Source organism: Halomarina rubra, assembly GCF_023699475.1.
Lineage (GTDB): Archaea > Halobacteriota > Halobacteria > Halobacteriales > Haloarculaceae > Halomarina > Halomarina rubra.
The window spans coordinates 57,672-103,075 of the sequence record NZ_JALXFV010000006.1 but is presented as its reverse complement, the minus strand read 5'-3'; the positions used below and the strand labels follow the sequence as shown (position 1 = coordinate 103,075).

The 45,404-nt window shown below is 57.9% G+C and carries 43 protein-coding genes and 1 pseudogene; 23 read left to right on the top strand and 21 right to left on the bottom strand.

Annotation, left to right across the window (positions count from 1 at the left end; genetic code table 11):
• Positions 1-223: 223 nt before the first annotated feature.
• Positions 224-1,087, top strand: a complete 864-nt coding sequence (locus M1L36_RS12815) for a DUF7979 domain-containing protein (protein WP_250874146.1) — start codon at positions 224-226, stop codon at positions 1,085-1,087.
• A 185-nt stretch (positions 1,088-1,272) separates the two neighbouring features.
• Here M1L36_RS12815 and M1L36_RS12810 read toward each other — a convergent pair.
• Positions 1,273-1,395: pseudogene (locus M1L36_RS12810) on the bottom strand (aldo/keto reductase); the annotation flags it as partial.
• 74 nt (positions 1,396-1,469) lie between these two features.
• Between M1L36_RS12810 and M1L36_RS12805 the strand changes: the two are divergent.
• Positions 1,470-1,997, top strand: a complete 528-nt coding sequence (locus tag M1L36_RS12805; protein WP_250874144.1) for a winged helix-turn-helix domain-containing protein — start codon at positions 1,470-1,472, stop codon at positions 1,995-1,997.
• Complete coding sequence (locus tag M1L36_RS21620) at positions 1,998-2,444, top strand: toxin-antitoxin system TumE family protein (RefSeq protein ID WP_369694237.1); 447 nt, start codon at positions 1,998-2,000, stop codon at positions 2,442-2,444.
• Positions 2,445-2,513: 69 nt separating this feature from the next.
• On the opposite strand, the gene M1L36_RS12800 is transcribed toward M1L36_RS21620, so the two are convergent.
• Entirely contained in the window at positions 2,514-2,975 is a 462-nt protein-coding gene (locus tag M1L36_RS12800; RefSeq protein WP_250874143.1) for a zinc ribbon domain-containing protein, read from the bottom strand.
• Between the two features lie 447 nt (positions 2,976-3,422).
• Between M1L36_RS12800 and M1L36_RS12795 the strand changes: the two genes are divergently transcribed.
• The 4 genes from M1L36_RS12795 (at position 3,423) to M1L36_RS12780 (ending at position 7,570) form a co-directional block, all read left to right on the top strand.
• On the top strand, positions 3,423-4,649 hold the full coding sequence (locus M1L36_RS12795; protein WP_250874142.1) for a sodium:calcium antiporter: 1,227 nt from the start codon (positions 3,423-3,425) through the stop codon (positions 4,647-4,649).
• A gap of 127 nt (positions 4,650-4,776) precedes the next feature.
• Positions 4,777-6,063 carry an ABC transporter substrate-binding protein gene (locus tag M1L36_RS12790; protein ID WP_250874141.1) on the top strand — a complete coding sequence of 429 codons (1,287 nt, stop codon included), beginning with the start codon at positions 4,777-4,779 and terminating at the stop codon, positions 6,061-6,063.
• A 35-nt stretch (positions 6,064-6,098) separates the two neighbouring features.
• Positions 6,099-6,800 (top strand): ABC transporter ATP-binding protein, encoded by a 702-nt coding sequence (locus tag M1L36_RS12785; protein WP_250874140.1) that lies wholly within the window; start codon positions 6,099-6,101, stop codon positions 6,798-6,800.
• The gene (locus tag M1L36_RS12780; RefSeq protein ID WP_250874139.1) at positions 6,797-7,570 is read left to right on the top strand and encodes an ABC transporter permease; all 774 of its coding nucleotides are present in this window, start codon (positions 6,797-6,799) and stop codon (positions 7,568-7,570) included. The genes M1L36_RS12785 and M1L36_RS12780 overlap by 4 nt, the downstream gene beginning before the upstream one ends.
• 47 nt (positions 7,571-7,617) lie before the next feature.
• On the opposite strand, the gene M1L36_RS12775 is transcribed toward M1L36_RS12780, so the two are convergent.
• The 3 genes from M1L36_RS12775 to M1L36_RS12765 all read right to left on the bottom strand — a co-directional run bounded on the left by M1L36_RS12775 (position 7,618) and on the right by M1L36_RS12765 (position 10,465).
• Positions 7,618-8,397: an ABC transporter permease gene (locus M1L36_RS12775; protein ID WP_250874138.1), complete on the bottom strand. Its 780-nt coding sequence runs from the start codon at positions 8,395-8,397 to the stop codon at positions 7,618-7,620.
• Between the two features lie 3 nt (positions 8,398-8,400).
• Positions 8,401-9,525 (bottom strand): ABC transporter substrate-binding protein, encoded by a 1,125-nt coding sequence (locus tag M1L36_RS12770; protein WP_250874137.1) that lies wholly within the window; start codon positions 9,523-9,525, stop codon positions 8,401-8,403.
• Between the two features lie 385 nt (positions 9,526-9,910).
• Entirely contained in the window at positions 9,911-10,465 is a 555-nt protein-coding gene (locus tag M1L36_RS12765) for a dihydrofolate reductase family protein (protein ID WP_250874136.1), read from the bottom strand.
• A gap of 257 nt (positions 10,466-10,722) precedes the next feature.
• Here M1L36_RS12765 and M1L36_RS12760 point away from each other — a divergent pair, with 257 nt between their 5' ends.
• Positions 10,723-11,256 (top strand): GNAT family N-acetyltransferase, encoded by a 534-nt coding sequence (locus tag M1L36_RS12760; protein WP_250874135.1) that lies wholly within the window; start codon positions 10,723-10,725, stop codon positions 11,254-11,256.
• Between the two features lie 433 nt (positions 11,257-11,689).
• Here M1L36_RS12760 and M1L36_RS12755 read toward each other — a convergent pair whose 3' ends face one another.
• The 5 genes from M1L36_RS12755 to M1L36_RS12735 form a co-directional block, all read right to left on the bottom strand.
• Positions 11,690-12,298, bottom strand: a complete 609-nt coding sequence (locus tag M1L36_RS12755; RefSeq protein ID WP_250874134.1) for a hypothetical protein — start codon at positions 12,296-12,298, stop codon at positions 11,690-11,692.
• Positions 12,299-12,455: 157 nt separating this feature from the next.
• Positions 12,456-12,965 carry a hypothetical protein gene (locus M1L36_RS12750; protein ID WP_250874133.1) on the bottom strand — a complete coding sequence of 170 codons (510 nt, stop codon included), beginning with the start codon at positions 12,963-12,965 and terminating at the stop codon, positions 12,456-12,458.
• 198 nt (positions 12,966-13,163) lie between these two features.
• Entirely contained in the window at positions 13,164-13,628 is a 465-nt protein-coding gene (locus M1L36_RS12745) for a toxin-antitoxin system TumE family protein (RefSeq protein WP_250874132.1), read from the bottom strand.
• Positions 13,629-13,632: 4 nt separating this feature from the next.
• Positions 13,633-14,190 (bottom strand): winged helix-turn-helix domain-containing protein, encoded by a 558-nt coding sequence (locus M1L36_RS12740; protein ID WP_250874131.1) that lies wholly within the window; start codon positions 14,188-14,190, stop codon positions 13,633-13,635.
• 510 nt (positions 14,191-14,700) lie between these two features.
• Positions 14,701-14,991 carry an amphi-Trp domain-containing protein gene (locus M1L36_RS12735; RefSeq protein ID WP_250874130.1) on the bottom strand — a complete coding sequence of 97 codons (291 nt, stop codon included), beginning with the start codon at positions 14,989-14,991 and terminating at the stop codon, positions 14,701-14,703.
• Between the two features lie 201 nt (positions 14,992-15,192).
• Between M1L36_RS12735 and M1L36_RS12730 the strand changes: the two genes are divergently transcribed.
• Complete coding sequence (locus M1L36_RS12730) at positions 15,193-15,393, top strand: hypothetical protein (RefSeq protein ID WP_250874129.1); 201 nt, start codon at positions 15,193-15,195, stop codon at positions 15,391-15,393.
• A gap of 69 nt (positions 15,394-15,462) precedes the next feature.
• On the opposite strand, the gene M1L36_RS12725 is transcribed toward M1L36_RS12730, so the two are convergent.
• A complete protein-coding gene (locus M1L36_RS12725) occupies positions 15,463-15,774 on the bottom strand; it encodes an ArsR/SmtB family transcription factor (RefSeq protein ID WP_250874128.1) in 312 nt (103 codons plus the stop codon).
• 144 nt (positions 15,775-15,918) lie between these two features.
• On the opposite strand from M1L36_RS12725, the gene M1L36_RS12720 reads away from it, so the two are divergent.
• Positions 15,919-16,749 carry a DUF8054 domain-containing protein gene (locus M1L36_RS12720; RefSeq protein WP_250874127.1) on the top strand — a complete coding sequence of 277 codons (831 nt, stop codon included), beginning with the start codon at positions 15,919-15,921 and terminating at the stop codon, positions 16,747-16,749.
• Positions 16,750-16,939: 190 nt separating this feature from the next.
• Positions 16,940-17,422 carry a ferredoxin Fer gene (gene fer / locus M1L36_RS12715; RefSeq protein WP_250874126.1) on the top strand — a complete coding sequence of 161 codons (483 nt, stop codon included), beginning with the start codon at positions 16,940-16,942 and terminating at the stop codon, positions 17,420-17,422.
• A 13-nt stretch (positions 17,423-17,435) separates the two neighbouring features.
• Here fer and M1L36_RS12710 read toward each other — a convergent pair whose 3' ends face one another.
• Positions 17,436-17,933 (bottom strand): hypothetical protein, encoded by a 498-nt coding sequence (locus M1L36_RS12710; protein WP_250874125.1) that lies wholly within the window; start codon positions 17,931-17,933, stop codon positions 17,436-17,438.
• Between the two features lie 253 nt (positions 17,934-18,186).
• Between M1L36_RS12710 and M1L36_RS12705 the strand changes: the two genes are divergently transcribed.
• Positions 18,187-18,369, top strand: coding sequence for a hypothetical protein (locus M1L36_RS12705; protein WP_250874124.1), 183 nt, complete (start codon positions 18,187-18,189; stop codon positions 18,367-18,369).
• 480 nt (positions 18,370-18,849) lie between these two features.
• Positions 18,850-20,205, top strand: coding sequence for an RNA-guided endonuclease InsQ/TnpB family protein (locus tag M1L36_RS12700; RefSeq protein WP_250874123.1), 1,356 nt, complete (start codon positions 18,850-18,852; stop codon positions 20,203-20,205).
• An 85-nt stretch (positions 20,206-20,290) separates the two neighbouring features.
• Here M1L36_RS12700 and M1L36_RS12695 read toward each other — a convergent pair whose 3' ends face one another.
• Both M1L36_RS12695 and M1L36_RS12690 read right to left on the bottom strand, forming a co-directional pair.
• Positions 20,291-22,003, bottom strand: a complete 1,713-nt coding sequence (locus M1L36_RS12695; protein WP_250874122.1) for a pyrroloquinoline quinone-dependent dehydrogenase — start codon at positions 22,001-22,003, stop codon at positions 20,291-20,293.
• Between the two features lie 6 nt (positions 22,004-22,009).
• Positions 22,010-22,927: a hypothetical protein gene (locus M1L36_RS12690; RefSeq protein ID WP_250874121.1), complete on the bottom strand. Its 918-nt coding sequence runs from the start codon at positions 22,925-22,927 to the stop codon at positions 22,010-22,012.
• Positions 22,928-23,152: 225 nt separating this feature from the next.
• Here M1L36_RS12690 and M1L36_RS12685 point away from each other — a divergent pair, with 225 nt between their 5' ends.
• Both M1L36_RS12685 and M1L36_RS12680 read left to right on the top strand, forming a co-directional pair.
• Positions 23,153-25,312: an AAA family ATPase gene (locus tag M1L36_RS12685; protein WP_250874120.1), complete on the top strand. Its 2,160-nt coding sequence runs from the start codon at positions 23,153-23,155 to the stop codon at positions 25,310-25,312.
• Between the two features lie 81 nt (positions 25,313-25,393).
• On the top strand, positions 25,394-26,419 hold the full coding sequence (locus M1L36_RS12680; RefSeq protein ID WP_250874119.1) for a sodium:calcium antiporter: 1,026 nt from the start codon (positions 25,394-25,396) through the stop codon (positions 26,417-26,419).
• 56 nt (positions 26,420-26,475) lie between these two features.
• On the opposite strand, the gene M1L36_RS12675 is transcribed toward M1L36_RS12680, so the two are convergent.
• From M1L36_RS12675 to aglF, 4 genes are all read right to left on the bottom strand, one after another.
• Positions 26,476-27,225 (bottom strand): class I SAM-dependent methyltransferase, encoded by a 750-nt coding sequence (locus M1L36_RS12675; protein WP_250874118.1) that lies wholly within the window; start codon positions 27,223-27,225, stop codon positions 26,476-26,478.
• A 223-nt stretch (positions 27,226-27,448) separates the two neighbouring features.
• A complete protein-coding gene (locus M1L36_RS12670) occupies positions 27,449-28,252 on the bottom strand; it encodes a hypothetical protein (protein ID WP_250874117.1) in 804 nt (267 codons plus the stop codon).
• A 1,130-nt stretch (positions 28,253-29,382) separates the two neighbouring features.
• On the bottom strand, positions 29,383-30,630 hold the full coding sequence (locus tag M1L36_RS12665) for a Cdc6/Cdc18 family protein (RefSeq protein WP_250874116.1): 1,248 nt from the start codon (positions 30,628-30,630) through the stop codon (positions 29,383-29,385).
• A 439-nt stretch (positions 30,631-31,069) separates the two neighbouring features.
• On the bottom strand, positions 31,070-31,798 hold the full coding sequence (gene aglF, locus M1L36_RS12660; protein WP_250874115.1) for a UTP--glucose-1-phosphate uridylyltransferase AglF: 729 nt from the start codon (positions 31,796-31,798) through the stop codon (positions 31,070-31,072).
• A gap of 278 nt (positions 31,799-32,076) precedes the next feature.
• On the opposite strand from aglF, the gene M1L36_RS12655 reads away from it, so the two are divergent.
• Positions 32,077-33,015, top strand: coding sequence for an NAD-dependent epimerase/dehydratase family protein (locus tag M1L36_RS12655; protein ID WP_250874114.1), 939 nt, complete (start codon positions 32,077-32,079; stop codon positions 33,013-33,015).
• 115 nt (positions 33,016-33,130) lie between these two features.
• On the opposite strand, the gene M1L36_RS12650 is transcribed toward M1L36_RS12655, so the two are convergent.
• Complete coding sequence (locus tag M1L36_RS12650) at positions 33,131-34,159, bottom strand: nucleotidyltransferase family protein (protein WP_250874113.1); 1,029 nt, start codon at positions 34,157-34,159, stop codon at positions 33,131-33,133.
• Between the two features lie 161 nt (positions 34,160-34,320).
• Positions 34,321-36,138 (bottom strand): glutamine--fructose-6-phosphate transaminase (isomerizing), encoded by a 1,818-nt coding sequence (gene glmS / locus M1L36_RS12645; protein ID WP_250874112.1) that lies wholly within the window; start codon positions 36,136-36,138, stop codon positions 34,321-34,323.
• Between the two features lie 300 nt (positions 36,139-36,438).
• Between glmS and M1L36_RS21615 the strand changes: the two genes are divergently transcribed.
• The 3 genes from M1L36_RS21615 to M1L36_RS12630 are packed head-to-tail and all read left to right on the top strand — an operon-like array spanning position 36,439 to position 41,587.
• A complete protein-coding gene (locus M1L36_RS21615; protein ID WP_250874111.1) occupies positions 36,439-39,303 on the top strand; it encodes an FtsX-like permease family protein in 2,865 nt (954 codons plus the stop codon).
• Complete coding sequence (locus tag M1L36_RS12635) at positions 39,300-40,928, top strand: hypothetical protein (protein ID WP_250874110.1); 1,629 nt, start codon at positions 39,300-39,302, stop codon at positions 40,926-40,928. Before M1L36_RS21615 ends, M1L36_RS12635 begins: the two co-directional genes overlap by 4 nt.
• Positions 40,925-41,587, top strand: a complete 663-nt coding sequence (locus M1L36_RS12630; RefSeq protein WP_250874109.1) for an ABC transporter ATP-binding protein — start codon at positions 40,925-40,927, stop codon at positions 41,585-41,587. The genes M1L36_RS12635 and M1L36_RS12630 overlap by 4 nt, the downstream gene beginning before the upstream one ends.
• Positions 41,588-41,594: 7 nt before the next feature.
• Here M1L36_RS12630 and M1L36_RS12625 read toward each other — a convergent pair whose 3' ends face one another.
• The gene (locus M1L36_RS12625; protein ID WP_250874108.1) at positions 41,595-42,149 is read right to left on the bottom strand and encodes a metal-dependent hydrolase; all 555 of its coding nucleotides are present in this window, start codon (positions 42,147-42,149) and stop codon (positions 41,595-41,597) included.
• A 142-nt stretch (positions 42,150-42,291) separates the two neighbouring features.
• Here M1L36_RS12625 and M1L36_RS12620 point away from each other — a divergent pair, with 142 nt between their 5' ends.
• The 4 genes from M1L36_RS12620 to M1L36_RS12605 are packed head-to-tail and all read left to right on the top strand — an operon-like array spanning position 42,292 to position 45,346.
• The gene (locus M1L36_RS12620; RefSeq protein WP_250874107.1) at positions 42,292-42,567 is read left to right on the top strand and encodes a DUF8044 family membrane protein; all 276 of its coding nucleotides are present in this window, start codon (positions 42,292-42,294) and stop codon (positions 42,565-42,567) included.
• Between the two features lie 15 nt (positions 42,568-42,582).
• On the top strand, positions 42,583-43,743 hold the full coding sequence (locus M1L36_RS12615) for a DUF4350 domain-containing protein (protein ID WP_250874106.1): 1,161 nt from the start codon (positions 42,583-42,585) through the stop codon (positions 43,741-43,743).
• 53 nt (positions 43,744-43,796) lie between these two features.
• On the top strand, positions 43,797-44,801 hold the full coding sequence (locus tag M1L36_RS12610) for an AAA family ATPase (protein WP_250874105.1): 1,005 nt from the start codon (positions 43,797-43,799) through the stop codon (positions 44,799-44,801).
• A 50-nt stretch (positions 44,802-44,851) separates the two neighbouring features.
• Complete coding sequence (locus M1L36_RS12605; RefSeq protein ID WP_250874104.1) at positions 44,852-45,346, top strand: DUF4407 domain-containing protein; 495 nt, start codon at positions 44,852-44,854, stop codon at positions 45,344-45,346.
• The last annotated feature ends 58 nt before the right edge of the window (positions 45,347-45,404 follow it).

The window sequence follows — 45,404 nt, the reverse complement described above, 5'->3', positions numbered from 1 at the left end:
CCCGAGCACTAGCACACAATTCGACGAATCGAACGGTCTCACCACAAAGAGTATGCCAGTTACTGTTTGACCTGTCGGTATGCGAACTCGACGGTCCCTGCTTACGGTCGCGGTCCCTCTCCTCGTCGGTGGCTGTATCACCGATACGCCAGCACGCGACCAGCCAGCAACGTCCTCCGCACCAGAGCCGACAGAGTCTCCCCCCACCACGAGTGGTCGAACTGTGAGTGTCCAGCCCTCTGATTCTCCGCCGACGCCCGAGTGCGTTCGTGGGTCCACGGTCTCACTGTCTCCGTTTTCACCTTCCAAACAGTTCCCGACGACACTTCAACCGAGCCAACAGCGGCTCTTCGACCGAATCATCGCCGAAGACGGAGTTGAATTGGAGACGTTCGGAAGGCCGCCAATACAGGACGGACAGTTCGTCAGCCACGAAGCGACAATCTACCGCATTGAGGTCGACCAGTTGGGAACTGAAATGGTGTCCGGCCGTACTGCGGCCCTCTCGTGGGAGAAAGGCCAGTCGGCACCATCTGATGAGACTGTCACCGAGTATAGCACCCTTCCTGATGCCGACCAGAACGCACTCGACCTGCTGGTACACGGCCCGGAGTATTCGCGCGACGGGCTCCCCACAACGGGCATGTCGGTTTCGAACGCCCCAGCACCCTATCCAGATGGGACGGCCGACTCGGCCCTCGTTGGCGTAGGGACGACGTGGGTTGAGTGGGACAACCGGGTGTATGAAGTCACCATTACCGACGAAGAGGAGTTACTTGCTCACAGGACGTACGACTACAGCGCAACGCAGGTGGCGGCATCCGAAGCGGAGTTTCGAGCGTTTGTTGCCGACCGATTCCTCGTATCACTTGATGACCTTTCGAACGAAGAGCAATCTGTCCTCGAGACAGCGATAGAGGCCGGCGAGGACGGACACTATCAGGATTGCAACGAGCCTTCCCCCGGATACAAGCAGTTGCGAAAACGGATGGAGGGCTACCCTGGCATCCCGAGTCCGCGGAGTGGCTGGTACGTCGCCTACGAGGGTGAACGGTATCTGCTCAACATCAGTGGGTGGGTCTACTGAGTCACTTGCTGAATACTGCGGTCAGCCCCTCGAATTGGGACTCGTGGTGAGCTAACGCAAGTCCCATCCCGGAGATCTCGCCGGTTCCACGCTCATTTGAAGGTTGAAGAGTACGTTTCATCAGCTCTCGATGGCATTCGCCCACAATTGGTCCCCAACGATTGGAGGAGCCAGTCGACCGACGTCTACAGTCCGCCGTACGGGCCGGCCTTCGATTCCGTCAAGCGCTCAACCTGCTCATCCGAGAGGTCGATACGCGCAGCACCGAGGTTCTCCTCCAGTTGCTCGATAGTCCGCGCGCCGACGATAGCCCGACCAAACACGTTTTCGAAGATATTTGAGCAGTCAAAAGATATATTGCGAGAGATGCCTATAGAGAGGTATGACCAAGTTCGACCCGGCCCCTCCATCCGACGATACTGAGCGCCGGTGGCAGGTGGGAACGGACACGTTCGGTCGCGTCTACGATGTCGTCCTCGGAGTTACCTCGCCGACTACGTACAGCGAAATCGCTGAGCTTGCGAGTTGTTCTCCAAACGCCGCGAAAAAGCATCTCGACCGGTTGGCAGAGATGGGTATCGTCCGAGCCAATAGAGACAATCGCCCGGCGACATACGAACGAAACGAAGGGTATCTTGAATGGCAAGACGCCAGTCGAATCGCAGCCGATCTCTCTGTCGAAGAGATCATTGACCGCGTAGAGGCACTCGAAACGCAGCGGACAGAATACGAAGCGCGGTTCGGGACAACAGATCCAACGGCGGTTAGCGTGTTCGGCCACGGTGATCACGAATCCATCCACGAGCGGATGACTGCAGTCAGCGAGTGGCAGGGAGTGATTCGAGATATTCGACTGTACGAACTTGCTCGGCAGCTCTCTCAGAACGATGGCCACCTGATTCCGGCATAAATGGACCAGCCACCAGAGGATTCAGCGCCGCCCTCAACAGGCCCACCGGACCGACAGACCCTGCGCCTACTGGAGCGACACCTTTCGTCGGATTCTCTCGTAGCGGAGACTGCGTTTGACCCAGATTCCTACGAGCCCCGACTGCTCCATGGACAATTCGACGCTGAGCAATACCCAGACTCAGTGGCAGCGGCCCGACTCGACGTCCGATGGTTCACGACTGGTGATTTCTCGGTCCACTATGTCGAAGAACACGAGAACGAGGAACTCTGGGAGTGTCGCTGGGACCGGCACCCGAACACCCATAACACCCGGTTGCACTTCCATGAACCACCGTTTGCCACCGAGATTACTGACCTCGAACTTCCTTCGCTGCATCCACTCGAAGTGTACTCTACCATCATGACGGCGATATCCCAACGCATCGAGACACAGTGGTCGCTATAAACGGAAGAGGGAACAATGCTATCCAATTCGTATACCGCAGACACCATTCCCTTGTGACTTCTCCCACGACTAAAGTCGTGGGCTTCCCTCACTGAGGGATAATCCCACGTCGCTTGGGGAGTTCGCAGGTTCTATCTCACCGTTAGGTCCTTTGAGTCTGACCTGCGTTTCGGGCTGAGCCACAACAGCCCCCACCGTCGATAGCGGGCTCTGAATGTCCTTACCAACGGCTCGTTTCGCAATGTTCGACGCACCATTCTTGTCACCGTTATCGTCCAGCCCACAGTCGTGACACTCCACACGACCCTGCACCTCCCGAGAGGTGTTCTGCGACCCACACCGCCAACACGTCACAGAAGTATCGTACTCGTTCACCGGGAGGCACACTCGACCGTCTAGATGGGCTTTGTACGTGAGGATGTTCGCCAGCTTCGCGTACGGCATCTTGTGAACCTTGTCGTTCACGTATCGTCCCTCAAAGAGAGTCCGCAACCGATCGAGTTCATCGGTGCGATTGACGAAGTGGTCCATACCCCCAGTCGTAGGGGGAGATATATATGAGTCCCAGAGTTAGGAATCAGACTATAATAGTTTGAGCTATAATAAGGAGGTCGATATCCCGTATTAGCTGTATTTTAGTTTCTGAGCCGTTTTCCGCAACGGTTACTCCGGAACCGGTGGGGTGAGAGCGAGGTCTAGATGTCGCTCATCGTCTCTTCGTGATACCCCGCATCGAGTGCCATCGAGACCGATTCCTCACAGAACGTCTTGAAGTCGACATGGCAGTGTTGGCGCCGACAAGGGCGTGTTGAGCGAACTGGGAGAGAATAGTCGTCTGGTGGGTGGGCACAACCAAGCTCGGGAAAACTGCTGTGTGCTCACTAATCTTGGAGGGCGAGCGGCTACATGTATCGTTGTTCAACGAACTCGAGTACATGAACACCAAGCTACATGATGGCATTTGATAACTAGTGGTGCATGTCGAACGTCCCGGGGGACGGTGGGTCCATCCTCGCGATCACTGTTCTGCTCGCGATTGTAGCACTTCTCGTCCTTGCTGGTGGCGTTGGGTCAACCGAACCTGGGGGAATCGCCAGTGCACAACAACCACAGGAAGAAGCAGGGGGAGACGAGGGTGGACTGGAGGCCCAGATTGAGGGATTCATCGAGTCAGGAGGGCTTCTGCGTGGGATTGCTGTACTCCTCGGTGGCGTTTTTCTGTTGACAGCGTGCGCGGAAAAACTCATCAGCTACCTCACAAGGGCCTCACTGGGACTTCGAATCTCGCTGTTCGCACTCGCCATCGTCTTCACCGGCTTTGAGGTCGATGACATGATGGTCGCGGTCGTATTCTCCGCAGGGAATCTGGAAGGGGCTGCACTCGGGACCGCACTTGGAACCGCGCTTGCCATCACTGGCATCACGCTTGCACTCGCGGCGATTGTTCAGCCGTTTTCGGTCGCTATCCCACGAGATTACGTCGCGCTGTTTGCGCTCTCGCCACTCCTTGTGGTTCCATTTGCAGCCGTTGGAACGTTGAGTCCCGTCCACGGCATCGTCCTCATCGGTCTGTTCATCGCGGTATTCAGCTATCTTGTCGTTCGTGAGTACCAACGGGATATCCCGGTTTTCAGAACCACGGAACTTGGAGCCGAGATCCGGCCTGATGGGGGTACACCCTTGCCGGCATCAGTCTCTGAAATCCCCGAAGACCGCCTTCTCGGCCGGTTCGCGACGTCTGGGTGGGTCTGGGTCGGTCTCTCGTTTCTCGCACTGGCTGGCATCGTCTTTGCGTCAATGCTGCTTGAAGCCGGCTCTGAAGTGGTTATCGACGACGTTGGCCTCAACGAGACGGTATACGGCGCAACGATTCTCACGCTCATCCTCACGTTCGAGGATATCATGCTCACCATCGAACCGATTCGGCGTGGTGTCCCGGAGATTGGTATTGGAAACGTCATCGGGAGTGTGCTGTTCTCGGTGACCGCCAACATCGGCGTCATCCTGATGTTCAGTGACCTCACCATCTCATCGTCCGTCCTAACGCTCCACCTCCCCGCTATCATCATCGTGACTGCTCTCGCGGCCTACTTCCTCTCGACAGGCAAGCTGAAACGCTGGCACGGCTATCTGCTCGGTGGACTGTACGTTACCTACTGGGCTATCGCAGTCTTCGTCTACGGTGGCGTCCCAGTTTCGGGGTGACCTGATGGGTCGTGACAAGAGAGCGCCCAATCGGGCCGTTGTCCCAGTGGTGGTCCACCACCCCCAGAGAGTCACGAGTGGTATATCACGGCACGGTATTTATTGTCACGCGACTGTTCGTTCGGCTATGCACTGGCGCGAGTTTCCCGTGCTTCCCGCAGATGAAACGCTGTTCGAGGGGTTTCGCGCCGGATTAGACACGAGGGCTGCCCGTATCCTCGCGTATCTCGTCCGACGCCGAACGGACCCGGAGATAGAAACAGCCGAAGCGACGCGTCTTTCGATCCGTATCGGTACCGAGTTGGGGCGGGAGCCGACGATTGCAGCGCTCTCAACGCTGTGTGCGAATGGATTGGTGGAGGAGACGACCGTCGACCGAGAACGCCCCGGTCGGCCCCCGAAGGGATGGGTCGCTGTACACGATAGTGAGACCACTATGCGGCTCGTTCAGAGCCACCATAGCTACGGGTTGCTCGAACAGGCTGACGAGGTTGCGAAGCATTTCGAGGTCGCCCTCCCCGACGCCTGGTTTGAGACCGTCGACCCAGAGGATGTGACCCCGGTCGACAGGACCAGTCTGACAGTGGCTCTCAACTGGATGCCCAACGGCCTGCACGCACCCATCATCGCCGCGGTCGAGTCCGGTCACTACGAGCGTGCAGGTCTCGACATCACGCTCGAGCCAGCACGTGGGTCGGGAGCCGCTACGGAACACCTCCGGACCGGTCAGGCCGATGTCGCACTCATCGGTGCCGCGAGTGTCTGTAGTGCCGCCCCCGAATCGTTCGTCCCACTCGCACAGCTCCGCCAGCGGTCGCTGGCCGTTCTCTATACGACGACTGAGCGACTGGGGGCACCGTTCACGAGCGTCGAGCAGGTCCGAGGTCATCGACTGGCGGTGACTCCAGACTCCGAGGTTGGCCGACTCGCACGGCTGTTTCTGGCCCATACTGGCATCCTCGATAGTGTAGACATCGTCGCGGTCTCCGGTGAGGAGCGGACGGCCCTCGCACGCGGTGATGCAGACGTTGCGACCGGAATGCCGTTCGACGCATACGAATTCTCCGAGGCGGGTTATGAGGTGTCCTCGCTCGCTGTCGCCGACCACTTTCCCGTCCCCGGGCCGGCACTTGTCACGACAGCCGACACGCTTCAAGCTGGCCCCAAAACGATGCATCGCTTCCTGATGGCGACCATCGCGGGCGTGGTGACGGTCCACCAACAGCCAGAGGAAACCGCAGTACAGGTCGCAACACAGAGTGGGGATGCAGTCGAGAACGAACGCTGGCGAATCGACCACGCGCAGTCACGTGCTGCTGAGCGAGGAGTAGGGCGTGACCACGGCTGGGGAAGACAGACTGTCGAGGGGTGGGAGCGCCTTCAGGTGGCGCTTCGACAGGAGGAGAGTGGATGATTGACGCCGAGTCGCTATCAGTCGAGTTTGAAGACGTGACCGCCCTACGTGAGTTCGACGTCTCCGTTGAGGAAGGCGAGTTCGTCACCGTCATCGGTCCCTCTGGCTGTGGGAAGACGACCATCCTCCGAGCGCTGGGTGGGCTACAGGAGCCAACGACGGGCACCGTCAGTATCGGTGGGGCGTCCCCAGCGACCGCTCGATCGAACGCCAACATCGGGTTCGTCTTTCAGGACCATGCGTTACTCCCGTGGAAGACCGCCCTCGATAATGTGACGTTCCTGCGTGAAATGGCAGGAAAACCGGCCGCGACCGAACAGGCCAGAGAGGTGCTGTCGACGGTCGGTCTCGAGGGCTTTGCAGACGCACATCCCGCGGCACTGTCTGGAGGCATGAAACAGCGAGTCGCCATCGCCCGGGCGTTGCATCTGGGTGCAGACGTGTTGCTCATGGACGAACCGTTCGGCGAACTCGATGAGTTGACCCGCGAAGAGATGAGCGTCGAGATACGCCGCATCTGGCGTGATTATCGGAAGACAGTCGTGTTCGTCACCCACTCCATCCCCGAGGCGGTGTTGCTCGGCGACCGGTGTCTCGGTATCGAAGGCCCACCCGCCACGCTCGCATGGGAGCGTGAAATCGAGTTGCCCCGACCTCGCGACCAGCAGGTGTTCGAGTCGACGGCTTTCCAAGAGGAAGTTGCCGCGGTTCGACGACTCTTTCATGGCGACCGATGAGCGTGATTGAGCGCGTTCCCGGCGCGAACGTGACCCTTCCGGTCGCTGCCCTCATCGTTGGGGTGGCGCTGTGGTGGGCTATAATCACAGTGCTGTCGATTCCACCGTTCATCCTGCCCTCGCCGAGTGCCGTGGTCGAGCGACTGGTGACCCGACCGGGATTGTACGCCTCCAATGCGATGGCCACGCTCGCGAAGACGCTCGTGGGCGGGACGCTCGGCATCGTGGGAGGGATGGCGCTCGCGCTACTCGTTTCATGGCACCGGCTGCTCAGACGGGCGTTCGTCCCCTATCTCGTGGCCGCTCGGGTACTCCCAAAGGTCGCCATCGCTCCGTTGTTGTTGCTATACGTCGGGTTGGGCTTCGACACAGCGGTGTTGTTTGTCGCGCTCGTTTCGTTCTTCCCCATGACCGTAAGCACGCTTGCTGGCGTCCAGCGGACTCCCGAGACGCAACTCGACCTCATGCGGTCGGTCGATGCCGGCCGACTGCGGACGTTCATCGCCGTCGAACTCCCGTTTGCTCTCCCGGATGTGTTCGCAGGGGTGAAGCAATCGGTGACGCTAGCGGTGGTCGGGGCGACCATCGCGGAGTGGGTCGTTTCGACCGAGGGTCTCGGCTACCTCATCCTCATTGCCTCAGAAAGCGTGCAGCCAGACGTGATGCTGGCCTCGCTCGTCGTCCTGGTTGCGATGGGCCTGACGCTCTATGGAGTGGTCGTGGCACTCCAACATGTGGTGACCGAGCGCGTTCCGCTGGAGACAGCGTGACATCCTCCTACACCTGAGGACTGAGGACACAGCCACTCTCTGCGATGTCACCTGAAGGCTCGTTGCTGGACGAGCAGCCGTTCGAGGCCGGCAGCAGCGAGGTAGAATCCCAGGCCGAGAAAGACGAGCGTGATCAGTGCGGCGAACATGAGCGCCGTCTCGAGTGAGTCTGCGGTCATGAAGACGAGATAGCCCAGCCCGGCTTGGAGCGTGAGGAACTCCGCGACGATGGTGCCGATAACGCTCAGTGCTGCAGCGAGTTTGACACCGGCGAGGATGCTCGGCACCGCAGCCGGGACGCGGACGTGGAGGAAGGTATCGAAGCGACTCGCATCGACCGACCGCTGCAAGTCGAGATAGGTGGTAGGGGTCGACCGAAGACCATCCAGACCTCCGAGCGCGACCGGAAACACCGTTAGCGTCGCGACAAGCAATGACCGCGAAAGCAGTCCTGACCCTGCCCAGAGAAATACCAGCGGGGCGATGGCCACGAGCGGCGCGATTCGGAGTCCGACGAGGTACGGTTGGATGATTGCCCGAGCACCCGAAGAGACGACCATCGCGAATGCCAATATCAAGCCGACCGCGATTCCCGCGGACAGTCCGATGCCAGCGGTGACAGCCGAGATAGCAGCGTTGGTGAGTAGTTGTGACCACGACGTGAGACCGACATCGAGGACCGTCATCGGCGCAGGGAGAATCACCGTAGGCAGGTCGGTGAGGAAAACGACGAGTTGCCACCCGCCGACCAAGATGACGAAGACGACGCTCGCGGGCGCGACACGGCGAGCGATATCCTCGACAGACCCTCTCGGGAGTGTGCTCATCGGTCAGTTTGAGACGTGGGCCGCATACTCTCCGATAGCTGGCGCTTCTGTGTCGAGGTACTCGTTCGTCCAGACAGATTGTGGGTCGACATCACCACCGAGTTGGTCGTTATTGCGAAGCGCGTCTGCAGTCACTTGCCACGGATCCGACTCACTCCAGCCCCACCCCTGCTCTTGGACGGTCTCGGACATAACGTGGGCATCGGCCAGTTGAAGCCACTTCTGTCGCTGCTGGTCGCGCGACTCTGCAAGTGACTCGTTTGCCGAGATGAGCGCGTCGATCGCCGCCTCGACGTTGCTCCGAGCCCAGACAGTGCCGCGAGCAGTTGCCCGCAAGAACGCAGACACAGTCTCGGGGTGGTCCGTAGCGAAGCCCTGCTCAGTAGCGACGACGTGTCCGTACGCCGGCACCTCAGAGCCTACTTGAAGTGAATCAGTGGTGTAACCCTGTGCGCTTGCGGCGATTGCGTCACCGAAGACCCCGCCTGCAGCATCGATCTTTCCCGCGAGCAACTGCTGGACTGTGTCGTATCCCGTATCGACGAGTTCGACCTCCGAACGAACTCCTGTCTTCTCGAGGTACAGCTCGGTCAGCATCCGGACCATCCCTGGGCCGGTTCCGATAGTGGTCCCAGCGAGTTGAGAGGCTTGTGACAGTTCGCCGCCAAGGGTCTCACGTGTGCTAAACACGACAACCGGACTCTGTTGCATGATGACCCCGACGGAGAGCGCAGAGAGGTCACGGCTGTTGACGTTGAGGACTTGATCGCTACTCGTGATGGCGAACGACGTGTTGCCGAGTCCGACTTGCTTCGCCGAGAAATCCGAGCCTTGCCCCGCCTCGATGCGTTCGAGGTTCAGCCCTTCGTCCTCGTAGAACCCCTGTTCGGCCGCAGCGTAGTAGGGCACGTGCAACCCGTTCGGTTTCCAGTTGAGCAAAAGCGATACGTCGGTGACCGATGGCGACTGGGTCACCGCAGGTGTCGACTGCGTACCCCCTGTCGTTCCCGTCGATTCATTGCGCTCGGTCTGGTTGACCGTTGGCTGTCCGCCACCGGCGAACGACTCTGTACACCCCGCCGTGAGTGACGCACCGGCCACCGCGATGAATTGTCGACGTTTCATCATTACAATCTACCTCGTTAACAAAACCCACGGTGAAATACCTTCCGACGCTTCCTTTATTAGTTAAGGAAAATCACCGATATCCCCGATATTTGATTTGATAATTTCATTGATATCGATGATACCAGACGCGAATATCCCGATTTGGTGATGAACTGACGATGGGGACATTCCTCGCTATCGGAGTCGGATGTGTATCGAGGTGTCGAGAGGGGAGGCCGAGCCGTCAGACGAGCGGTAGGGTGGGGTAGTTCACAAAACTCGATGAAGATTGTGCTACTGCAGGGTTTGTCAGAAGCACCTGCATCATCTCCGCCTATTCCCCGTTGGACCATTCGGTTGATCTGACTGGTGGTCTATCCTACTGCCTGTTTCGGGGTCGGTTTGGTCATCGGAGGCTGTAGTCGACGAGGACGGAACCATCGTCAAAGTGACGTGTTGTATTGAGAGTGAGGTCGACCCGCGTTGCGTCGGGGAGCGCTCGGGTCCCCCCACCAACGATCGTCGGGACCAAGCGCAGTACATACCGGTCGACCAGCCCTGCGCGGATAGCCTCGGCAGCGAGGCCCGCGCCACCAATGGACAGGTCGCGGTCGGCTTGGTCTTTCATGGCCCGTACCACTTCGGGGTCGAACGTTTGCTCCAGGCGGGTCCGCGGTTCCGGCACGGTGTCCAGAGTAGTCGAGTAGACGACCTTGTCGGTATCCCCCCACGCCCCGGCAAACTCGCGTTGTACCTCGGGCAGGTCGTCGAGGAGAAAGGTGTCCCACACCCGCATCGTCTCGTACATGCGACGGCCGAGAAGGGAGGTGCCGACCGATTGTTGGTGGTCGTTGAAGAATGTATGCGCGTCCTCAGATGGCTCTGACCAGTCGAAGTTGCCGTTCTCGTCAGCGATGTAGCCGTCGAGTGATGAATTGATGAAGTAGATGAGGTTGGCCATGGAATCCTCTTGATCGTCGCGCCTATTCAGTATGGATGACAGAAAGGCCGGGGAACGATTAGATGGTACGTATCTACCAGTTGCGTCACCACGATTGACGCGAAACAAACCTCTGCGTTCCTTGCTGGTATTGGTAGACGCAGAGCGTGAGTCTATCAGCCAGAGGAACAACCGTTCGCAACTCTGCCAGATGTTTCCCGTTCAGGATCGTGCAAACTCGATATACGCTTCTCGTACGAATCCGTACCGAACACGAGATGACCAACGTGGAGATACGACCCATCACTGCGAGCGATTCCGATGCTATATACGAGATACATCGACGCGCATTCGACGGACGGACCGACGAGTCACGCATCGTCCAGCGATTACACGGCGCTGACAAGGCGGTGGTCTCGCTCGTGGCGGTCGAAAACGGTCAAATCGTGGGGCACGTCTTGTTTTCTCCGACGTCCGTGGACGACTGGGAGGAGACGCTCGCAGTAGTCGGGCTCGCACCGGTCAGCGTCCTCCCGGAAAAGCAAAACGAGGGCGTTGGTTCGTTGTTGATTCAGCACGGTCTAGCGAAGTGTCGAGACACTGGTGTCGACGCTGTGGTCGTGTTAGGTGACCCAGAGTACTATTCACGCTTTGGGTTCGAACGCGCGAGCGAATACGGACTCGGTAACGAGTACGGTGCCGACGAGGAGTTCATGGTCAGACCGTTGACCGACAGAGCGCTAGACGACGTAGAGGGAGTCGTCAGCTATCAACCGGAGTTCCAGGAAACCGAGGAGCAGGCGGGTCGGTGAAAGAAGCTGCTCGCATCGATTGCCGGTTTTGTTAGATGCAGAGCGTGGGTCTATCGGACGGCCCGCTGTTGTGTTCCAGTTCGTCGGAACGTTCACTACAGCTAACACACAAACTATTGCATGGCTACCCGCCAGTCCTCCGCTCTCCGGCCCCGCGGCTTCGTCGTTGCTGGAATCATCTTCTTACTCAGTACCATTCTCACGTACAGTGCGGCGTGCGGGCCTGTCGGGGGGTATGACGGCCCAACTGGGATTCGCTATGTTATCGTGAACCCTCTCGCCCTCGGCGTCGCATACGGGAATGGATGCGTCGCTCAGGTCGCAACACTGCCGATAGTGGTGGGATTAGTTTGTCTCGGAATTGGGGTCTCTCGGTGGCGACGAAGTCAGTAGACTCGTGGTAAGCGTCGAGCGATAGACTCAGAGCGTGGGTCTAACGTTTGGAGATTGAAGGCTTGCTCGTGGTTATCGTTGACTCGTCAGTTCGAGCGTCCCGTGTTGGCGGAATGACCGTACCGTTCTGTGCGGGTCGAACACCGGTCTCGAACTGCGTCTCTCCGTTCCCTGCATCCCTGTGAGTGACGATGACGTGCTCTGGGGAGCTTCCAGAAACAGTGATTTCGGCTCGGTATTCATACGGAGCAGCTGTTCCGTTGCAACCGCTCTTGTCTGATGGGACAACGGCGTCGTTCTCAACGACGACGTGGAGCGTGGTCTCGTTCACCGCTCGCGCCTCTGTGAGTTGGACGTCGATACAGTTCTGGTCACCGATGCCGACAGTGAGCCCAGAAACCGTAATCTGGTCGTCTGACCAGACAACACGCGTGGCCTCGCGGGTGTCTGCGTTTCCTTCGAAGTAGTCAGTCTCCCCATCCTCGTCAGTTGCATACGCTGGGTCAAACCCGAACGTCGTGTCTCCGACGTTGATTGGGGATGCTGCGGTCGTTGTCGATGACGGAGTACCTCCAAACCCGACACAGCCAGCTGTGAAGACAACACAGACAACTAAGAGGACGAGCCGCTGGGCGTTGGTGGGGACCATGAGCCGAACATTCCCCTCAGTACACAATCAGCTTTCGGGTCCGATTATCATGCAGTGATACACTCGCGGCACGTGTCTAACAGTTGAATCACCCCGAGTCGGCCTGAAATCAACGACGCTCAGTGTTTGCCGGTGTTGTTAGACACAGAGCGTGAGTCTAACGCAGCTGGCCATTTGATAACGGAGAAGATGCGATCGAGTGTGGAGTCGTGCTGCTTTGGGGTCTGACTGGCAAATCGGCCCTCGCGGTTACTCCACGCTCGGTGTATTCCCCAGTGGGTTCCGCCTTGTAGTAACTAACATCGACATTCGAGGACTCCCAAAAGTCGGGAGTGTCAATAATTATGTAGTGAGGACGCTCGTCGGTGGTGATTGAGACGTTCGCGCTGTACTCCAACGTGCCAACGTCAGTCGTTCCGAGTAATCGACCTGATTCGCTATACAAGTATACAGAAACGTTGTGATATGTTGGAGGGTCGGACTGAATCTTGTTGTTCGAAATCGTCCCGTTCAGACTGAAGTCGCCGTTTTCGGTCGAAAAGTTGCCGTTGTACGCGATGGTATCGGGAGTATTCCACCCTTCGTACCACCAGGGAACGCCACTGACCACGACGAAAAGTAGAACCAGAAGCATCGTCAGAGCCACGACGATGGTACGGAACCTCATCTATTTGAGAGTGTTCGTCTCTCTGTTAATAGAGTATCGGAGGGATCATCTGCTGATACACTCGCGGCACGGGTCTACCAGCTGCGTCACCGCGAATCGAGTCAAAAAACCCCCGCTCTAGCGGTCGGCCATCAGTAGCACGTCAAGCCCATACGCGCCGCTCGCTACGGCCGCTCGGCTCTCAGGACCTGTCGGGTCTCATGGAGGGTTGTTGGCGTCGTTTACCGGGTCAAACGACTCGGCATCGTACGCTGCTCGCCACAGCTGATGGATCGCCCGCGTCACGAGGATGATTTCGGTGACGCGGATGCATGACTCCTCAACGTCGTCGTCATCGTTCGACGCGTCCGGCGGCGGGTGAAAGTGGGCATCGCCTGACGGCGCTGTGTAGTCATTCGGATGGATGTCCCAGCGGAAGTTGCGATCCGCTGAGTCCGTATAATGGATGTTGTACTCGTTGGATACCGACCAGTGCACGCTTATGGTCGCGCACTCGGCGTCACCGATACCATCGCTGAGCCGGAGAAGCAGCTTGTCTGGGTTGATGAAGTCGTCGTACTCCCCCGAGGCGAGTGGTTCGAGCCGCTCGAACTCGATCTGGATATCATAGAGTACGTCGGGGTCGATACTGCCACGTAGCGAGTGGGGCTCCTGAGCGCTCATCGTGTCAGCTGACGACTCCTCTCGACTCGCCTCGGTCGCCAGCCGCATCATCATTTCCGACGACGTCTTCAGCGTCGGCGAGCGCGAGCGCCGCCCGCGCGAGCTTCAGGTTCCGACGCGTTGTCTGCCACTTTGTTATCTCGGCCGAGTCCAGCGTCGCGCCGTTGATGACCGCCGCTTCCGGTGACTCCGCGTTCGTCCGGTCTTCGAACTCCCGGACCGTCTCACGCATTTCGGTTACCCGCGCTGTGAGCGTCTCCTCGTCGACCTCGTCGAGCAGGCGGTGGGCACGTTCGAGGACGACAGAGCGGTTCGCACGCTTATACCAGGAGCCACGGTCGTCGTCGAACGTGATCTCGTCGACGAACCCATCCTCAACGAGTGTGCGGAGGTGCTTGCGCGCGGTCGTCGAAGTCGTCTGTGCACGCTCGGCGATGGTTGCGACCGTCTGAGGCTCGTACGTCCGCTTCATGACCGTGTGGACGCGCTCACCGGGCGTTGTCTCCTTCACCCACTCTTCAGTGACGCGCTTGTTCACGTCGACCGCTGGGTCTTCGGTCATATCCTCATTTGCACAGACCAACATATTACTCTTAGCATTACTCCACTAGTCTGAGCGTCGCTATCTCTCGGTCTGCTACCGCAAGTCGGTCCGCAGGAGAGGGTCACAGGGTGGTTCTCAACTTGGGTTGCATCGTTTGCCGGTGTTGGTAGACAGAGAGCGTGGGTCTATCACCGCGGTGGACCTGACCACTGACCTATAATTAAGTCCAATGCCACTGTATATCTCGGTCTATGACAGATTCGATACGAGCTAGATTGGTCGGATTCGACAACGAGGCATGGAACAATCCTTGGCACCTATATATCGGCATACCAGTTCTCGCAGTGCTGGGAGTTCTAATCGGTTCCTTGTATGGTGTCCATCTCGTGAGTTCTGGACTGAGTGAAAATCTAATCGTAGTTCTGTGCCTAGCGATTACGATGGTTATTGGATTGGTTGGGTTAGCCTGCTTTGATATGCGAAAATAGTAAATTCAGATCACCCTATCGATACCCTCGCGGCACACGTCTACTGGATGCTGAGGTGGTCGTCCTCGTCCCACTCGAACTCCAACTCGATTTCGAGTTCTCGCTTTCGTTCGCCGATGAACTCCACTTCGACCTCAATGGGTTCGCCGAAGGTGAATGGAATCTCCCAGTCGTCGCTGGACACTGTGAGTTCGTTGCCGTCCTCGACCTGGTCGGCGAGTTCCCGCAGGAAGGTCGCGGTCGCCTTCCGTGAGAGGCGCACCTCCCGTTCGAAATAGCCGTCGGTCACGATTCGCTGATCGTTCGACTCGTTGTTCGGGAGTTCCGGCATACTCGGTGTATGGACTCCTGACCTATAATCCTCGACACGGCGATGAGAGTGCGTCTCTCGTCCGTTAGAGACAGTCTCGATTCCGTGCTGACGAAACCATTATCTGAAGCCTCTGTGACAGCACCCCATGTTCTGTGCGACCATGCACCATGGATTTGGTGCGCCCGAACAGACCTCGGTACACGCGAGGCACAGGTCACAATGACGCTCTCAGGAGTGTTGATCGTCGGGTGCATCGGTGCTGTCGTTGCACTCTGGGTTGTCGTAGCCTTCGGTCCAACGAGCCACGAGTTCGTCGTCTGTCCGGTCTGTGATGAGCGGAATCCCGGAACCCAGCCGTTCTGTGCGGAGTGCCAGACCGACCTCGGCGTCGTCCTCTCTCAGGATGGCGAACGCTGGTGAGGCGTCGAGGGACAGAAATGCTGGCCGGCCAATTTGCGTCGTTCGATCGGGAGTCGACTATTGAGTGACTCAGTTTGCCGAAAGTGTCTCGGTCTCGGTCTCGGTCGGTTCGATGGTGTCGCCAGTGTAGAGACAGAACGACCGGCTTGGGGGTGGTGAGGCGCTAAACTCGACGGTGCGACGCAGACGGTAGTACTTTCGACGACTCGTCCGGTAGCTGTCGACGATGCCAGCTTCTTCCAGCACGTTGAGGTGATGGACAGCGCTCTTCCCGTCCATACCCACGCGTTCGGCGAGCTCTGAGACGTATCGTGGCTCGGTGGTCAACTCTTGGATGATTCGGAGTCGTGGCTTGCTCCCAAGCACGTCGAATAGAGACATGCCAACAACCCACAGTCGTCAGCTAATCAGTATTTTTCTAGAACTACGAACAGTAGTGAACAACAGTAACAATCGTCGACCGGAGTGTACGGTATTGTCTGATGTTTGCCACCACTTATCGTGCGCGCGATAAATGGACACTCGATGGACACCTCCGCCGTGATAGCCAGGGTTCGCCAGCCGGAGTATATTGGCGAGAACCGCTGTGGGCCCTGCACGGTGATCAACGGCGTCATCGTGGGGGTCTGTGCGCTTGTTCTCGCCGCTCTCACGACACCCGCCATTGGATTGGTTGCGTTCTCGCTCGGGGGTGTGGTCATCTACCTCCGTGGGTATCTGATTCCGGGAACGCCTGCACTCACGAAACGATACTTCCCGCCGTGGTTGCTCGGCGTGTTCGGGAAAGCGCCCAGTGTAGAGAGTGACGTCTCCACGCGAGGATCTACACAGACTGGGAAGCCACTCGTCGATGCTGGAATTCTCTTAGATACACCAGACGGGCCAATGCTCGCAGCGGACGTCCAAGAGGAATGGAACGAGCGGACCAGTGCCCTGTTGGAGGGAGGTATCGATAGCGACGCAGTCGCCGAGGCCTTCGATGCAGCGACGGTTTCCCAACTCGGTGAGACCTCGTTCGTTCTCGATGGGACCTCCTCGATGCAGTGGGGGTCAACGGAGACCCTCGCTGCAGACGTCGCTGGAGCCACACTCCTCAACGAACGCGTCAAAGCGTGGAGTGAGTTCGACCGTGACCGCCGCCGAAATACACTCCGCGCACTGCGACTCTGTCTGGAGCGCTGTCCGGCGTGTGAGGCGACACTTGCGCTCGAGACAGAACGGGTCGACCCGTGTTGTCAAAAGCCTCATCGCCTCGCTGCCGCCGTCTGCGAGGACTGTGGTGCTATGGTCGCCGATGTGGCAGTCGTCGACACCGGTGAGGAGCAGTCGGTCTCAGCAACACTCCTCGATTGGTAAGCGGCCGACAACCGTCGACTGACTTCCTGTATGTTCGTCGTTGCTCGGTGACTCGGACGAAATATCCGGTGTATCAACCCGTGGTCGGATACACACGGCCTCATCTCGGTCGATATTGTTTTCTCTCACCGGGGTCGTGGCCTGCTCAGCCAGCCGGCAAATTAAGTACTTCTCTGCCATTTGATACCATATGTCTGAAGACAAGCGCCTCCCGAACATCAAAGCGGGAAAGGGGGGTGATCGACGATTGGAGGGTGCAGAGAAGTCCAAGTCAACGACGTTGAAGTATCTCTCCTACGGCGTCTTGGAGCGACGTGGGTGGAGTTGCGACGACGAGGATCTGTTCGAGAAGGCGGCCGCGGCCGACCTTGACGAGGCTTACTATGGGGTCATCGAAATCGACCAGACCGAGTACGTCCTCGATGGGGCCGAAGATTCGGGGCTTGCATGGCCATTCGAGTGTCGCGCGGCGTCCTGTGCGAACTGCTGTGCGTATCTCATCGAGGGAAACGTCGAAATGGATATGAACCTCTTTCTGACCGACGAAGAGGTCGAGGAGATGGATATTAGACTCACGTGCGTTGGCAAGCCGACGAGCGACGAGGTCAAACTCGTCTACGACGCCCGCCGCTCGGAGTACCTGCAGACGGTCGTTGGCGAACGAGAAGTGTGAGCGACGACACTCGTCAGTCGTCGTCGGCCACCTGCGCGCTCGCCTGGGCTTCGACGGCAGCCTTGAGCCGCTCGTCCGGTGTGGCGTCCATCACCAGTCGCTCGGATTGATGCTTGTGGACCGATGAGACGTCGGCGTCCTCTTGAGCCTCGACAAGCGCCGCGAGGAGGAGAGCATGAGTATCGATGCGCCGTTCGAGTGTGTTGAGCTTGTTGAACGCCTTCTCCGCGAATCCGGTGAGTGAATCCGAGAACTCCGAGAGTTTCACGTCGTTCTGTTTCACCTTCCGCTCGTTCAGGCTGATACGAGCGAAGTTGTCGACTGCTTCGATCTCCTCTCTGAGGTCGTCGATTTCTGATTCCAACTCTGCAACTCGCCCCTCGACACGCTCGTCGACGAGTCCCTCGAATGTTGGCCCCTCCCCTTCCTCTTCGATGGGCGTTTGATCGAGGTCGTCCGCCTCACTGCTCGCCGACCGTGGCCGCTGCCGGTCATACTTGCTTGGCGACATGTGTTGTCCGATGGCACGACTCATATTATACCTTTGTTCACCCGACAGAAACCCACGTCTGAACAAGACGGTCTGGCGTAGCTAGATGCCCTCTTTCTGGACACGACGCTCGTTTGGAATTTGGGTTTTGCGTGGACATTCAGAATCAATTGCCACTATACATTTGCCATTTGCACTTCTAATCGAGATATAAGTGCACGCCTTAACGATTGTTCTCGGAATGTATTTCTGCGGCAGACCACGTACTTTCAGTATGCCCGAACAGCACGACGACCTGAAGCTTCCCCGTGCAGACCTCCGCCCGAACACGACTGGTGTGCCGATGTCCTGTCTCAACTGTGGAATGGCGTTTCCTCGACGCGACGTCTCCTCGCCCATCAAGGGTGAACTCGCCTGCCCATCCTGTGGTGGCACGCGCATTATCTACCAACTTTGAGTACACAACCGAAGCGGGTCGCGAAACGCCGCAGACATTCTCCCACGGCTAAAGCCGTGGGCGTTCTCCTCGAATCTCTGTAAGACCCGACGCCCACCGTTCAGAGCCGCCCGCGAAAAGCAGATTCTGCCTGCAGGTTCTTTGCCCACTCAGTGCGTAGTAATGTCGCTATGACTGGACGGTCGGACGACAAGGCGCTCCCACGTGAGAACCTCCGCCCAGCGACTGATGGTGTTCGGATGTCGTGTCTGAGCTGTGGTGTGACGTTCCGCCGCAGTGAGGCGGCAACGCCGAAGAAGGGCCAACTAGCCTGTCCGGTGTGTGGCGCCGTCGACATCACACAAATTCGAGGCGGAAGCCCACGACTTGAGTCGTGGGAGGAAGCCGACGATGCTGGCCACGGGCCACACTCACAGCCCTATCGTCGTCCACTTTCACTCTGTGACTGAGGCATATTCTCTCTCCACCCCTCGCGTGCGTATGGACGACGACCGGGTGAACCGGACGGTCGTGCTTCCCCTCGTCGTCCCTCCCGAGCGCGTCGCAGATCTGCACGCGACCAGACGCCGCGTCGCCTACTGTCAGCGACGAACCAGCGACGTCTGTTGGGACGACCCGAACCGACCAGCAGACGTCATCAGTACGTATCGAACCGCCGAGACGGCCCTCTACCACCAGTTGCGCGAGGAGACCGAGGGGCTGCATTCGAATCTCGTCCAGAAAGCGATGAAGGACGTGACCAGCAATATGGGCACCGCGAAGAGCAACTGGCGCGCAGGCGACCAGGTGGGCCAGCCGACGTATCCTGACAGCCAAGATGATGGCTCGTACGCTATCACCTACGACAAACGTGCCGCGACCTTCCACAAATACGAGGTCTCGCTCGCCACCGTCACCGGGCGTGTCGAGTGTCGCTACGTCCTCCCGCGTGACATTCAGGGCACGCCGTATGAGCGGTACGTGCTGGATAGTCGCTGGTCGTTCGGCACCTCGAAATTAGTGTTCGACGGCGAGCGCTTCTGGCTCCATGCGGTGTGTACGCGACCACGACCGACCCAGCCAGTCTGGGCGACGGATGCAGTCGACGAGAGCAGTTCAGACACGCAGACGAGAATCAGACTTCTCGGCGTGGACTGTAACGTCGACGGCCATAGCGTCGTGACCAGTGTCGCGGGCTTCCACGGCAACGCCGACGCATTGAACGATCGGCGCGAGCAGTTCGAACGCGTCCGTGGCGGCCTCCAGCAAACAGGAACGCGCTCTGCCCATCGAACCTTCTACGGGATGAGTGGCCGTGAGTGGCGGTTCTTTGACGCCTACGCCCACGACTGTGCGAACGGCATCGTCGACGACGCATTGGGAGCACGGTGTACTCATGTGGTTTTCGAGGACCTGACGCGCATCCGGAAGCGCATCTCGAACGCGCCGAAGTTCCAGCAGTGGCTGTTCAAACGGATTCGGACGTACACCGCGGACAAGCTGGAACTGCTGGGTATCAAGACGGCGACGGTGAACCCACGGAACACTTCCAAGCGCTGTTCGCACACCGACTGTGAGTCATGTACGGACGCGAATCGGTCGGGCAGCCGCTTCGAGTGCGTCGACTGTGGGTTGGCGCTGCACGCCGACTACAACGCCGCCCGGAACATTGCACTCCAGTGGTTCGCAGAGAACGCACATGAGATGAAGCATGGCCAGTCGAGCCAAACGTGTTCGGCTGGTCGGGCCACGAGTCAGCTGGCCCTCAAGTCAGGGACACTCTCTCCAGACGGCGTGTTTTCGCCGGTTGACGGGCTGTCCACTGACAAGCCCACGAGTTCACTCGTGGGTCGCTGACCCCTGATTTACCGAGAGGACAGACCGATTGCTCGGGGTGCAGAAAGGACAAGGGGAAAAATACGAGTGGTCGATGACGAGTCGCTCAGGCCTCCATGGAGAACACGACGACGCGGTCATCGCGCACCCCACGGCGAAGCCAGCCACTCCCACCGACCTGGATGGCGATGTACTGCTTGTTCGTGTCCGGGTCGAACCAGCTGATGGGGCTCGAGGAGATGGCGGCGTCGCCAGTGTCGAACTCCCAGAGGTGCTCGCCCGTCTCCCCGTCGTACGCGATGAAGTCACCGTTCTGCGTACCGGCGAACATCAATCCCGTCGCCGTCGACATCGTGCCACCCCAGATGTAGGTGTCACTGTCGACCCAATCGCGCCAGACGCGCTTGCCGGTGACTGGGTCGAACGCCGAGATGGAGCTGATGTGACCGTTGTAATCATCGGGCATCTGCTCAGCTTCGTCTTCGAGGATGCCGCCCCAGTACTTGCGGCCTTCCTCGAACTCCTCGAAGCGCCACCAGGCTTCCTGGGCGTTGTTGTGCATCTTATAGTACACCAGCCCAGTCTCTGGGTTGTACGTCGCCGGGTGCCAGTCACACCCGCCCATCCCGCCCGGCATGAACGTTCCACGCCGGCCGTCGTCGATGTGCGGAATCATGCTGAACATGTTCAACTGCTGGACGCCCGGGTCCGACCGGGTGATGAGCTGTCCGGTCTCAGCGTCCATGGAGTAGACCCATCCGGTCTTCCCAGCGTTGACAACGGTGTCTCTCACCTCATCGCGATGCTCGAACTCGAGGTCGTTGATGAGCATCCGCGGCGAGGCGGAGTCATAATCCCACACGTCGTGGGGTGATTCCTGGTGGAACCAGAGTCGCTCGCCGGTCTCGGCGTCGATACACATCGTCCCACAGGTGTTGCGGTTCGGCCCGGGACGGACCGAGCCGTCGAAGTCAGGACCGGGGTTGCCAACAGGCATGTACAGCCGGTCGCGCTTCTCGTCGTAGGTGGCTGTCATCCAGTTCGTCCCTGCGGCCTGGTTGATGGAGTCGCCGACCCACTCCTCCTCAGGACAGGTTCGGGTGAACCACTTCTCCTCGCCGGTCTCAGCATCGATCGCGGTGTGGAATCCACGGACGCCGTACTCACCACCAGCACTGCCCGTGAAGAGGGTACCATCGTAGACGATGGGTGCCCACGTCGCCGAGTAGCCACGTTCGTGGTCGGCGGTCGATGTGTACCACACTTCCTCGCCGGTATAGCGATCGAGTGCAACGACACCCGAGTCGAGCGTCGTCATGAACACCTTATCCTGCCAGACCGCTGGCCCTCGGTTGTTGTCGTCACAGCACAACACGACGTCCGAGGGGACGGCATAGGTGTAACTCCACAGAATCTCGCCGTTGGTCGCGTCGATGGCCTTGATGTGGTTCGGACCGTTCGACTGGTACATCACGGTCGGCTCACCGGGGACGACTATCGGCGACCCCTCCATACTCGAGCCCGCACCGGCGTGGATGTCGAACTCGACTTCGAGGTCGCCGACGTTCTCTTTCGTGATGACGTCTGCTGTGGTGTATCGGTGCTGTTCGTAGTTCCCGCCGTAGGTCAACCAGGCTTCCTCGTTCTCCCCGGACCCACTCAGCATCTCCTGGGTGATGTCGAACTCAGGAATCCGGTCGATATCGTGTTGATGGGTTACCGATTCGTCGGGTGACCCGAGCACTCGATACCCGTTGTCTGTCTCACGAACGACCGTGTCCTGTGCTGCCTGCACCGCCCTGTCTTCTTGTAGTGACATGGATTGTTACCTCGCTTTTGGAGCCGCTCGCATCTCTTCGGTGATGTAATAGACGTCCCGACAGATCGCCTGCTGGTTGAGGATCATAATCGCCGCGCTGGCCGTCAACGCCGCCATCAGTTGGCCATCGGTGAGCGATTGGTCGTCCTCAGCCGCGATTTCTCTGGCCGCGCGAGCCAGGAGATACAGGCCACCGAGCATCGCCTTGATGTCCCAGTAGCTGTCTTCGAGAATCTCATCGGTGATGAGGATCTTTTTTTGCCAGAGGTGGATGTCGAGCGTCTGTATCCACAGGAGCGTGCCGCCGGCTGCACGTTGGTGCAACGGCGGGACGAAGTCGACGTTGAACTCTACGTCGTGGGGAATCTCCTTTGTCGGGACCCACCGTTCGAGTTCTTTGTCGCTGTTGATGACGCTCGTCATCAACCGAAGCTGTTCTGCCTCGTCGAACCCGACCCGTTCGAGGTCATCGGTCAGCGGGTCAGCCTCGATGACACCGTGGGCCGTGTTTCGAATGTGTTCTGATGAGAATCGAGGCGCGTTCTCGTCGACGCTCTCGAAGAAGCCAACCTCACAGAGGTGGTCGTACAGTCGCCACCCTGGTTCGACTAACTCCCGATACAGTTTGTCGGGCTCTGTTTCACCGCCCGGGATTCCGACCTCGTGGACGGCCGGGAGGCGTTCGATTTGTGTCTCGATATCGTCGAGAGCCGACTCCAGCAAGTCGACGTCGAGCGAACCGACGAGGTCGGCACGAATCGCTTCGCCCATCGAGACGAACTCCTCATCGACGTCGCCTTCGAGAGCGTCTTTCAACACCGCCAGCGTCAGGGTTTCACCAAGTGCCGCTTCCTCGACACCGAGGTTGCGCGCAATCTCGTTTTGTTCCTGATTCGTTATCTGTAGTCCGTTATCATCTGTCATGGAAACGCAATACAACTCATTGACGAGTTTATAAAACTATTTTCCAACGTTGTACTGACAGTGGCTAATACATTAGTTTGTTATCTCAACAGAGACAGCATAGAGACGGTCGCTCAAAAATGTCAGAATTTGTAATACAGTCCCGTGAGCAATTCGTTCGGTATTTGAGTAACTTGCCCCCCGTGTCTTTATCATCTCGGCAGTCAACACGCCGACAGGAGTTGTATGCGATTCACTGTCACTCCGCTGAAGGAGAGCGACGCTGGGAGTGGCCTCTCCGTCCTTGGCCGAGACGCGATGGACGACCTCGGCATCACTAGCGGCGACTACGTCGTCGTCCGTGGTGCGGATGGTGGAGTGGCAGTGACCCAAGTCATCGCCAATGACAGCGTTGAGGAGGGAACCATCCGAACGGACGACCTCCTCCGTCTGACCGCCGACGTGGACACTGGTGAGGAGGTGAGCGTCGAAGCAGTCGATCTCACGTCTGCAGACAGTGTAACCGTCTCGCTGCCTGAGGGCATCGCTACTGCCGACCATCTCGACCTCTCCCTGCGAGAAAAACTCATCAGCCGGGCTGTCCTTGCCGACCAAATCGTGCCAGTTACGCTGGAGACTCGTCCCGGGGCAGAGGACCCTGAGCAGACCGTTCCAGTTCGAATCGACGCAACCGAGCCGACAGCTGCCGTGGTGATACGCGACTGGACGCGGGTCTCGGTGGCGCCCACACCAGCAGCGGGGCTTCCGGCCACACTCGACGCAGGCCGAACGTCGACAGTCATCACGTTCGCAGACCTCGGCGGATTGGACAGTGAACTCCGTCGACTTCGTGAGACCGTCGAACTCCCCCTTCTCGCCCCAGACCTCTTCTCCCGGCTTGGCGCTAAGCCACCCAATGGTGTCCTGTTGTACGGTCCCCCTGGGACCGGAAAGACGCTGATTGGGCGTGCACTCGCAAACGAAACGACAGCGCACGTCGAACTCATCGCGGCGTCGTCACTCCACTCAGGAACACAGACCGCACGCGAGCAGGTGCGCGAGCACCTCGATACTGCAGTGGAGAACAGCCCGGCCATCGTCTTCATCGACGAGGTGGACAGAATCGCCGGTGACCGACAGGCATCTGGTCGTGACTCGGCCAGTGGTGGCGCCACACTCCACTCGCTGTTGGACGATATCGAGTCAAACACCGACGTCATCGTCGTCGGGGCGACGAATCGTCCGGATGCAATCGATCCAGCCTTACGCCGCTCGGGCCGGTTCGACCGGGAGATCGAAATCGGCGTTCCCGACCGCGATGAGCGAGCGGCTATCCTCCGCGTCCACACTCGTGAGATGCCACTGGCTGGCGACGTCGACATCGCTGGACTTGCAGAACGAACCCACGGGTTCGTTGGGGCCGACATCCAGCATCTCACCCGCGAGGCTATCTTTCACACCCTTCGTCGCAACGGTATCGACCCACAGCGAGCGACGACAGACGATCTCGATGCCCTCACGCTGACGGTGACGGCTGCAGATTTCGACGCGGCCCTCCGAAACACCGAACCATCGGCGCTTCGGGAGGTGTTCGTCGAGGTGCCCGACGTCACCTGGGACGATGTAGGTGGACTGGCGGCAACGACTGACCGGCTTCGCGAGACGATTCAATGGCCCTTGGAGTACCCAGAGGCGTTCAAGCGTGTCTCACTGCAACCGGCGAAGGGCGTCTTGTTGTATGGCCCACCAGGGACTGGCAAGACGCTTCTGGCGAAGGTGGTCGCCAACGAGGCGAACTCGAATTTCATCTCCATCAAGGGCCCAGAGTTGCTCAACAAGTACGTTGGTGAGTCTGAGAAAGGCGTCCGTGAGGTGTTCGAGAAGGCGCGGGCGAACGCACCCACAGTAGTATTCTTTGATGAGATTGACGCAATCGCGGCCGAACGCGGTGGGAGCAGCGACAATGGCGTCTCCGAGCGCGTCGTCTCCCAACTACTCACCGAACTCGACGGGCTCGAAGAGTTGGAGGATGTGGTGGTCGTCGCAACGACGAACCGGCGTGATCTGCTTGATGAGGCGCTGTTGCGACCCGGGCGATTCGATCAGCACATCCACGTGACGGCGCCCGACGAACCAGCCCGCGTGAAGATATTCGAGGTCCACACACGAGACCGACCACTCGCTGCTGACGTCGACCTGGATACATTGGCCGAGACGACCGAGGGGTTCGTTGGCGCAGACATCGAAGCAGTGTGTCGTGAGGCCGCTGCAACAGCCGTCCGTGAGTATGTCGATGGCGACGTAAACGAGCCAGCCGACCTCGTGCTAACGGCGACTCACTTCGAGACGGCAATCGAAACGGTCGAGAACGGAACCGATGGCCGCCCAGGCGAGGCAACCAGATGACAGAGCGTCCTGAACTGCGATGAGAAGTGACCGGTCGGTCGCACCCGTCTCTGGGTGGACCTGCGGACTCGTTGTGATTAGATGGTGCTAGGACTTCCACCGACGCTGGTTGCTGCCCTGTTGTTTCTCGGTGGCGTCTTCCTCGTCGTCGAAAGCGTCGAGACGTTCGTCGAGAGCGTCGCCGAAGCTGCACTCGGCCTGGGTGTCTCTGCGTTCTTTCTCACGATCGTCCTCGCTGGGACGGACCTGGAAAATGCCATTCTCGGGGTAGCCGCGGTCACCGGTGACTTGCCATCGGTCGCGCTCGGGACGGTGTTCGGCGAAGCACTGTTCATCCTCGGTGCGGCCGTGGGTCTCGCGGGTGTGCTCGTCCCGTTCGACGTCTCCGTTCCTCGAATCTACCTGCTGGTGACGATTGCCTCTCCATCGCTCATGCTTGCATTCGCTGCCGACGGCACGCTCTCTCGACTTGATGGTGCACTACTCGTGTTCGCGTTCGTGCCGTTCATCCTGATCGTCTATCTGCTCGAACGGCGTACTCAAACTCGGTTTCTCGATGCGGAAGCACTCGAAGCAGACGACGATGACGATGAGCAAGCTGTAGACACAGAGCAGGAGCTGGAGGGGGAGAATGATGAAGACGAGCAGGGGGATGCTGAGGCGACAGGCGTTATCGCGATTGCCGTGCCGTTCCTTGCAGTCCTTGGGATGACAATCGGGTCGGAACTCGCCGTCGTCGGTGCTCGTGACCTGCTTTCGGTCTCGGGCATCTCCGGGCTTGCCTTCGGCGCGACAGTGATGAGCTTCATCGCCTCGATAGAGGAGTTATTCCTGACAGTCGAACCCGTTCGCAACGACCGACCACATCTCGGGGTGGGCAACGTCGTTGGGAGTACCGTCTTCTTCGTCACAGCAAATGCCGGCGTCATCGCCCTTATTCGACCCATCGACATGACCGGGAGCGTCCTCACCGTCCACTGGCCGTTTTTCTTGGGAACTCTGGCCATCGTCGTCGCGCTGTTCGCGTACGGCCGCGTCAGTCGGCCAGCAGGAGGACTCTTGCTCGCTGCGTACGCTGCCTACTGGGGCGCGAACTACGTCTTGTGAGTACGCCGACGGCTGGTGTCTGTGCGTTCAACAGCCGTTGGCTACACGGTGTGCGTTCAGCGTGGGTTTCTACTCGGCGGGTTGGGTGTTGCCGCGTAGAGGAAATACGACTCGTCGAGTGACCGTTGGTCCGTGACGGTGAAGCCGGCATCGACGAGCAGGTCGTACCAGTATCGCGCTGGTGAGACGCCCTCATCGTGTGGGAATGGGAGTTCGAGAACACCGACCGTCCCGTCCCGGTCACAGACTCGTCTGGCATCAGTGAGTGCAGCCTGCGCCTCAGCCTTCGAAAGGTCATGGAGCACTCGCGAGAACGTCAGGACGTCCACCGAGTCCGTCGCAAACGGGAGGTGTGGCGCATCACCTCGAACCGGGTCAACATCGAGACCAGCCTGAGCGGCGTTTCGGCGAACGAGCCCCGGCCCGTTTCCGAGGATGATGCGGTCATCGAAGACGTCGAATGCGATGACACGCGTCCCAGGGTCGATAGTTGGTGCGAGCCCGACCACCGACCGCCCGGTTCCAGAGCCCACATCGAGGACTGTCTCGGCCGATTCGAGAGGGAGCATCGCCGCGAGTGCATCGTATTTCTCACGGTCGAGGTGCCACGGTGGTGATGAGAGCACCTTCCGGAGCGTCTGGGCAGTGGTGCGGGTGCCCCAGCCAACGAGTAGGAGGGAGATGAGATCGCAGAGCCGTCGTCGCCTGGCCAGTCGTCGAAGAGCAAATCCAGCCCCGATAGCGAGAAGACCGGTGAGCAGCCGTCGAAGCCGGCGCCGCCAGTGATACAATCCGAAGTTGAACATGAGCAACGTATCGCTGCAGGTCGCAATAGTCCCAGGTGCTCACCAAACCGGCTGGGTGAGTCGACTCTGGAGGTAACCTCACGTGCGCCCCAGTCTTTCAAATGGTGAGCGACAAGGAACCGGCTCGATTGAATAGCCCTCAAATCTGCATCGGTTGTTTAGCCGCCCCTGAGACGTTCTACAGGGCGGTTACTCCGGAAACGGTGGGGTGGGAGAGCGAGGTCTATATGTCGCTCATCGTCTCTTCGTGATACCCCGCATCGAGTGCCATCGAGACCGATTCCTCACAGAACGTCTCAAGGTCGACATCGGCAGTGTTAGCGCCAACGAGGGCGTGTTGAGCGAACAGGTACGAAAGAATCGTCGCATGCGTAGTCTTCGACAAGTCATCTGGGACACCCATAACGTAGGCAACCGGGGCTTCGACAGTTGACTGGATGTCTTCCTGTGGGTATGGCTGGTCACCATTGTTGGTGCTGACAGTGTGGCGTATCGTCCCGTCGCTCGTGAGTACCTGTAGCCAGAACACTGTGAGGTCAGAATCTGAAAGCATAGCCCCTGCTTGTTCTAATCGAGTCGACAGCGAGCCAGGAATCGGGTAATCGACTGGGTCTGCGTTCGATGCGTTCGATAGCCAACGAGCAAGTTGAGGGGTGTCTGCGCCAAGCTGGTTCAGCGCTGCTTGGTTTGAGATGTCGGCGGGGCGACCGTCTGTGAGAACGCCCAGATGGTGACCAAACAGTTGCCGAGTGAGTTGGGTGACCTGTGGATACTCGAGGTCGTCATCGAAGCCAGCGAGATAGGTGATCTGTGGTGTCGTGTTCGGACTGGTCACCTCACTTGGAGTCGAATCAAGCGCTGTTCCATCGCCGGTTGCCTGTAGCCAGAACGCGAGGACGTCTTTCTGCTCGAGCGTTTCGAGTGCTTTCGAGCGTGCTTTCTCGAAGCGTCCGTCGAGACCGCTCTCCAGAAGCGAGAGGAGTTCCCGGTCGGTGCCAGTATCATCCGGGTTTGGGATGTGTGCCATCGCTCGGGAGTTCGAGAGAGTGTATTTGAACCTTTGTCAAAATGCCAATAGAGGCGCTCTTCGTATTGATATCAGCAGTTCGGCAACAGCAGTGGGTTCAATTTTGTAAGGTGGGTGGTCAGTGGATTCGGTAATGGTGGTTGAGTCAGCAATCACCGAAATCGGTGATTGTGCTACTGGGGTCGCAGTGGAGGTGAGATACACAAGCGCGAATTGAGTAGTAGGCCCTGTGACCAGAGCGGAGGAGAATCACTTTTAGGGAGACTGCTGCATTCGCTTGCATCACACAGCGGAGTTCCGGAGTTCAACCACACAGAAAGGGGGTAGGCTTGTTTCAGAGTTGGTGGAAGACACAGCAAATCTGATTCGCCGTTCTGTGAGATACGGACACCCCCCAATTATGAGTGAAAGCTATCTTGGTTTGGACACCCCCACCCCACGTTGTGAGTGAAAACCAGCCCTAATCGGGGCCCCTCAATCATACGTGAACCGCCGTTTCAGAGGGATTGAAGATGTTTCATTAACTCACACGCACCCCACCGTTTCCGGAGCGTTTCCTCGTACGATATGCTTAGAAGAGAGGGGAAGACACCAAACAGCCTTTCAGATTCTCTACTGCTTAAAGGAGCGTTCGTCCATATCAATCTAAGAATGGAAAGCTCAGGAAAACCGCTGTGTGTCAGTGGGAGATTGTAGTTCGTCAGCCGGGGCGGCACACACCACATTTCCGGAGTTATACATGGAGATGGGAACACCAGTACTCCCTTGTTGTGCGTTAAAGAGGATATGAGTCGACATGGGGGACACCCCCCACCATGTCCGGATAAACCACCCCATCTGATTCGGAGAGAACCGGAATAGAGCGCAGCCATGGCGTGACATTAGAGTGTTGAAACCTCACTGCCATTCAGTGGCTAGTCGGTGGAAGGATTGGTCACCCCCCACCATGTCCGCATAATTCTTGGCCGACCGTTCGTTGGGGGTTCCCAAACACTCCCCAGACAGATGATTCGGTGGCCTTTCGGAGGTCATCTATCACTGGTTACGGTATCTGATAGACCCCCCACTGCGTCCGCATAATTTGGCCGCAACAGTGCCCTACACGCGAATACAGAGGAGAACAGCATTCCTTATATATTCGATTTTCTGGACGCGATTTGGTCTAGTTTCGTAACAACAGTTGACAGTTGATTGTCCTCACCAAGTATCTCTAATGTCGCCTCCAAGTCAGTATTAAGTTCGAATCTATAATGCGCACCGCCCTGTATCCCAGTATTCCTGGTTTCTGCGAATACGAACCCTTGCATACCGAGACTTTGCAAGTGGTCGCGCACACGCCGCTCAACTAACTGATTTCCATCAAGCTGAGCAACTATCGATTTGTATTTTTTGTAGACCTCGCGTGTTCGTGCGGGAGTATTCCCATGCACTTCCAACGCGACTACAGACAAGAGAGCGAACTGGTCTTGTGTCGTCAGACGTCGCATTCCTTCTTCAATCCTCTTCCGCTGAAGGATGTCACGAGCCTCATACACAAGCCGTTCACTGACTTGTTTTTGATCTCGGTTTAGTGCTAGTTCACCTGCTTTGTATAGCAGCCGAATAGCTTGCCGAGCACTGCCTTCGTCTCCGGCAGCAATCGCTGCACAGAGAGAGATGACTCCTTCATCAAGGACACCACTCACGAACGCTCGATCGGCCCGTCGCTCAAGAATAGAGGTGAGCTGGGGGCCTTCATACGGAGCAAACTCAATCTCAACATCGTACAAAGAGTCCTTGGCCTTGGGCGAGAGATTATCACGGAATTGAAGGTCGTTGCTTATTCCAACAACGCTCACCCATTGATCCTCTACTTTGTCGTTTTTTCGAGCCCGTGGGATTTCGTACAGCAACTCGTCATCGCTGCCAATTGTATCGATTTCATCAATCACGAAGATAACAGTCGTCTCAAGTTGACTGATTTCCTCGTACAGCAAATCAAACATCGACTGTTGGTCAATCCCACTTGGCTTCTTGCTCGCTCCTCGCATCTCTTTGACTAAGTGCGCACAAAGCTGGTAGCTCGTGGTTTGATTATGTGCGCTAGTCTTTACCACGCTCACGTTGAGATCGTCTTTACCTTGAGCGTAGTCTTGGAGCAAATCTATCTCGTGATCAATTGCGACCGTTTTGCCTTGACCAGTCTTACCGTACACAAACAGGTTGTGTGCATTGACCCCTCTCGTGGCTGGTTTGAGTGCATCACGAATCTCCTCTAGATCTGCTTCTCGTTCAGGAAGTTTTTCCGGCTTCCAATCTTCTTTGAGGACTTTTTCGTCTTGGAATATATCTACAGAAGTCTCATACGGGTTCTCAGAAGTCTCCCCGTCGTCATCCATATCTAGCTGTTTCGAAGGGTGGCCATTATATAAAACCCCCGTGTCCGGAATGTCTTCTGTGTCTTCATTCGCGAGTATGGAGAGGTAGAATCCCCACTCTGCGACCGAGTTTTGTCAATTGTCAGTGGGATAGTCGGGGGATTATGCGGACACAGTGGGGAATGAGCCGAGCGGAATCGGTGGGAACTGCGCACAAGGCTGGAGCTGTTTGACACCCGGTTTACTCTCTGATGGATTATGCGGACGCGGTGGGGGGTGGATTCGATAGTGTCGCTGTTTTTTACACCAGATTATCCGGACGTGGTGGGGGGTAGGACGTTGTATAGCGAACTCAGAGGGGAAGTAATCCGTTTGGACACCCTCAACTCGCAATTTTCACCGTTGGTGAGGTCACGTTTGACGGTGAGTAGTCCCCGTCAGGGAAAACCAGAGATGAGCTTCAGACCGTAAGCTCCGATTCCTCGTTCATCCGACGCTCGGCTTCATCTCGATCTTCTGGATAGCCGATGTCCATCCGCCAGCCATCGAGTCCAATCGCGTCGATAGTTCGTCCCGAGCGGATGAGCAGGTCGATCGCCTCGCTGATCTCGTATTCGCCACGGTTCGAGGGTTGGACGAGGTGACAGGCGTGAAAGATTGCGGGGCTGAACGTATAGAAGCCCGTCATCACGAGGTTCGTCGGCGGGTCTTCGGGTTTCTCGATAACGTCCGTGATTTCGCCGTAGTCGTTGGTGTCACACACCCCGTATCGGGAGGCCTCTTCGTAGGGGACTTCCTCGACGAGGAAAGCAGCATCTGCACGGTCTTCTTGCTGGCGTCGAACCACGTCCGCCAGATTAGCGTTGAAGATGTTGTCCCCCAGCAAGAGCATGAAGTCATCATCGATGTGTTCTTCGACGTTCAGGAGGGCGTGAGCCAGTCCCTCCTGGGTAACTTGCTCGACGTAGGTGATTGGGACGCCCTCAAATGAATCGCCGTAGTGGTCGATAATCTTCTCCTTGAGATAGCCCACGACAACGACCAGTTCCTCGGCGTCGAGATCGATGAGTTGGTCGAAACAGTGCGTGAGAATTGGTTTACCGTCGACTTCGACCATCCCCTTCGGTTTGTCGTCAGTGAGCGGGCGAAGTCGCGTCCCCTTCCCTGCAGCGAGTACGACTGCTTTCATTGGTGAATGTCATCGATTAATACACATCCAAGTTGTGTTTTGTCGCAGACCGCGGGTTGGTGTTCTCGCTTCGAATTCTGAAATGGGACATACGGCGAGTTCGATTGCATAGGTGAGTATTGGTGTCCACGCCGTTCTCGACCGACTCAGCAGCCGAATCAGCAGTGTGTATCGCGGATGAATTGTAGTACTGCTGTTAGGATTGCTGACTCGTAGGTTAGTGAATTTCAAGCTACGCATACCGCAACGCACATATGTCGTAGCTATTGAACAGCAGTATGAACCTTACCGGAAAGCGGATTCTTGTGACAGGTGGGGCAGGCTTCATCGGGTCAAATCTGGCCAATGCACTCGCTGAAGACAACGAGGTTGTCGCCGTCGATGACGGATATCTCGGGACTGAAGAGAACCTCACTGACGATGTCGAGTTTCACGAAGTGAGCGTCCTCGACGATGACCTCCCGACCGACGTTGACGTGGTGTTTCACCTTGCTGCGCTGTCTTCTTACAAGATGCACGAAGAAGAGCGCATGAAGGGTGCGAAGGTGAACGTCCTCGGGTTCATCAACACCGTCGAGCAGGCGATGGACGATGGCTGTGACACGGTCGTCTACGCCTCGACCTCTTCGATCTACGGCAGTCAAACCGAGCCCTCTCCAGAGGGTATGGACGTCACTGTGAACACGGGCTATGAAGCCTCGAAGATGGCTCGTGAGAACTATGCGGAGTATCTCGCGAACCACTACGGGTTGAACATGGCAGGGATGCGCTTTTTCTCGGTGTATCAGGGCTACGGTGGCTCTGAAGAGCACAAAGGCGAGTTCGCGAACGTGATTGCGCAGTTTGCTGATGATCTTGCAGACGGCGATGCACCAGTCCTGTTCGACGATGGCACCCAGACGCGAGATTTCACTCACGTCAATGACATCGTCCGTGGGCTCGTCGCAGCGGCCGAGCATGAGCTGACGGGGACGTACAATCTCGGGACGGGTGAGGCGACGTCGTTCAATGAGTTGGTCGAGATGCTCAACGGTGAACTCGGGACGGATATCGAACCGGAGTACATCGAGAACCCGATTCCTGAGAGCGTCTACGTTTATGACACGATGGCTGATTGCTCGAAGATGCACGAGGAGACCGGCTGGGAGCCTCAGATTTCGCTTGAGGAAGGCGTCAAGCAGGTCTGTTCGCAGTATATGGCTCAGCCTCCACAGTAAACAACTCCTGCAGAACGACTCGCTCTCTCAGTATGCCGCGTCGTGGAATCGCATACAACTCAAAAGGCCGTCCAAGAGAACACATCAGAAGCTTATGCTGGCCAGAGAGAGCGGTTTAGTCCGACTGAAGTGGCCGCTCTTCGATTTGGATGACCCGCTCTTCGAATTCCCGCTGTCCAACTGGACTTGCTTCGATATCGCAGTGGGCCCCCACAGTCGAGTCTGCAAGAATGGTTCCCAAGACGGAGGCTTCGCGGTCGACGACCGTGCGCGTCAACACTGCATTCTCGACTGTCGACTCTGGGAAGATGACAGCGCGCTCAAGCACGCTGTCACGGACTTCTGCGCCAGGCATGACGCAGACGTCGTCCAGCTCTGAATCTTCGATGACAGCGCTCTCCGCGATTTGGTTCTCACCACCCAGTGTCCACGCGACTGCATCGAGATAGCCTTCTGCAGAGCCGATGTCGAACCACGCCTCATCGAACGAGAACGCGTTGACGGTTTGTTGGGATTGGAGCCACTGGATGAACCAACCGGGCTCGTCTGGGTTGCCATCGTCTGCGAGATACGTCTCGAACTCAGAGACGACATCCTTCGGGAATGCATAGCAAGCAATCGAGACGAGCGTACTTTTCGGGTTGTCTGGTTTCTCCTGGAAGTCGACGACCTGCTTGCCGTCGAGTTCGACGAGACCGTACGATTTCGCCTTCTCGCGAGAGCCGACGTCGTAGGCTGCAATCGATGGCGTGCCTTCCTGCTCGAAGAAGTCCACGAACTCACTCAGGTCGAAACCAACGAGGTTGTCGCCAGCGACGACCAACAGGTCATCGTCAAGGCTCTCGCGGTCAACGAGCTGGGCGAGTGCGCCAACGACGCCGAACTTCTCGTCTTCCTCGCTCGTATCTTCAATCGAGAGAATCGGCTTCTCGAACGAGCTCTCTTCGAGGTGTTCAGCGAACGTATCAGCGAACGCCTCGTTTGTACTCACATAAACGTCCTCCACGCGGTCATCATCTTCGAAGTCTTCCAGCAGGGTGTCGATGACTGTCGTGTCGCCGACTGGAAGTAGCATCTTTGGACGGTTACGCGTGATTGGCCAGAGTCGGGTGGCGAACCCGCCAGCGAGAACAATTGCATCCATGCCTGAACGTCCATAGTTCGGTATGCAAATACCTTCGCAAGTTTTCATTACAGATTATGCAGTGGCAGATATAGGCACGCAATGTGCGATAGAGAAGTGGAGTAGATTCAGACTCCCTCAGTCGTAGAGAGACGGTGAACTCGCGTTCGACAGATTACCCGTTACTCGACAGTGACGGACTTCGCGAGGTTGCGCGGCTTGTCGATAGGCCGTCCAAGCTGATCTGCGATATGGTAGGAGACGAGTTGCAGTTGAATGTTCGCGAGGACACCCGCGATGCTCGAATGCGTCTCCGGGATTGGGAGGAAGTAATCCGCGAACTCCAGGTCTCGTTCGAGTGATGCTGGTGCGACGACAATCACTGGTGCGCCGCGGGCCTGGACTTCTTTGAGATTGCTGACTGTCTTGAGGTCATCCTCACCAGTGATGACACCGAATACCGGCGTCTCCTCAGTGACGAGTGCGAGTGGCCCGTGTTTCAGTTCCGAGGCCGCGAATCCCTCGGCATGCTCATAGGAAATCTCCTTGAGCTTCAGTGCGCCTTCGAGCGCGGCTGCGCGTGCTGAGCCTCGTCCAAGGAAGAAATACGACTTACAGCCGAACAGCGCGTCTGCAATCTCTTCAGCCGGCGTCTCATCGAGCACCTGCTGGATGTCACCCGGGAGGTCGGCGAGTTCACCAAGCATCGCTCGGCGTCCGGGGTTCGTCGTTTCATTTACGTCTTCAGCAATACACTCGCTCAGGAGCGTCAGTGCGATGACCTGCGAGGTGAACGTCTTCGATGCCGCGACGCCAATTTCGGGGCCGGCGCGGATGAACAGCGACTCATCGCATTCTCGTGTGACAGACGACCCAACGGTGTTCGTGACTGCAAGGGTGCGAGCGCCAGCGTTGTTCGCTCGACGAATCGCATTGAGTGTATCCGCAGTTTCGCCTGATTGGGTGACCGCGATGACGAGTGAATTTTCCGTCGTTGGTCGCGGCGCTTCAGCATACTCGCCGGCCATGTATGCATCAGCAGGAATGCCGAGCTCGGTGAGATGCGCTGCGGCATACATCGCTGCGTGATTGGACGTCCCCATCGACACGAACTGAACGTGGTCGACATCGGTGAACGCACCATCCTCAAAGTCCTCGAGTTCGATGGTGCTGTTGATCGAATCGACACGCCCGTGGATGGTCTGGCGAAGTGATTCTGGCTGCTCGTAGATTTCCTTGAGCATGAAGTGCGGGTAACCAGCCTTTCCCGCGGCTTCTGGCTCCCACTCGACCGTATCGACGTCTCGTGCGAGCGGGACGCCAGCGAGGTCGGTGATTTCGTAGCCCTCTGTATCGACGGTCACGATGTCGCCGTCCTCGAGGTAAACGACCTGGTCAGTGTACTCTCGGAAGGCGGGGACGTCACTCGCAAGGAAATACTGGTCGTCGGCCTCACCAAGAACGAGCGGTGAGCCCTGTCGAGCGGCGTAGACTGTCTCGTCGCCATCGATGAGACACGCAATGGCGTAGCTCCCGGAGAGTTGTGCGACCGCACTACGGAACGCTGCTTCTGGGTCTGCGCCCTCAGCGAGTTCTGCTTCGATGAGATGTGGGACGACCTCGGTATCTGTCTCACTCTCGAAGCGATGGCCGGTTGCTTCTAGCTGCGTCCGGAGGTGGTCGTAGTTGTCGATGATACCGTTGTGGACGACGGCAACGCGGCCCGAACAGTCCTGATGTGGGTGAGCGTTCTCGTCCGATGGTGGCCCGTGCGTACTCCACCGCGTGTGGCCGATGCCAATCGTCCCCTCGGGCCGGTCGGTTCCAAGTGCTCGGCGCAGTTCGGAAAGCTCCCCCTCCCGCTTGACGACGCCAAACTCGTTCTCACCAGCCACAGCAATACCGGCTGAGTCGTATCCTCGATACTCGAGACTACTGAGCCCGGAGAGCAACCCATCAACAGCACTGTCTGCACCGACACATGCCGTAATCCCGCACATTAGTCCCTTCCCTCGCCGAATACAACATAGCCACTTTCCCCTCGCATTCTCGCACTACTATTCATTCAGAAGCGAATCCGGGATGGCCATTGAAATATCTTATTAGAATATCATTATTTTACCAATAGACTTAGTTGAGATGATAACTTTTGAGGAAGTATGTTCTGAGAAGGTGGAGTTCTGAGGGGTGTTGCGCGGCAGTAGTGCTGAGATTGGTCGTCAATTTTCCGCGGTATCTCTTCAACAACACAGATATATCCGTCCTCCAAGACAGAATCGACCAATGGAGGTTTGGTCTCGGTGAGTTACCAGCGTGCGTTACTCACGCGGTGGTCTGGCCGAGACCGCCTCGCTATCGTTGTTGTTGCGGTCACTGCTGCCTTCCTCGTTGGCGCTGTCGTTGTCCTGCTGGCAATCGCCGGCCAGACAACGGCAATAGCGAGCGAGTTCGGGACAGAAACGGCGGTCGAACTCACGGAGATGCCTGCAGACGGTGTTGATGGTACTGTCCTCCCACTGAGCACTGTCGAAGTTGATGGGGAGCAGTACACGCTCATTGGAATTCCCGACGGCGGAGCCCACGGGATTGCGACACCAGATGGGGTTTCAGGGCCACTTTCGGGGAGTTCTGCGCTCATCGAGGGAGAGCAAGCAACACTGAAGCGGTCGGTCGACGCTCAAGCAGCGGAGACGCCGTTTCCTGATGAGTGGCTCATTTCGGATGCCCAAACAGCACGGGAACTGGGTCCCACTCGGGGATTAGTTCTCCGAGAGTCCTCCTCGCCCACCCCCGACTCGGGGGCCCCGCTTGTTGGTGCGCTTGCGTTCTTCCTGATTGGGACACGCCAGATTCTCGGGCTGTTGACCGTCGTCTGTGGTGGGGCTGCGGTGCTCATCGGCGTCATAATCTTCAGTGTCACGCGGATGACGGTGCGTGAGCGCCGAGAAACGCTCACGGTGCTCAGAGCAACAGGAGCCACACCTCGCCGAGTACTTTTGCTCATGGCAGCGCGGGCAGGGTTGCTTACACTGGTTGGCGTGACGCTGGGCTATTCGATCGGCGTCATCATTCCGAATGCGGCCGTCAATATCGCCGTCACACTCGGGTTGCCAGTCGGGCTTCCAATGGGAATCGATACCCAGACTGCGCTGATTATCGTTGGCATGCTCGGGGGGCTTGTTTGTGTGGGCGTTGTGGCTGGGGTCTTGGCTGCAATTCCAGTCGTGCGTGGAGCACCACTCGATTCACCGAGCACTTTCTCGGTCAGGTGGCCGGGGAGTCCGTCGTTCCTTCCGAGTAGTGCGGTCGTCCCGACGACAGCAACGCTCGCTGTGTTTATTGCGTTCGTACTGGTGACGGTCTCGCTCGGAGGGGTCGTCGGTGCTGTTGGTGGTACTGCCGACCAGTCGGGAGGGACAATCGTCGCTCCAAATGCGGTCCACCCAGTCGCCAGCCAAGTCGACAAAACATACGCCGATGCGTTACAGCGCTCTGGAACAGCAGCAAGTCCCGAGATACTACTCTTCCAGGTCCACGACGGCCATGCATTCCCCGCACGTGGTGTCGAGTTCGATGCGTATCAGTCGGTTACGGATGCAGAGCTGGTCGCCGGGCGTGAACCAAACGCTACGGACGAAGCAGTAATCGGGACGAGTCTGGCCAATACGCTGGAACTCGGGATTGGAGACGAGATAGCTCTCGGAGGGAGTACGACGGAGGGAATTGTGACAGTCGAGATCGTTGGGACCTTCTCAGGAGAGGGAGCTAATGACGACCATCTACTGGTGTCGATCCCGGTTGCACAGCACCTTTCGACGACCTCACACGGGAATGTGAACATCATCAGGCTCGCTAGCGCTCGATCAAAGACGGTAAGCGATGGCATCATCCCGCTTGACATCAATACCCCACAACGAGTCGTCAGAGGAGAAACAGCCACGGTCCGGATTCAGGTCCGCAACGTCGGTGCCACGGAAGCAAGCGAGCAGGTTCGAGTGCAGTTTGGCAGCCAACGGAGAACGAAGCAGGTGTCGCTCGCAGCAGATGAACAACAAATACTGGCAGTCCAATTCAATGCCTCGTCAGTCGGAGAACAGACCGTCCAGGTGGCGAACACGACCCGGACGGTCACGGTGGTTTCTCCAGACGCGCTCAGGCTCAAACAGGTGCCACGAACCGGGCCACCGAATGCGTCGTTACAAGTCCGGGTTCGGTCGATGGCTGGTCAATCAGTCCCAAATGCGACTGTGACTGTGGGCTCAAACTCGGTGGGGACGAACCAGAATGGGAATGGGCGGATTCGACTCCCATCCGCATCAGGGGACTACGATCTTCGTGTAGAAGCAGACAATCGAACAGTGACACGACAGATATCGGTGAGGAGCAACACCACGAGAACGCCAGCAGTCAGTCTCGCCACCCCAAACGAAACGGGGGTGTTCACCACTCCGAGAGGCCGTGTGACGATTTCGAATCCATGGGCATCGAATATCTCCTCGCAGGTGTCTATCGATGGACCAGGAGCGACACTGAGCGAGCAGGTCCGACTTCGACCCGGCGAGTCGCGTCGCCTCTCAGCGACGTTCGAGCGTCGACCACCGGGAACGTACACAGTCCGAGTCACAGTCGACAATCGAACCGTAGAGCGTCAGTATCGCGTCACCGGCGACGACCGGATTGCAAGTGCAATCGCATCCAGTGGTCGAATCTCAGCGGGTTCCGGGACGAGTGGGCTACTCTCGCGAGCGTTTGGTAACATCGGGCTTGTCTTGGCGACACTCCTGGGACTTGGCGTCGTGATGACCGCGGGGAGCACAATCGCGGCGTTTTCTGATTCTGTGCAAGCTCGCCGCCGTGACGTCGGTATACACCGCGCCCTGGGGGCAAATCCAATCCAAGTAGGGAAGATGGTGGGGGCAGATGCGCTTCGAATCGCGATTCCAGCGGGGATTGGAGGTGTCACCCTCGCAATTCTCGTGTTAGTATGTCTCTCGTGGGTAGGCGCTCTCACCGTGTTCGGTGTGCAACTTGCTCCCAGCTTTCCAGTCGGAACTCTCGGACTCATCACGGTGGGCGGAGTCGTGTTGGCGCTGTTCAGTGCGCTCGTCGTAACAATTCGATTCGCGGTGGTCGACCCATCTCGCCTGTTTGGAGGGAGTCGATGAGTTCGAAACAGCGGGCAGACCCGTTGCTGATTCTGGCAGTCCTTTCGGTTGGTATCGCCACACGACTCTTGCCGTGGCATCTCTCGCCGCTTCCGTTCAATACCGACGCCTTCGTATTCGTGCGTCGTGCCGAGCAGATTCAGCAAGCGAATCGACTCGCATTCGTTGGACCAACCGCCCCAGCGCCTGATGAGTATCTGTTCGACATGCTGCTCGCAATGTCCAGCGAGGTCGTCGGGATACAGCCGCTGTATTTCGTGCAGATTCTCATTGCGTGTCTGGCGATCATTCCTTCGCTTATCGCAGTTTCATACGCTCGTTCGCTCACAAGAGGACTTCCAAGAACGTACCAGCGAGGTGCTGCTGCATTTGCAGGGATTGGGCTCTCAATAGAGGGCCTCTATCTCTGGCGGACGGCAACAATCAGTAGTGAAGTCTATGGACTCGCATTCGTCGCCATCATCGTCTTTGCACTTCACTGGGGCATCACACGCGAGGACCGGCGATTGCTCGCTCTCGCCGTTGTCCTGAGCAGTCTGATGCCAGCAGTTCACAACGGAAGTACGTTCATCCTCGGGCTCATTCTCACTACGCTCGTAGCGATTGTGGTCACCCGAGAATTCACCGCTCGGCGTGCGCTCATTGGCATGCTTGGCGTCGTGGGGTTCTGGCTGCTCGCGTTCGGGTACAACGAACTCGTTGAGTTGCCGTACTCGGCGACCATCTCGGCAGCACCGGGGCTCTTCATAGGATGGACGATTCTCATAACGATGCTCGCACGATGGCTCGATATCGCAGGGTCGCCCACCCAGCGAGCCATTCCAGTGGGGTTATTCGGACTCGGCTCGCTCGTGTTTGTGTTGAATGCGGCACTTCCAGTCTTCCCCGGAATGCCATCGACGTCGCCCCTATTGCTGCTATTCACGCTTCCACTCGTCGCTCTCCTTATTGTGGCGGCCTACGGGACTCCGTTGGTGACCACCAAGTCCGGTATCGCGATGTTCGCAGTTACCGTTGGACCGCTCGCCGCGCTCGGGTTTGCGCTGACAGGTGGCCGAACAGCTGACTACCAAGCATTGCTCACCCGCTCAACGACGTTCATGCATCTTGGTGTTCTGGTTATTACGGCAGTCACGCTGGCGATGCTAGTCCATCGTCGTCCAACGCTTGGGCGAGTTGCAGTCGTAGTCGTTGTTCTCGCAATTCTCGTGTCTGCCCCATTCCCGTTTTCCGGCTTAGAGACGAAACCCTTCGAAGCAGTCACAGAGCCATCTGAATTCGAGGCAGCGATGTTCGGGGCCGAGTACACGGATGGTGGGTGGGCATCCGACGACCATCTCAGTCACATCGCGACCAAGTACCGTGGGGAAGATGTTTCGGACATATCGGCGAACGCGTGGCTTCGGGGGGAATCGGGACCACCCCAGTGCCCAACAATGAGTCGTGAATCGTGGACGACGACTGGCGCACCCGCAGTCCCAGAACCACTCCGCATTTCTTCGGGTGCATACGACCAATGGGTCATGACTGGCGATGTCGTGTACTCCGGGGGAGCTGCCGAGTCAATCGTCCTTCACTGGGAGCCAGGAACCTGTAATCAACCACCTGTGGGGAACGCCCGATGAGCGAGGATTCGGTACTGGCCGCTCGCAATATCTCCATTTCTCGGGGAAACGACCCTGTTTTCGCGGGACTATCGGTTTCGGTACCCAAGCACGCTCAGACCCTCATCAGAGGGACAAGCGGCGCTGGAAAGTCCACACTTTTCTCGGTGCTCGGGTTGCTCACGACACCAGATTCAGGGACGCTGTTGGTGAATGGGACCGATACGTCGACGCTTCCCGAGCGCAAGCGGGCAGCCATTCGTCGCGACCATCTCGGTTTCGTCTTTCAGGATTTCAAGCTCATAGAGGACTTGACCGCTTACGAAAATGCTCGGGTCCCGCAGGAACATGCGGGCTCCGTTGATGAGGAGTGGCTCGACAGCCTCTTCGAGCGACTCGACATCGCGGATCTCACCGACCGGCTACCGCCGACGCTCTCCGGAGGGGAGCGCCAGCGCGTCGCTATCGCCCGTTCATTAGCAAATCGCCCAAGCGTTGTTTTGGCCGACGAACCAACCGGTCAATTGGACCCAGAGACGACGGACGCCGTTCTTGAGACACTGTTCACGGTTCGAGAGTCGTTCGACACCGCTCTCGTGGTCGTGAGCCACGATAGCCGACTCAGTGGTGCATTCGATGAGCAGTACACGCTTTCAGCAGGGACGTTACACCGAGAGTGAACACACGTCAGTCGTTGCTGACAGGTGTCCCCGACTCAGTCCCTAGCCACCGAAGACCTGGGTAGCCATCATAAATCCAAATTCCCATTGCAAACACGGTCAACAGGAGTCCGAACAGTGTGAACGGTGTTGGGCTGAGGTTGAGGATATGTTCGAGAAAACTCGAGTCGCTCTCATAGGGAGGTGGGGGTAGGAGGGGCCACGCAAGAAATGAAAGGAACTCTGCGTCCAGTTGAAGGATGGGCAACAGTGCGTCACCGAGGAGATGAGCATAGTATCCAAACGCGAATGCCCATGCTGGCTTACTCTGGCCGCTTCGGCGTGCAATTGTGACGACCAGCAGACAGACGATGGTTGCGAGTACCAGTGAGTGAGCAAGCGACCGTCCGGAGGGGATGAGCCCAAACGACCACGCCAACGGCTTATCGATGAGGTCTGGGAACTGCGTTCCGACAGCCAGCGCAATCGCTGTGCCATCACTTGGTGGCCAAGGTCGGCCACGACTAGGCAGTACCACCCTGTAGAGAAGATAGCCGAGTGCCGCGTGTCCCCATGGCCACATTATCGGTGCGTTCAGCGACCACGTGGATAGGTCCGTTGGAAACAGCCTGTAATACCGGGAGGGATATTTTCAGCCCACCATTCGAGAGAGGAGGCGTGTGTCTCGTAATACTTGTATGGCCACGTCGTTGTTCTCTGAATAGATGAGACTGCAACGTCGCCAGCGGTTCGTCTTCGGCCATCTCGCGGCGACGTGTGCGACAATCATCGCACTGGCAGCACTTGGAAGCCTGACGCTTGAACTCGTCTTCGTCGTCTCGCTCATCGCGTTTCTCGTTCTCGTCGAACTCACCGCGCCGATTGCAGTCACGCCACGCTGGCGTTCTCGATTGAAGTGGGTCATCGCCGCAGGATTGCTCGTATTCGCCTATCTCGTAGTCAAGCGCATCCTCGATATACTTCCACCGGGGGTGTTCTGAGTCGTGCGAACAGATGTGCCTCGAATCGCGCTGTGGGCACTCGTCGCTGTCGTCGCACTTGGAATCGTCATTGGTGCCAGTACTTCGGGAGCTGCATATGGAGCGTTCAATCCTTCCTGGGATGGTGGGAGTTCTCTTCGAGGTATTGCGGAGGGGGAGGGGACGGACGCAGTCTACATACAGGGCACGAGCGAGTACAATTCGTTATCCAATCAGAGCGTAGCGTTCGTTCTTGCGCCAGATGAACCGTACACAGCAAACGAATCGGCACAGGTGCGTTCATTCGTCGATCGCGGTGGCACGCTTGTCGTTGCCGACGACAGTAGCAGGTCGAATAGCCTGCTCGCATCGGTCGGTGCATCGGCGCGTGTTGATGGACAGCTAGTTCGTGACGAACATCGGTATTTCCGCGGCCCCGCCCTTCCACTCGCGACGAACGTGACCAACACGACGACGCGCTCGAATCAGTCAGCAGGGTCGGGAAACGCGACCAACCTCACGAGCGGTGTAGAGCGATTGACGCTCAACTATGGGAGCGTGGTTCGACCTGAAAATGCGAGTGTGCTCATCTCTACCTCCGAATTCGCATATCTGGATTCGAACCAGAACGACCAACTCGACGATTCGGAGACGCTGGCAACTCGCCCGGTGGCAACAGTCGAGTCAGTTGGGAAGGGTCGAGTCGTGGTCGTGAGTGACTCAAGTGCGCTCATCAACGCAATGCTCGACCGCCCGAACAACCGTAGATTCGCCCAGGCACTCATCTCCGGGAGTGACCGAGTCGCACTCGATTACTCACACACTGCGAGCCTGCCACCGCTTGCCTTCCTGTTGGTGACTCTCCGAAGCTCAGTGTTCGTCCAACTGTGGGTTGGGCTACTGTTGGTGTGGGGTATCGCGGTCTATCTGAAGTGGCCGGCACTCCGTGAACACCCATCGATTCGTCGACTGCGTACTCGTTTCGGTGATGGCGACGAGGACATCAGCGCACATCTCGACGCCACATCGGCTGCCGCTGCCCTTCGCCGTCGACGGCCAGAGTGGGACGAACGCCGCATCAACCGCGTCGCACAAGCGTTGGCTTCAGACGGCCCACGCGACCCCTGGCGAGGCGACCATCACGGAGCCGAGATGGATGATAGCGGCGATGAATCCGAGACTTCCCGGCATCAGTGAGATGACGCTTGATGTGAGAGCGTTTTTACACCCCGAACGGGTAGGGCAGTAAAATGAGTGCGCGCGACCCCGAATCTCTCTACAGCGCTCTCCACGACGAGATGAGCACAGTCCTTATCGGCAAGGACTCAATCGTCGAAGGGCTCACCATCGCACTGCTGACGCGTGGACACGTACTCCTCGAAGGGGTTCCAGGGGTTGCCAAGACCACCATCGCCAATCTGTTTGCGCGGTCGACCGGCCTCCAGTACACCCGCGTTCAGATGACCCCAGACGTACTTCCGGCCGACGTCACCGGGACGACCGTCTATCGTGAGCAAACCGGCGAGTTCGAACTGCGCAAGGGGCCGGTGTTCGCAAACGTAGTTGTCGCTGACGAAATCAACCGCGCCACGCCGAAGACGCAATCAGCACTACTCGAGGCGATGGCCGAACGGACAGTGACTATCGAGGGCCAGACCCTCAGTCTTCCAGATCCGTTCGTCGTCGTCGCGACGCAGAACCCAATTGAGATGGAAGGTACCTTCGAGCTGCCAGAAGCACAACGAGACCGATTTTTGTTCCAACTGGATGTCTCACTCCCAGAGCGTGACGAAGAACGTGAGCTGTTGGATGTGTTCGACTCAGCGCCAACCCTTGGTCCGGACGCCGTCGAACGTGTCGTCACCCCCGACGAGCTTCGCTCTGCACGTGATGCTGTCGAAGACGTGCACGCCGCACCAAAACTGAAGGAGTACATCCTCGATATCATCGACGCAACGCGCGAGAGTTCGGACACGCGTCATGGCGCTTCACCCCGTGCATCGCTCGCGTTCCTTAATGCAGGGAAGGCGCGAGCGGCCATCCATGGGCGAGACTACGTGATTCCAGACGATATCAAGTTGCTCACAAAGCCCATTCTCGCTCACCGACTTGTGTTGAGTACCGATGCAGAACTCAGCGACCTCGATGCACGTGCTGTTGTTGAGGACGTAGTCGGGACAGTCGAACCGCCAGGGAGTAACGAGGAGGCAACGGCATCGACCGCGGTTGGGGATGGTGGCGATTTGAGCGAATGAGAGGCTTGGTGAGTCGGAACTGACTTCGCTGACGCCTTCAGGTGTTCAGTATGGACCGGTCACCGCTTTCGCTCGACGAATTTGTCGAGTACTGCCGCGTTCAAACAAGACTTCTCCTCGGTTCGGTCGAAACGATGGCAGCGGAGGCCGACGACATACTCGACAGTATCGACGAAGAGATGGCAACTCTGCAGTCAACACTGGACCAGCCACGTCAGGAAATCGATGGAACTCCGACTCCAGAGTCACCAGAACAACCCGGCAATGGCGGGTCAACAGTCGACGCGTTAGAACAGAGAGAGCAATCCCTCAACGAGCAACAAGCAGAGGTGAAAGCGATTGAGGCCCGTATCGAGTTGTACCAAAACCTTGCTTCGGGGTATGCGGACCTCGCTGAAGAGTTCCAGACCGACGAGATAGAAGCTGATGCCGCACTTGAGCGTACCATTCAGTTCGAAGCAGAGAACGATGCACCAGCGTATTTTGATGACCGCAAAGTGCTCCTTGAGGTCGTCAATGCCTCAAAAGCTTCCGAAGAAGAGTAGCCGTTCCGAGCAGCAAAGATAGCGGTTCGCAATCAATCTCATCCGCGCCAGACTCGGT

Bases quoted from the DNA above. Each gene is read 5' to 3' on its own strand.
- M1L36_RS12805 (WP_250874144.1), top strand. From the start codon at position 1,470: ATGACCAAGTTCGACCCGGCCCCTCCATCCGACGATACTGAGCGCCGG.
- M1L36_RS21620 (WP_369694237.1), top strand. From the start codon at position 1,998: ATGGACCAGCCACCAGAGGATTCAGCGCCGCCCTCAACAGGCCCACCG.
- M1L36_RS12800 (WP_250874143.1), bottom strand. From the start codon at position 2,975: ATGGACCACTTCGTCAATCGCACCGATGAACTCGATCGGTTGCGGACT.
- M1L36_RS12795 (WP_250874142.1), top strand. From the start codon at position 3,423: ATGTCGAACGTCCCGGGGGACGGTGGGTCCATCCTCGCGATCACTGTT.
- M1L36_RS12790 (WP_250874141.1), top strand. From the start codon at position 4,777: ATGCACTGGCGCGAGTTTCCCGTGCTTCCCGCAGATGAAACGCTGTTC.
- M1L36_RS12780 (WP_250874139.1), top strand. From the start codon at position 6,797: ATGAGCGTGATTGAGCGCGTTCCCGGCGCGAACGTGACCCTTCCGGTC.
- M1L36_RS12775 (WP_250874138.1), bottom strand. From the start codon at position 8,397: ATGAGCACACTCCCGAGAGGGTCTGTCGAGGATATCGCTCGCCGTGTC.
- M1L36_RS12770 (WP_250874137.1), bottom strand. From the start codon at position 9,525: ATGATGAAACGTCGACAATTCATCGCGGTGGCCGGTGCGTCACTCACG.
- M1L36_RS12765 (WP_250874136.1), bottom strand. From the start codon at position 10,465: ATGGCCAACCTCATCTACTTCATCAATTCATCACTCGACGGCTACATC.
- M1L36_RS12760 (WP_250874135.1), top strand. From the start codon at position 10,723: ATGACCAACGTGGAGATACGACCCATCACTGCGAGCGATTCCGATGCT.
- M1L36_RS12755 (WP_250874134.1), bottom strand. From the start codon at position 12,298: ATGGTCCCCACCAACGCCCAGCGGCTCGTCCTCTTAGTTGTCTGTGTT.
- M1L36_RS12750 (WP_250874133.1), bottom strand. From the start codon at position 12,965: ATGAGGTTCCGTACCATCGTCGTGGCTCTGACGATGCTTCTGGTTCTA.
- M1L36_RS12745 (WP_250874132.1), bottom strand. From the start codon at position 13,628: ATGAGCGCTCAGGAGCCCCACTCGCTACGTGGCAGTATCGACCCCGAC.
- M1L36_RS12740 (WP_250874131.1), bottom strand. From the start codon at position 14,190: ATGACCGAAGACCCAGCGGTCGACGTGAACAAGCGCGTCACTGAAGAG.
- M1L36_RS12735 (WP_250874130.1), bottom strand. From the start codon at position 14,991: ATGCCGGAACTCCCGAACAACGAGTCGAACGATCAGCGAATCGTGACC.
- M1L36_RS12730 (WP_250874129.1), top strand. From the start codon at position 15,193: ATGACGCTCTCAGGAGTGTTGATCGTCGGGTGCATCGGTGCTGTCGTT.
- M1L36_RS12725 (WP_250874128.1), bottom strand. From the start codon at position 15,774: ATGTCTCTATTCGACGTGCTTGGGAGCAAGCCACGACTCCGAATCATC.
- M1L36_RS12720 (WP_250874127.1), top strand. From the start codon at position 15,919: ATGGACACCTCCGCCGTGATAGCCAGGGTTCGCCAGCCGGAGTATATT.
- fer (WP_250874126.1), top strand. From the start codon at position 16,940: ATGTCTGAAGACAAGCGCCTCCCGAACATCAAAGCGGGAAAGGGGGGT.
- M1L36_RS12710 (WP_250874125.1), bottom strand. From the start codon at position 17,933: ATGTCGCCAAGCAAGTATGACCGGCAGCGGCCACGGTCGGCGAGCAGT.
- M1L36_RS12705 (WP_250874124.1), top strand. From the start codon at position 18,187: ATGCCCGAACAGCACGACGACCTGAAGCTTCCCCGTGCAGACCTCCGC.
- M1L36_RS12700 (WP_250874123.1), top strand. From the start codon at position 18,850: ATGGACGACGACCGGGTGAACCGGACGGTCGTGCTTCCCCTCGTCGTC.
- M1L36_RS12695 (WP_250874122.1), bottom strand. From the start codon at position 22,003: ATGTCACTACAAGAAGACAGGGCGGTGCAGGCAGCACAGGACACGGTC.
- M1L36_RS12690 (WP_250874121.1), bottom strand. From the start codon at position 22,927: ATGACAGATGATAACGGACTACAGATAACGAATCAGGAACAAAACGAG.
- M1L36_RS12685 (WP_250874120.1), top strand. From the start codon at position 23,153: ATGCGATTCACTGTCACTCCGCTGAAGGAGAGCGACGCTGGGAGTGGC.
- M1L36_RS12680 (WP_250874119.1), top strand. From the start codon at position 25,394: ATGGTGCTAGGACTTCCACCGACGCTGGTTGCTGCCCTGTTGTTTCTC.
- M1L36_RS12675 (WP_250874118.1), bottom strand. From the start codon at position 27,225: ATGTTCAACTTCGGATTGTATCACTGGCGGCGCCGGCTTCGACGGCTG.
- M1L36_RS12670 (WP_250874117.1), bottom strand. From the start codon at position 28,252: ATGGCACACATCCCAAACCCGGATGATACTGGCACCGACCGGGAACTC.
- M1L36_RS12665 (WP_250874116.1), bottom strand. From the start codon at position 30,630: ATGGATGACGACGGGGAGACTTCTGAGAACCCGTATGAGACTTCTGTA.
- aglF (WP_250874115.1), bottom strand. From the start codon at position 31,798: ATGAAAGCAGTCGTACTCGCTGCAGGGAAGGGGACGCGACTTCGCCCG.
- M1L36_RS12655 (WP_250874114.1), top strand. From the start codon at position 32,077: ATGAACCTTACCGGAAAGCGGATTCTTGTGACAGGTGGGGCAGGCTTC.
- M1L36_RS12650 (WP_250874113.1), bottom strand. From the start codon at position 34,159: ATGGATGCAATTGTTCTCGCTGGCGGGTTCGCCACCCGACTCTGGCCA.
- glmS (WP_250874112.1), bottom strand. From the start codon at position 36,138: ATGTGCGGGATTACGGCATGTGTCGGTGCAGACAGTGCTGTTGATGGG.
- M1L36_RS12635 (WP_250874110.1), top strand. From the start codon at position 39,300: ATGAGTTCGAAACAGCGGGCAGACCCGTTGCTGATTCTGGCAGTCCTT.
- M1L36_RS12630 (WP_250874109.1), top strand. From the start codon at position 40,925: ATGAGCGAGGATTCGGTACTGGCCGCTCGCAATATCTCCATTTCTCGG.
- M1L36_RS12625 (WP_250874108.1), bottom strand. From the start codon at position 42,149: ATGTGGCCATGGGGACACGCGGCACTCGGCTATCTTCTCTACAGGGTG.
- M1L36_RS12620 (WP_250874107.1), top strand. From the start codon at position 42,292: ATGAGACTGCAACGTCGCCAGCGGTTCGTCTTCGGCCATCTCGCGGCG.
- M1L36_RS12610 (WP_250874105.1), top strand. From the start codon at position 43,797: ATGAGTGCGCGCGACCCCGAATCTCTCTACAGCGCTCTCCACGACGAG.
- M1L36_RS12605 (WP_250874104.1), top strand. From the start codon at position 44,852: ATGGACCGGTCACCGCTTTCGCTCGACGAATTTGTCGAGTACTGCCGC.